Annotated in this window: 44 protein-coding genes; 26 read left to right on the top strand and 18 right to left on the bottom strand. The window is 64.4% G+C overall.

Annotated elements, in window-relative coordinates; translation table 11 throughout:
• Positions 1–55 precede the first annotated feature (55 nt).
• On the bottom strand, positions 56–1,522 hold the full coding sequence (locus GOB93_RS08280) for an NrtR DNA-binding winged helix domain-containing protein (RefSeq protein ID WP_173583041.1): 1,467 nt from the start codon (positions 1,520–1,522) through the stop codon (positions 56–58).
• A gap of 388 nt (positions 1,523–1,910) precedes the next feature.
• Here GOB93_RS08280 and GOB93_RS08285 point away from each other — a divergent pair, with 388 nt between their 5' ends.
• Both GOB93_RS08285 and GOB93_RS08290 read left to right on the top strand, forming a co-directional pair.
• The gene (locus tag GOB93_RS08285) at positions 1,911–2,600 is read left to right on the top strand and encodes a carbonic anhydrase (protein ID WP_173583043.1); all 690 of its coding nucleotides are present in this window, start codon (positions 1,911–1,913) and stop codon (positions 2,598–2,600) included.
• A gap of 271 nt (positions 2,601–2,871) precedes the next feature.
• Positions 2,872–3,741, top strand: coding sequence for an endonuclease/exonuclease/phosphatase family protein (locus tag GOB93_RS08290; RefSeq protein WP_242010649.1), 870 nt, complete (start codon positions 2,872–2,874; stop codon positions 3,739–3,741).
• A 194-nt stretch (positions 3,742–3,935) separates the two neighbouring features.
• Here the strand turns inward: GOB93_RS08290 and GOB93_RS08295 are convergent, their stop codons facing one another.
• The 4 genes from GOB93_RS08295 to GOB93_RS08310 all read right to left on the bottom strand — a co-directional run bounded on the left by GOB93_RS08295 (position 3,936) and on the right by GOB93_RS08310 (position 12,657).
• A complete protein-coding gene (locus tag GOB93_RS08295) occupies positions 3,936–4,871 on the bottom strand; it encodes a transglutaminase family protein (RefSeq protein ID WP_173583045.1) in 936 nt (311 codons plus the stop codon).
• A complete protein-coding gene (locus tag GOB93_RS08300; RefSeq protein WP_173583046.1) occupies positions 4,868–7,603 on the bottom strand; it encodes a circularly permuted type 2 ATP-grasp protein in 2,736 nt (911 codons plus the stop codon). Before GOB93_RS08300 ends, GOB93_RS08295 begins: the two co-directional genes overlap by 4 nt.
• Positions 7,604–7,822: 219 nt before the next feature.
• Positions 7,823–8,977: a zinc-binding metallopeptidase family protein gene (locus tag GOB93_RS08305; protein WP_173583047.1), complete on the bottom strand. Its 1,155-nt coding sequence runs from the start codon at positions 8,975–8,977 to the stop codon at positions 7,823–7,825.
• 272 nt (positions 8,978–9,249) lie between these two features.
• On the bottom strand, positions 9,250–12,657 hold the full coding sequence (locus GOB93_RS08310) for a transglutaminase family protein (RefSeq protein WP_173583048.1): 3,408 nt from the start codon (positions 12,655–12,657) through the stop codon (positions 9,250–9,252).
• A gap of 133 nt (positions 12,658–12,790) precedes the next feature.
• On the opposite strand from GOB93_RS08310, the gene GOB93_RS08315 reads away from it, so the two are divergent.
• Positions 12,791–13,555, top strand: coding sequence for a phosphohydrolase (locus tag GOB93_RS08315; RefSeq protein ID WP_173583049.1), 765 nt, complete (start codon positions 12,791–12,793; stop codon positions 13,553–13,555).
• Between the two features lie 388 nt (positions 13,556–13,943).
• Here GOB93_RS08315 and GOB93_RS08320 read toward each other — a convergent pair whose 3' ends face one another.
• A complete protein-coding gene (locus GOB93_RS08320; protein WP_173583050.1) occupies positions 13,944–14,153 on the bottom strand; it encodes a hypothetical protein in 210 nt (69 codons plus the stop codon).
• 304 nt (positions 14,154–14,457) lie between these two features.
• On the opposite strand from GOB93_RS08320, the gene murJ reads away from it, so the two are divergent.
• The 4 genes from murJ (at position 14,458) to GOB93_RS08340 (ending at position 19,202) form a co-directional block, all read left to right on the top strand.
• The gene (gene murJ / locus GOB93_RS08325) at positions 14,458–16,023 is read left to right on the top strand and encodes a murein biosynthesis integral membrane protein MurJ (RefSeq protein ID WP_173583051.1); all 1,566 of its coding nucleotides are present in this window, start codon (positions 14,458–14,460) and stop codon (positions 16,021–16,023) included.
• Positions 16,024–16,063: 40 nt separating this feature from the next.
• Entirely contained in the window at positions 16,064–17,338 is a 1,275-nt protein-coding gene (locus tag GOB93_RS08330) for an MFS transporter (protein WP_173583052.1), read from the top strand.
• Between the two features lies 1 nt (position 17,339).
• Positions 17,340–17,825 (top strand): GNAT family N-acetyltransferase, encoded by a 486-nt coding sequence (locus GOB93_RS08335; RefSeq protein ID WP_173583053.1) that lies wholly within the window; start codon positions 17,340–17,342, stop codon positions 17,823–17,825.
• Between the two features lie 435 nt (positions 17,826–18,260).
• Complete coding sequence (locus GOB93_RS08340; protein ID WP_173583054.1) at positions 18,261–19,202, top strand: nucleoside hydrolase; 942 nt, start codon at positions 18,261–18,263, stop codon at positions 19,200–19,202.
• 339 nt (positions 19,203–19,541) lie between these two features.
• Here GOB93_RS08340 and GOB93_RS08345 read toward each other — a convergent pair whose 3' ends face one another.
• On the bottom strand, positions 19,542–21,182 hold the full coding sequence (locus GOB93_RS08345; protein ID WP_173583055.1) for a dihydroxyacetone kinase subunit DhaK: 1,641 nt from the start codon (positions 21,180–21,182) through the stop codon (positions 19,542–19,544).
• Positions 21,183–21,474: 292 nt separating this feature from the next.
• On the opposite strand from GOB93_RS08345, the gene GOB93_RS08350 reads away from it, so the two are divergent.
• Together GOB93_RS08350 and GOB93_RS08355 are read left to right on the top strand one after the other, a co-directional pair.
• A complete protein-coding gene (locus GOB93_RS08350; protein WP_173583056.1) occupies positions 21,475–23,103 on the top strand; it encodes an inorganic phosphate transporter in 1,629 nt (542 codons plus the stop codon).
• Positions 23,104–23,166: 63 nt separating this feature from the next.
• Positions 23,167–23,496 carry a hypothetical protein gene (locus tag GOB93_RS08355; RefSeq protein ID WP_173583057.1) on the top strand — a complete coding sequence of 110 codons (330 nt, stop codon included), beginning with the start codon at positions 23,167–23,169 and terminating at the stop codon, positions 23,494–23,496.
• 757 nt (positions 23,497–24,253) lie between these two features.
• On the opposite strand, the gene yajC is transcribed toward GOB93_RS08355, so the two are convergent.
• Positions 24,254–24,619 (bottom strand): preprotein translocase subunit YajC, encoded by a 366-nt coding sequence (gene yajC, locus GOB93_RS08360; protein WP_173583149.1) that lies wholly within the window; start codon positions 24,617–24,619, stop codon positions 24,254–24,256.
• 150 nt (positions 24,620–24,769) lie between these two features.
• On the opposite strand from yajC, the gene GOB93_RS08365 reads away from it, so the two are divergent.
• The 7 genes from GOB93_RS08365 (at position 24,770) to GOB93_RS08395 (ending at position 31,954) form a co-directional block, all read left to right on the top strand.
• A complete protein-coding gene (locus GOB93_RS08365; RefSeq protein ID WP_173583058.1) occupies positions 24,770–25,624 on the top strand; it encodes an ATP-binding protein in 855 nt (284 codons plus the stop codon).
• A 340-nt stretch (positions 25,625–25,964) separates the two neighbouring features.
• The gene (locus tag GOB93_RS08370) at positions 25,965–27,566 is read left to right on the top strand and encodes a flavin monoamine oxidase family protein (protein WP_173583059.1); all 1,602 of its coding nucleotides are present in this window, start codon (positions 25,965–25,967) and stop codon (positions 27,564–27,566) included.
• Positions 27,566–28,042 carry a c-type cytochrome gene (locus GOB93_RS08375; protein WP_173583060.1) on the top strand — a complete coding sequence of 159 codons (477 nt, stop codon included), beginning with the start codon at positions 27,566–27,568 and terminating at the stop codon, positions 28,040–28,042. Before GOB93_RS08370 ends, GOB93_RS08375 begins: the two co-directional genes overlap by 1 nt.
• A 3-nt stretch (positions 28,043–28,045) precedes the next feature.
• Positions 28,046–28,570, top strand: coding sequence for a RidA family protein (locus tag GOB93_RS08380; RefSeq protein ID WP_173583061.1), 525 nt, complete (start codon positions 28,046–28,048; stop codon positions 28,568–28,570).
• Positions 28,571–28,812: 242 nt separating this feature from the next.
• Entirely contained in the window at positions 28,813–30,096 is a 1,284-nt protein-coding gene (locus GOB93_RS08385) for an aromatic ring-hydroxylating oxygenase subunit alpha (protein WP_242010651.1), read from the top strand.
• Positions 30,097–30,133: 37 nt separating this feature from the next.
• Positions 30,134–31,156 (top strand): 8-oxo-dGTP diphosphatase MutT, encoded by a 1,023-nt coding sequence (gene mutT / locus GOB93_RS08390; RefSeq protein WP_173583150.1) that lies wholly within the window; start codon positions 30,134–30,136, stop codon positions 31,154–31,156.
• A gap of 42 nt (positions 31,157–31,198) precedes the next feature.
• Positions 31,199–31,954, top strand: coding sequence for a competence/damage-inducible protein A (locus GOB93_RS08395; RefSeq protein ID WP_173583062.1), 756 nt, complete (start codon positions 31,199–31,201; stop codon positions 31,952–31,954).
• A 94-nt stretch (positions 31,955–32,048) separates the two neighbouring features.
• On the opposite strand, the gene GOB93_RS08400 is transcribed toward GOB93_RS08395, so the two are convergent.
• Together GOB93_RS08400 and GOB93_RS08405 are read right to left on the bottom strand one after the other, a co-directional pair.
• On the bottom strand, positions 32,049–33,020 hold the full coding sequence (locus tag GOB93_RS08400; RefSeq protein ID WP_173583151.1) for an acetyl-CoA carboxylase carboxyltransferase subunit alpha: 972 nt from the start codon (positions 33,018–33,020) through the stop codon (positions 32,049–32,051).
• Between the two features lie 54 nt (positions 33,021–33,074).
• Positions 33,075–34,046 carry a tyrosine recombinase gene (locus GOB93_RS08405; protein WP_173583152.1) on the bottom strand — a complete coding sequence of 324 codons (972 nt, stop codon included), beginning with the start codon at positions 34,044–34,046 and terminating at the stop codon, positions 33,075–33,077.
• Between GOB93_RS08405 and GOB93_RS08410 the strand changes: the two genes are divergently transcribed.
• The 5 genes from GOB93_RS08410 (at position 34,041) to alaS (ending at position 41,247) form a co-directional block, all read left to right on the top strand.
• A complete protein-coding gene (locus GOB93_RS08410; protein ID WP_173583063.1) occupies positions 34,041–34,496 on the top strand; it encodes a hypothetical protein in 456 nt (151 codons plus the stop codon). The genes GOB93_RS08405 and GOB93_RS08410 overlap by 6 nt on opposite strands.
• A 3-nt stretch (positions 34,497–34,499) precedes the next feature.
• Positions 34,500–36,374, top strand: a complete 1,875-nt coding sequence (gene aroB, locus GOB93_RS08415) for a 3-dehydroquinate synthase (protein WP_173583064.1) — start codon at positions 34,500–34,502, stop codon at positions 36,372–36,374.
• Positions 36,375–36,658: 284 nt separating this feature from the next.
• Positions 36,659–37,792, top strand: coding sequence for an OmpA family protein (locus GOB93_RS08420; RefSeq protein ID WP_173583065.1), 1,134 nt, complete (start codon positions 36,659–36,661; stop codon positions 37,790–37,792).
• 116 nt (positions 37,793–37,908) lie between these two features.
• Positions 37,909–38,466, top strand: coding sequence for a GtrA family protein (locus tag GOB93_RS08425; RefSeq protein ID WP_173583066.1), 558 nt, complete (start codon positions 37,909–37,911; stop codon positions 38,464–38,466).
• A 120-nt stretch (positions 38,467–38,586) separates the two neighbouring features.
• On the top strand, positions 38,587–41,247 hold the full coding sequence (gene alaS, locus GOB93_RS08430) for an alanine--tRNA ligase (protein WP_173583067.1): 2,661 nt from the start codon (positions 38,587–38,589) through the stop codon (positions 41,245–41,247).
• 164 nt (positions 41,248–41,411) lie between these two features.
• On the opposite strand, the gene GOB93_RS08435 is transcribed toward alaS, so the two are convergent.
• From GOB93_RS08435 to epmA, 4 genes are all read right to left on the bottom strand, one after another.
• Positions 41,412–42,788 (bottom strand): 8-oxoguanine deaminase, encoded by a 1,377-nt coding sequence (locus tag GOB93_RS08435; protein WP_173583068.1) that lies wholly within the window; start codon positions 42,786–42,788, stop codon positions 41,412–41,414.
• A gap of 106 nt (positions 42,789–42,894) precedes the next feature.
• Positions 42,895–43,656, bottom strand: a complete 762-nt coding sequence (locus tag GOB93_RS08440) for a fasciclin domain-containing protein (protein WP_194300009.1) — start codon at positions 43,654–43,656, stop codon at positions 42,895–42,897.
• A 401-nt stretch (positions 43,657–44,057) separates the two neighbouring features.
• On the bottom strand, positions 44,058–44,480 hold the full coding sequence (locus tag GOB93_RS08445) for a hypothetical protein (protein WP_173583154.1): 423 nt from the start codon (positions 44,478–44,480) through the stop codon (positions 44,058–44,060).
• Between the two features lie 86 nt (positions 44,481–44,566).
• Positions 44,567–45,586, bottom strand: coding sequence for an EF-P lysine aminoacylase EpmA (gene epmA / locus GOB93_RS08450; RefSeq protein WP_173583069.1), 1,020 nt, complete (start codon positions 45,584–45,586; stop codon positions 44,567–44,569).
• Between the two features lie 254 nt (positions 45,587–45,840).
• Between epmA and GOB93_RS08455 the strand changes: the two genes are divergently transcribed.
• On the top strand, positions 45,841–46,860 hold the full coding sequence (locus GOB93_RS08455; protein ID WP_173583155.1) for a lysine-2,3-aminomutase-like protein: 1,020 nt from the start codon (positions 45,841–45,843) through the stop codon (positions 46,858–46,860).
• Between the two features lie 19 nt (positions 46,861–46,879).
• Here the strand turns inward: GOB93_RS08455 and GOB93_RS08460 are convergent, their stop codons facing one another.
• Both GOB93_RS08460 and GOB93_RS08465 read right to left on the bottom strand, forming a co-directional pair.
• On the bottom strand, positions 46,880–47,413 hold the full coding sequence (locus GOB93_RS08460; RefSeq protein WP_173583070.1) for a P-loop NTPase family protein: 534 nt from the start codon (positions 47,411–47,413) through the stop codon (positions 46,880–46,882).
• A gap of 372 nt (positions 47,414–47,785) precedes the next feature.
• A complete protein-coding gene (locus tag GOB93_RS08465; protein WP_194300010.1) occupies positions 47,786–48,175 on the bottom strand; it encodes a hypothetical protein in 390 nt (129 codons plus the stop codon).
• Positions 48,176–48,412: 237 nt separating this feature from the next.
• Here GOB93_RS08465 and GOB93_RS08470 point away from each other — a divergent pair, with 237 nt between their 5' ends.
• Genes GOB93_RS08470 through GOB93_RS08485 form a run of 4 tightly spaced genes read left to right on the top strand, consistent with a single transcriptional unit; the run spans position 48,413 to position 54,598 of the window.
• The gene (locus GOB93_RS08470; protein ID WP_173583071.1) at positions 48,413–49,045 is read left to right on the top strand and encodes a thioredoxin domain-containing protein; all 633 of its coding nucleotides are present in this window, start codon (positions 48,413–48,415) and stop codon (positions 49,043–49,045) included.
• Between the two features lie 12 nt (positions 49,046–49,057).
• Positions 49,058–49,204 (top strand): hypothetical protein, encoded by a 147-nt coding sequence (locus tag GOB93_RS08475; RefSeq protein WP_173583072.1) that lies wholly within the window; start codon positions 49,058–49,060, stop codon positions 49,202–49,204.
• Positions 49,201–53,751, top strand: coding sequence for an AAA family ATPase (locus GOB93_RS08480; RefSeq protein WP_173583073.1), 4,551 nt, complete (start codon positions 49,201–49,203; stop codon positions 53,749–53,751). Before GOB93_RS08475 ends, GOB93_RS08480 begins: the two co-directional genes overlap by 4 nt.
• The gene (locus GOB93_RS08485) at positions 53,744–54,598 is read left to right on the top strand and encodes a PI-PLC domain-containing protein (RefSeq protein WP_173583074.1); all 855 of its coding nucleotides are present in this window, start codon (positions 53,744–53,746) and stop codon (positions 54,596–54,598) included. Before GOB93_RS08480 ends, GOB93_RS08485 begins: the two co-directional genes overlap by 8 nt.
• A gap of 314 nt (positions 54,599–54,912) precedes the next feature.
• Here GOB93_RS08485 and GOB93_RS08490 read toward each other — a convergent pair whose 3' ends face one another.
• Both GOB93_RS08490 and GOB93_RS08495 read right to left on the bottom strand, forming a co-directional pair.
• A complete protein-coding gene (locus tag GOB93_RS08490) occupies positions 54,913–56,067 on the bottom strand; it encodes a glycerate kinase (protein ID WP_173583075.1) in 1,155 nt (384 codons plus the stop codon).
• A 28-nt stretch (positions 56,068–56,095) separates the two neighbouring features.
• The gene (locus tag GOB93_RS08495; protein WP_173583076.1) at positions 56,096–57,493 is read right to left on the bottom strand and encodes an MFS transporter; all 1,398 of its coding nucleotides are present in this window, start codon (positions 57,491–57,493) and stop codon (positions 56,096–56,098) included.
• Between the last annotated feature and the right edge of the window lie 178 nt (positions 57,494–57,671).

A 57,671-nucleotide genomic window follows, 5' to 3' on the forward strand; every position in this document is an offset into this window, starting at 1 on the left:
GGCTTCTGAAAGGCCACATCAACAGGCCTTACAGAAGACCGCACACGATCACACGTCAATATGGGTCAGAAAACTCTTGCATAACGGACGGCAACCACAGAAGAAATCCGCTGTTTATCGCGTTGCGGCGAAAAATCTGTTTGTCGAGTATCTGGCCCAGAACGCCTTCCGCCGCTGCCTGGAACTGCGGAATGGTGAAGCGATCGGGCATCAGTTCCACGGGCAGGGCCAGAGACCGCAAGGGCCGCCGGAGATGGCCCATGGCGCTTGCGAGCCAGCGGCAGCACTCGGGTTTCAGTGTTCCGGCGCCGGGGGTGTCGTTTCGGGACATGCTGTGTGGGGCCGGATCGTTCATGGTGAGGGCTTTTCTGGCGGGATCGTCTGCCGGCGGGTCGTTTCGGCCTGAGTCATTTCCGGTGGTGGCATTTCCGGCGATGTCATTCGCTTCAGCGGTATTTCCGGTGCGGTCATTTCCGGCACGATCAGTTTTGAGCGGGGCGTTTCCGGCGGGGTCGTTCCGGTCAGGATTGTTTCCGAACGGATCATCTCCGTCTGTGTCATTCCATTCAGGGTTGTTTCCGAGCGGGTCGTTTTCTTCAGTATTTTGCTGGCCAGAGTCGTTTCTGATCGTACCGTTTCCGGCAGCGTCGTTCCGGCCGGGATCGTTCACGGTGGGGGCGTTTCTGGCAGGGTTATTTCTGGCGGGGTCGACCGGCATCGGGGTGTTTACCGGCGGGTCGTCCTGCCCGGTCCGGGTGCTTCCGGGGGTCAGCAGTCCGGCTTCCTCGAGCGCGAGGTATCGTTCCAGGATGAGTTCGGGCCGCCATGTCCGGTGTTCGGGGGCGAAGAGGACGTTGAGGCGGCGACGCTGCAGGAGCTGTTCCGGTGTGAGGCCGGGCGCGGTTTCGGAGGGGAAACATTTTTCGAGCAGGCGTTTCGCGAGGCTGGCGGCGCGTTCCGCGTCGGTTTCCGATCTGTGGTCTTCCCAGGGCATGATGTCGTAGCACGGGACCCAGCCGGGCTCGTCGGAACTCATGCGTGTTGTGACCAGGTAAGGGATTTCGATCAGGCGGGCGCCGTTTTCCATCTGTGTGACGCGGACCGGGAGCTGTTCGGCGCTGGCTGCGGGAAACCGGCGCTTTCGCACGAGAAGCGCTTCCAGCGTGGCCTGAATCTGCCTGTCGGTGGGGTGGCCGCCGATGGGGCCGCCCGCCCGACTGCCCGTGCGACTGCCCGCATGGCTGCCCATGTGACCGCTGGTGTAGCTGTCCGTGTGGCTGCCGGTGTGACTGTCCCTGGGGCGGCTGCTGTGGTCGCCGAGGTGATCATGAGTATAGCCGTCGGGCTGCGTCCGGGCAGGCCCGTCCGTTTTTCCGTCCGTCTGTCCGGTGGCGGGGTCGCCTTCCAGGGCTTCCAGTGCCGCGCTGGGCAGGCCGCCGCATGTATCTGTCATGACATGGGGTTCGCCCGCTCTGAGAGCAATCGGGACGGCAATGATGATGATCCGGTCTCCCTCCCGCATTATGGACGGATCATCTCAACTGCGCCTTCGGACCACCTTATCTTGAGGCAACACTGCCTTGCGGGCGCGGCGCCTGATGCCTGACGCCTTCGCTTGTCTCCCCTGTTCCGCCGGGGTGGCGACATTGTTTCATCCGGTACCCGACGGACCACGGTGCATCACCATCCGGGGTTCGCATGCACACGGGAAAACATTGCGGCATAAGTGTGGCAGGACAAGCAGAACTGTCACCGGGACGCAATGGTCCGTAAGTCGGGGATGTCCCCGGATTTCGCCTCCGTGACAATTTCTGTCTTCACGAAACCTCCGGTAATAACAGGCTTTCTGGTTCCCGCGACACCATGTTAGTGGATGATGTGTCGCGTGCAGTCCTTACCGGAGAAACAGGATGGCGAATAAAAACGCTAAAGACAGTCTGATTGCCCTGCTGCGCGGCGTTGAGTATTTCAACACGCATGTATTTCCTGAGAAACAGGCTCTGTTCGAAGGGCTGGCTGAGAGCCAGGCGCCTGGCACCCTGTTCATCGCCTGCGCGGACAGCCGTGTCAGTCCGGGTCTGATCACGCAGACCGATCCGGGCAATCTGTTCATCCTGCGGAACATCGGCAATATCGTGCCGGCCTATGGCGAGATGCTGGGTGGTGTGTCTTCGGCGATCGAGTATGCGGTTCTCGCGCTCAAGGTCTCGAATATCATTGTCTGCGGCCATTCGAACTGCGGTGCGATGACGGCGCTGCTCGATCCGGACCCGACGAAGCTGGCGAAGATGCCGACGGTTCAGTCCTGGCTGCGCAATGCCGAAGCCGCGAAGGCCGTGATCGGCGCGCTGGCGAGCGAGGATGCCGGGCCGGCGTCGGTCAGGAGTCTGGCGGAGCAGAATGTTCTGCTGCAGATCTCCCATCTGCGGACGCATCCTTCGGTGGCGGCGGCGCTTGCACGCCGGGAACTGATCCTGCAAGGCTGGTTTTATGATATCGGCACGGGTGAGGTTCTGGTTCTCGACGAGGAGAGCCGCAGGACGATCTCCATTGAGGACGCGATCACGCAGCTGGAGAAACAGCCGGCTCCGGTCGCCTGAAGCGACCGGCGGCGCGCCGGGGCGGGAAGGTCCGGTCCCGGTTTTTAATGCTCTGGTTTTTATGACCCCGGTTTTCGGGTGTCAGATTTTCCTGGCGCTGTTTTTCGTCGTCCTGTTTTTCAGGGGGCGGGTTTTCGGGGCTGTGTCTTTCCGGGCTTTGTCTTGCCGGCTTTTATTTTTTCCGGGCCGGGCTTTCTCAGGTCGTGTTTTCCGGGGCTGTGTTTCCGGAGCTCATGGTTTCGGAAGGGGCGTTTGCGGAGGCCGGGCGGTTCTGGTGGCTGTGCTGCTGTCCGTTCCGGCCGGCGTTGTTTTTCCCGCGGGGGCTTCGGGGAGTGCGGTCGGGGCGCCTCTGAAGCTTGCGACGTGGAATATGGGCTGGCTGACGTCGCGACCAGCCGGAGATCCGGGGCTTCCGGACGGGATTTACCGGCGGAATGACGCCGATATCGAGCGGCTGGCGGCTTATGCCGATCGTCTCGATGCCGACATTATCGGATTTCAGGAGGTTGACGGTGCCGCGATTGCCGCGCGTGTTTTCCGGGCGCCGCGCTACCGGATCATCATGTCAGGCGATCATGTGACGCAGCAGACCGGTGTGGCCATCCGCGGGTCTCTGAGTGTCACCGTTCATCCGCCTGTGACGGCGCTGAACGTCTATCCGCCTTCGGCGCCGCATCCGCTTCGCAGCGGGCTCGACATCACGGTGAGTGACGGGACGGCGTCCCTGCGGTTGCTGGTGATCCATCTGAAAACGGGCTGTTACGACAATCCGTGGACGGAGCGGCAGCATGCCTGTCCGACGCTGAAAAGTCAGTTCGCGGTTCTTGACGACTGGGCGCTGGAACGGAGCGATTCAGGGGAGGCTTTTGCGATCCTGGGGGATTTCAATCGCCGGATGACGCCGGGAGATCCGTTCTTTCTGTCTCTGACGCGGGATACGCCTCTTCTCCTGACGACGTCCGGGCGGGCCAGTCCGTGCTGGGGCGGTGAGTATTTCATCGACCATATTCTGCTGGGTGGTCCGGCGCGGGACTGGCTTACGGCGGGCAGTCTGCGTGTGATGACCTATCATGATCCGGGGATTACGCCGGCGCAGCTTTCGGATCACTGCCCGGTGTCGGTTCGTCTCGCCCTCCCCTGACTTTCTCCTCAGCGGATGGATTTCGCGTTTATGCATTCCGGAGCCGGAAGGGGTCGGGACCCCTCACCCGTTTATGGCTTAACAAACCGGGATCAAAGGGACCGCGTCCCTTTGCGGGGTTCGGGGCAGAGCCCCGAAAACCCACCCAATCCGCAATCCGCAATCCGCAATCCGCAAAACAAATAAACGCTTCGTTACGTTATGATATCCGGTTCCGGACAGGGCGGGACGGCTCCGAGGGCCTGCAGCGCCGGGTCGCGGTCCCATTCATCGGCGGGAACGAGGTCGACTCCGACGCGGAGCGTATCGCCGCCGCCGCCGAGGATCAGGCCGCGGACCGGGCTGATATCCGCGTAATCGCGGCCCCAGCCCAGCACGACGTGTTCGTCGCGGACCACAATACCGTTGGTGGGGTCGAGGCCGATCCAGCCATATTCCGGGCCGAGCCAGGCGCCGACCCAGGCGTGGGACACGTCGGCGCCGAGGCGTCTTTTCTGGCCGGGTGGCGGCCGGGTCCGGATATAACCGGAGGTGTAGCGGGCCGGGAGGCCGAGCCAGCGCAGGCCGCTGAGCATCAGATGGGTGAAATCCTGGCAGACACCTTCTTTCCGCGCGAGGGTGTCGGCGACTGTCGTGCGCAGGGAGCTGACGCCGGAGCGGAAGCGGAATTCGCTGAACACCCGGCGGTTGAGGTCGAGCAGTCCTTCGAGCACGGTCCGGCCGGGCGGGAAGGACTGCGCCGCATAGGCGCCGACGGCGGGCGATGTGGCGCACATCACGCCGTCAAACAGGTATTGCGAGGCGTCGGGGTCCTGCGCGGCCAGGATGGCGGTGTCTTCCCAGGACGGGGTTGCTTCCGGCGGGGGCAGCGGATCGAACAGGACCTCCACCTCTGACGTGGAGACGATATCGAACCTGTCGTGGGGGGCCTCATGAAACAGCCAGAAAATCCGGTTTCCGAAATGATCGGTGCCCTCGCGGCGGCGCACGGGCAGCGGGTCGCAGTCGAGGCGGGTCCAGAGCACACGCTGGCCGGGAAAGTCGCGGGGCGTTACGTGCAGGACATGCGAGGCCAGTTCGACGGGACGGCCATAGGTGTACGATGTCGCGTGACGGACGCGGTAGATCATGTTGCGGCCTCGTCCAGCGTTCCGTCTTCACCGATGCCGACGAGGCGTGGCGAGTTCAGCACCGAGAAGTAGCAGCGTCCGATTGCGCCGGAGAGCTGCATGACGGAGGCCTGAGCCTGACGCAGCGCCTCGGGGAGCACGGCGGCGGCGCGGTCCTGGTCGGGCTCTTTCATGACCGACGCGACGAGGCAGGACAGCATGTCCAGCACGTCGCCGGCGGAGGCGGCCAGTTCGGCGGAGGCGGCGCGCTGCGCGGCGGGGGCGGTGCTTTCGTCCTCGGAGGCGAGTTCCAGGAGGGAATCGCGCAGGGTGGCGAGCTGGAAGCCGGCGCCGCGGGGGTTGTCGTCATCAAGCAGGAGCAGATCGAGCACGGGTGCGGGCTGGACGACGCTGAAATAGCGGGAGCGATAGGTGATCACGCTGTCGCAGAGTTCGAGCATGAGGCGGAGCGCGGCTTCCATCCGGCCGCGCTGGTGCATGTCGGGCTGCTCCAGGATGCCGGCGCAGCTCAGCAGGACCGTCGATGACCGTTCGATGCGGCGTCCGATGTCCATGAACTGCCGGCCGCCCGAGCGGACCATGTTTTCCGAGGCCAGTCCGGACAGGGTGGCGCCGTAGGAGAGCAGGCGGCGGGTCATGCCGGTCAGGAAATCGCGTATCCGGGCGGGGTCGCCGCGCGTGGAGCGGGATTCCATTTCACGCAGGATGGCGTGGGCCTGATGGGTGATGAAATCGCGCATTTCGCGGGTCAGGCGGTCGGTGAGTTCGGGCACGAGCCGCATGATCTTGCGCAGGAGGCGGGCGAACAGGCCGTCGGTGCTGGCGACGGAGGCCAGTTCACGGATCATGCCGGACACGGTGTAGCCGGAGAAGGCCGCCTCGCTGGTGACGCCGGCGACGCGCATCTGGCGCATCAGGACATCGAGATCGGCGCGCTCGCGCGGCGACGGATCGGGGCCTGAGAGGTGGGCGAGGACGACGTGCAGCAGTCTGGCGGCGCCTTCGAGCTGTTCGAGATACCGTCCAAGCCAGAAGAAATCGTCCGCGGCGCGGCTTGGCAGGTCGCCCTGAGCCCGGCGAATCGGCAGCGGAGGGGCGTGCATGACGGGATGCTCACGTGGCGCGAAACGCTCGTCGGCGGTGACCCAGACGTCTTTTGTCACCTGGAGGCCCGCGATCGGTTCGATGGTGACGGCTTCACCTTCCGCAAGGACGCGGGCCATTCCGCCGGGAAGCACGGCCCAGTCCGTGCCGTCGAAAGCCGCGAAGAGGCGCAGCACGACCGGCCTGGGGACGATCCCTTTTTCACCGACGGTGGGGGCGACGGAGCTGTTCGGTTCGCGGCAGGCAACGAAGCGCCAGGGGGCGGCGCGGACCGTCGCTTCGAGCGCCCGGCGTGCGGCGGCGTCCAGGGTCGCCAGCCGGTGCACGGGTTTGCCCAGACCGAGCGCCGGGGCGATCACCCAGCCGGAGCCGGGCGGGACGGGCGCCGGGTCTGTTTCTGTTCCGGCTGCCTCCTGCCGGGGCTGTTCCGGTTGTGGTTGTTCCGGTTGCGGGCATTCTGTCTGTGGTGGTTCCGGCTCTGGCGGGAAGAGGGTTTCGTCGAGGAACCGGCTTCCGAATTCGTCACCGAGCCAGATCGTCCCGACATTGCCGAGCAGCGGCTCTTCTCCGAGCAGGTGACGGGAGAGCGGTTCCAGAAACGGCGTGAGTCCGGGGGCTTCGACGAAGCCGACTCTGGGGTCGTTCATCAGCCGGACCGCGCCGCCGCGCGCCGCGTCCAGCAGGCCGGCGATACCGGCGGTGCCCTGCCCTTCGAGTTCCAGCGGATCGACGGTATCGGCGTTCTGCCGGATCAGGAGGACGCCGACGCGACGCAGGCCGCGCACGGTCTTGAGCCAGAGCGCCCCTTCCCTGACGGTGAGGTCCCCGGCTTCGGCGAGGGCGCAGCCGAGTTCGCGGGCGAGGATGACGTGCTCGCCCCAGTGCGGGCCAGTCGGGCCAGGTGTGAGCAGGGCCTGACCGGGGCTGGAGGTTCCGGTCAGACCGTCGTCCTGGAGCGATTCCTGCCACAGATCGAGGAAGGGCGTCAGGCGGCGCAGGTCCTGGCCGGCGAAAAATTCCGGCAGGATGCGCGTCATCTGGCGGCGGTTTTCGAGCGCGAGGCCGGCGCCGTTGGCGCGGGCGGCCCGGTCGGCCAGCACCTGCCACTGTCCGTCCGCACCTCTGACGAGATCGACCGCGTAGAAAGAGAAAAACCGGTCGGGCAGCGGGGAGTCGCCGTCGGGGGTGCCGCCGCGGAGAAAGCCGTGATTGGCCCAGACGAGAGCGGGGGGCAGCAGGCATTCGGTCAGGACGGTGCGGTCGCCGTAGACGTCCTGGAGCAGGGCTTCGAGGAGGCGGACGCGCTGGATCACGCCGGCTTCGAGGGCGGCGAATTCGCTGGCGGGGAGAATCAGCGGGATGGGGTCGCAGAGGACGCCGTGTGTTTCGCCGGCGTCGGGCGACGGGGCGGCGGATGGAGAGGTGGCGGAAGAAGTGACAGGGGGACGACCGGGTTCCGCCGGCACGGGCATTCCGGTCTGATCCGACAGAGCGAGGGCGATATGCTGGCCGCGGGCGACCAGTTCCCGGTGGCCGATATCCGAGATGACGCCGAGCAGCCGCCGCCAGTGGGGGCGCACGCCTCCGTGGCCATCGACCATTTCATCAATCGGTATCGTGCCTGTCATGCCTGCCGTTCTAGGGGGTTGCCGCTGGCGAGCGCAATCCTGACTTAGCGCTCAGCTTTCCGAAACTGTCCGGGAAACAGGAGTTTATCTGTCTCCCGGATGGTTTGCAGCTCCGGACGGCCTGCGCCGGGATGGCTGGTCCTCTGGATGACGGGCTGTGGGATGACGGCCCGTTCTGGCGGCGGGTCGCCGGGATGGCGGGAGCCTGCGCCGGCCGGGTTATGACAGCGGCAGGTGATGGACCAGTCTGTGAATGAAATGCAGCTTGTTCGCGATCGCCGGTGTGATGATGAAGGGGTAGAGATCGGGCTGGCCCATCGAGCGGTTGAGGGAATTGACGGCGAGGGTCAGGGGCAGCCAGGCCTGGATGATCTGGTCGAAGGAGCCGGCTTCGTAAGGGTCGAATTCGAAATGCAGCGTGAGGCTGTCATCGCGGACGACTGAGGGGTCCACGGCGATGCCGTAGGAGACGGCGGTTTCCAGCGTATCGACGATGTGGAGGTAATGCGCCCAGGTTTCGGCGAAGTCTTCCCAGGCGTGGGTGGTGGCGTAGGCGCTGACGTAGCTGTCCTGCCAGCCGGCGGGCGGGCCGTTCTCGTAATGGGTCTGAAGGGCGGCGCCGTAATCCTGAGTGTCGTCGCCGAAGACGGCGCGGCAGGCCTCCGCGTTTCCGGCGTCCCGGACCAGGACGTTCCAGTAATAATGGCCGACCTCGTGCCGGAAGTGGCCGAGCAGGGTGCGGTAATGCTCGCCCATTTCGACGCGCATTTTTTCGCGCTCGACGTCATCGGCTTCGCGCAGGGCGATGGTGATGACGCCTTCGTCGTGGCCGGTCATGACTTTCTGCGAAGGATCGCCGTCGGGCGGGTCGTCGGGGAAATTGAAGACGAGGCCGCCCTGCGGATCTTCGGCGCGGGTTTTCAGGGGGAGTTTCAGGCGGAGCAGGCTGTAGAACAGGCGGTGCTTGGCCTGTTCTAGCTTTGCCCAGCGTTCCTGATTGCCCTCTTTCGCGAGGTCCGGGATGACGTGGTTGTGGCGGCAGGCGATGCAGAACGTGCCTGTGGAGCTGTTCTCCGGGGAACTGTTGTCCGGGGAGCCGGTCCCGGAGGAGCCTTCCGGCAGGAGCCAGTTGCAGACGTTGTGGCCGGCATTGGCGCAGAAGAATCGCGGCGGGCCGCCTTCCCTGCCGGCCACGGGGAGCCAGTCTCCGGCGGCGGGGCCGCTGGCGGGGGCGGCCGGGTCGTCGCCTCCGGGATCGAGGGCCAGCATATTGACGCTCTCGCTGCAGAAACCAAGACGTCTGGAGCATTGCCCGCAAAACGTATTCTCGAAGAAGACGATCTGTCTGCATTCCTGACAGACGAAGAGTTTCATATTCGGTCGGCTCCGGCGGTTTTTATTACAGTCATTCCGGCTAACGCATAAAAACGGTCTTCGTTTCTTTGTTTCCTGACGACCTGAGTTCCGGTGGTCCGTGTTCTTTTATTCTGGTGTTTTTACAGTGCGGCACGGTTGCGGAGTGGTTTTTCCGGGCTTTCCTTCCGAACCCCGCAAACGGACGCTCCCCGCTGATCCTGGTCTGTTCAGAGGCCGGGGTGCGGGGAAGCGGCGTCCTGCGCCCGGGTCTGCGCTGGGTCTGTGCCGGGTCAGAACCGGCGCAGATCGAGCGTGCGGGGCTGTTCGAGGGAGCGTTCGAGACGCGGGATCTGCATGGCGCCCGGCGTGTGGCCGATGGGGAAGAAGCGGATGCGGCGGCGGGCTTCAGCTTCATTGGCGTTGACCGGGCGGGTTTCATAGCTGCGGCCGCCGGGGTGGACGACATGGTAGGTCAGGCCGCCGATGCTGCGTCCGGTCCAGGTGTCATAGATGTCGAAGATCAGCGGGGATTCGACGCCGATGGTCGGGTGCAGGGCGCTGGGTGGATTCCACGCCTTGAAGCGGACGCCGCCGACATACTCTCCCTGACGCTCGGTGGCGGTGAGCGGGACGCCGACGCCGTTGCAGGAGAGGATGTAGCGCTCGTCCACCCAGCCGGAGACGCGGGCCTGGACGCGTTCGACGGAGCTGTCGACGTAGCGGGCGGTGCCGCCGGCGGCGGGCTCCTCGGCGAGAGTGTTCCAGGGCTCGAGGGCGGTGCGGAGTTCGAGCGTCATGCCGAGTTCGGAGACGGAGCCGATTTCGGGGAAGCGGAATTCGAAATGCGGCAGGAACCAGTCGGCGTCGAGCGGCGCGCCGAGCTGGTGCAGTTCGGCGATGGCGTCCCGGAAATCCTGCTCGACGTAATGCGGGAGCATGAAGTCGTCATGCAGACGGGTGCCCCAGCGGACGAGGCGGCGCTCATAGGGTGTCTTCCAGAAGGCGGCGATGCAGGCGCGCATGAGCAGGGCCTGAGCGGCGGCCATCCGGTGGTGCGGCGGCATTTCGAAGGCGCGGTATTCGACGAGGCCGAGACGGCCGGAGGCGCTTTCCGGGGCGTAGAGCTTGTCGATGCAGAATTCTGTGCGGTGGGTGTTGCCGGTGATGTCCGCGAACAGGTTGCGGAACAGGCGGTCCGTCAGCCAGGGCGGCGTGAAGCGCTGGCGGCTGACCTGGCGGAAGGCGATTTCCAGCTCGTAGAGGGAGTCCTGGCGGGCTTCGTCGATGCGGGGATGCTGGGAACTGGGGCCGATGAACAGGCCGCTGAACAGGTAGGACAGCGAGGGGTGGTTATGCCAGAAGCTGGCCAGCGAGCGCAGGAGATCGGGACGGCGGAGGAACGGGCTGTCTTCCGCCCTCGCCGCTCCCATAACGACGTGGTTGCCGCCGCCGGTGCCGACATGGCGGCCGTCGAGCATGAATTTCTCGGCGATGAGGCCGACGGAGCGGGCTTCCTCGTAGAGCTGGCGGCTGCGGGTTTCGTGTTCGTCCCAGCTTGAGGCGGGGTGGACGTTGACCTCGATGACGCCGGGATCGGGGGTGATGGAGAAGGACAGGAGGCGCGGGTCGCGCGGGGGCGCGTAGCCTTCCAGCACGACCTTGCGGCCGGTTTCCTTCGCGGTTGCTTCCACGGCGGCGCAGAGATCCAGCCAGTCCTCGATGGCGTAGAGCGGCGGGAAGAAGACATGGAGGATGCCGTTGCGGGATTCGACGGTCAGGGCGGTGCGGACTTCGTCCGGTTCCTCGCGGTCGATGGCGAGGAGGTTCTCGTCGAAGGCCTGGGCGGTGCTGAGGCGCCAGGGCTTGCGGACCGGATAGGGCGGCAGCGCCGGGAGGTCGGAAAGCTGTGGCTCGGGGGCGTTGGGCGGGTAGCCTGAGCGGCTGATGAGGTCGGGGACGGAGGCGCCGTATGTCGTGCCGGTGCGGCGCACGAAGGACGGATGCGGCGGCAGCGGGGTTTTCGGCGCGAAGGGGTCGGGCTCGAACTGCTGGTCGATATGGTCGGCGTCGGCCCAGGGGAGGCTTTGCAGCGGCAGGCGGAAGCCTATGGAGGAATCGCCAGGGACGAGGAAGATGGTGTCGCCGCGCAGGAACCAGCGGCCGGACTGCCAGCGGCGCACGCCGTCCTGGAGGACGACACGGAGCGGCAGGACGGAGCCGGATTCGCGGGACAGGCCGCGTTCGAAGACGCGGGCGAGGCGGTCGCGTTCGAGCGGGTCATTGAGTTTGGAGTCTTCGGCCAGCACGTTGGCCGGGAGGCGGTGTTCGCGCCAGAGGTAATAATGGACGTCCTCGTAGGCCGGGGTGACCAGTTCGGAATCGACCTGGAGTTTTTCGGCCAGCAGGCGGGCGAAGCGGCGGGCGTCGTGCTCGGTGGCGTTGTCGGTGTCGTCGTCCGAGGCGAGCAGCGTGCGGTCGAGCCAGACGGGTTCGCCGTCGGTGCGCCAGTAGCAGGTGAGCGCCCAGCGGGGGAGCTGCTCGCCGGGGTAATGTTTGCCGAAGAGGGTCATGTAAGCCGAGCCGGGAGCCCACATCGGCATCAGGCGGCGCAGGAGGCGGCCGGCATAGGCGCGTTTGGTCGGGCCGAGGGCCTCGATGTTCCACTCGGGGGCGTCCATGTCGGCGGCGGCGATGAAGGTGGGTTCGCCGCCCATGGTGAGGCGGACGTCGCCTTCGTTCAGCTGTTCGTCGACCTGATCGCCGGCGGCGAGAATGGCGCGCCAGGTGTTCTCTTCATAGGGTTTTGTGGTGCGCGGGGTTTCGGCGATGCGGCGCACCTGCATGTCGAAGCCGAATGTCGTTTCGCATTTCTCGACGCCGCCGGAGATGGGGGCGGCGGAGCCGGGTTCCGGGGTGGCCGCGAGGGGGATATGGCCTTCGCCGGTGAGCATGCCGGAGGTGGCGTCCAGGCCGATCCAGCCGGCGCCGGGGAGGTAGACTTCGGCCCAGGCGTGCAGGTCGGTGAAGTCGGCTTCCGGTCCGGCGGGGCCTTCGACGGGTTTTTCGTCGGCGACGAGCTGGATGAGGTAGCCGGAGACGAAGCGTGCGGCGAAACCGAGATGGCGGAGGAGCTGGACGAGCAGCCAGGCGCTGTCGCGGCAGGAGCCTTTGCCTTCGGCGAGGGTCTGTTCGGGTGTCCAGACGCCGGGCTCCATGCGGACGATGTAGCTGATGCGTTTCTGGATGGTCTGGTTGAGGCTGACGAGCAGATCGACGGTGCGCTGTTCGGTGCGCGGGACTTCGGTCAGCAGCGCGGAAAGGAGCGGACCGGCCTCGTCGAGGCGGCGGTAGGGGGCGAGTTCCTGGTCGAGGACGTGGTCGTAGGTGAAGGGCCAGGTTTCGGCCTGCGGTTCCAGGAAGAAGTCGAACGGATTGATGGTCGCCATGTCGGCGACGAGATCGACGGTGACGTGGAAGTGGTCGATTCGCTCGGGGAAGACGACGCGGGCCTGCCAGTTTCCGGACGGGTCCTGCATCCAGTTGATGAAATGCGGTTCGGGTTCGATTTTCAGGGCGTAGGAGAGGATATTCGTCCGGGCGTGCGCGGCGGGGCGCAGCCGGATCACCTGAGGCCCGAGTGTGACCGGGCGGTCGTAATCGTAGGTGGTCTTGTGAGTCAGAGCGACATTAAGTGTCATCTGTCATCTTTCCAGCGCGAAACTCACGGAAGTTAACCCCAGCATGCGCGCGGCTGACAGACCTTTTCATTGCGATCTCAAAAAAAAGTTCGTCACTATGATGATATCGCACCGGAAAAGAAGGAGGCGCGGCGTGGGGGAAACAGGACGGCGTGACGGCGCGGACGGGACTGCGGAGCGTCGTTCCGGGGAGTGGTCGTGCCTGCCGCTTTCGCCCGGTCTCACGGTCGTTGCCACGGCTGAGGCGCCGTGTCTGCCGGAGGATGTCGAGGCGCGGGTGGAGGCGATCTGGACGGAAGCGCGGTCGGTGCGGCCCGGGCTTTTCAATGGCCGGATTTTCTGTGCTGACCGGCTGACGCCGGACCGGATCGAGGGGCACTGGGACGAATACCGGCGGGCGCTCGCGCAGATCCGGGAGCCGGGTCTTTTCGGGGACCGGCCTTTGCGGCAGCTCGCGGTGTGCGGGGCCCTGCTCTGTCCGGAGGGTGTCGTCATCGCGCGGCGGGCGCCTTCCGCGCTTTATTTCGGTGGTTTCTGGCAGTCGCCGCCCGCGGGCACGGTGGAATCACGTGGCGGATGTGACGATCTGTGTGACGATCTGTGTCTGGCCGATCAGATTGCGGCGGAAGCGGAGGAGGAACTGGGTCTGACGCGGGACATGCTTGAGATCGGGCCGCCTCTTCTTGCCGTGGTGCATGCGGGATCGGAGGTTGTCGATATCGGCATCAGGCTGGAAACCGGTCTTTCCTGCGAGGAGATCCGGCGGCGATGGGAGGGGTGCGGGAACCGGGAATATGACCGGATTTCGGTCCTGTCGCCGGGGGAGCGGTCCTGCTGGCGCGACCGGGGGGATGTTCTGCCGACCACGCGACGGCTGCTTGAGATGATCCCCGAATGATCCGCAAATGATGCGGGCGGGCCGATTTATGTCTTTATAATGAAGCCATGTGAAACTTTCATGTCCGGCATACGATTTAATTTTACCTCAACAGAATCTGCTGATACTCTTTCAGACAGAACCCCGGTTAGGAATTTTCGTCATGGTTACCCGGATCGCGCGCATTTTCTCCAGCAGCCTCGTCGCCGTTCTCGTAGCTGCTCACGATCATTCAAAGAATGTTGCCGCTGCGGATCATCAGGGCAAGTAATCAGGCTGAAGCGGCCGGATCGGGTCGCGCCTGATGCGTCTGCTTTACTGGTGACGGGTTCCGCCGGGCTTTTTCCGGCGGGTCTCTTTTGAGACGGCGGTGTTTTTCAGAGACCTTGTTTATAAGACAGGGTGTTTTTCAGATTCCGATCCAGATCGCGCCGAGTATCAGAACGGTGCCGACGAAGACCAGCACGAGAATACCTGCTGCGTTTCCCGGCATGACGTCGGGCATTTCCATGGCGAAGCGGAGAGCGAGCACCAGAAACACCAGGCCGATCCCGACTGCGATGATCCTGACGATGGCTGTCGAGTTGAGCGGCGATCTGGTACGCCTGAACTGAGCCATGAGCGGAACTCCGGAATGAGCTGTGGGGCTGACTGTCTCCCTATAGCAGGGCGGGCTGCGGAGCCATACCGTCAATAAGCGTCCTGTAAACGAGTGTCCGGCGATGAGCAGCGGCCGTGCTGGTGGCGGGCACGCTGACGGGATGCGTATGGGCGATGAGCCAGTATGGTGTGGCCTGGTTTCCGGGAAATTGGTGGCCGGGCGTGGGCTGCTGAGCGGGCGTTGTTATTATTTGTCCGGCTGAAACACGCGGTCTTTCACTTACAGTCTTTCCGGGACCGTCATGGCGTCTCTATAAGCGCTCATGCTCAGGGGATTCCTTACAGTCGGCGGCTGGACCATGCTCAGCCGGATTCTCGGTCTGGTCCGCGATCAGCTGCTTGCCGCCTTTATGGGCGCGGGGCCGATGCAGGACGCTTATCTGGTGGCGTTCCGGCTTCCGAACATGTTTCGTCGCCTGTTTGGCGAGGGGGCGTTCAATGCGGCGTTCGTGCCGCTGTTTTCCGCGATCCTGACGGAGGAGGGCGAGAGCGAGGCCCGGATTCTGGCGAGGCAGGTTTTTGGTGTCCTGCTGACGTGGCTTGTGATTCTCTGTGTTCTTGGCGAGATCTTTATGCCCGCGGTGCTCAGGATCATTGCGCCTGGCTTTACCGCCAATGGCCCGCAATACGATCTTGGGGTGACGCTGAGCCGGATCACCTTCCCCTATCTCGTGCTGATCTGCGCGGCGGCGCTGGTGTCGGGCGTGCTGAACGGTCTGCACCGGTTCAGCATGGCGGCGGCGGCTTATCTGGCGTTCAATGTCATCGGCATTGCGTCTGTTCTGTTTGCCACGCCGTTCTTTCCCACGGTGGCGCATGCGGCGGCGTGGGGTGTCACCGTTTCCGGCGTGGTGCAGCTCGGGCTGCTGATGATCGCGGCGCGGCGTGCGGGGTTTGACCTCACTCCCCTGCCCCCGCGTCTGACGCCGCGCGTGCGGCTGCTTGGGCGGAGGATGCTGCCGGGGCTGATCGGCAGCGGTGTCACGCAGATCAATCTGACGATCGACACGATCATCGCGACGCTGCTGCCGGCGGGCAGTATTTCGCTGATGTATTTCGCCGATCGCCTCAACCAGCTGCCGCTCGGGGTGCTTGGCGCGGCGGCCGGCACGACGCTGCTGCCGGTGCTGACGCGTCATCTTGCCGCCGGCGAGCATGACGAGGCGCATGCGGCGCAGGGCCGGGCGCTCGACTATGTGCTGATGCTGACTCTGCCGGCGATGGCCGGGCTGATCGCGCTTGGCACGCCGATCATGCAGGTGCTGTTCGCGCATGGGTCTTTCACTCTGCTGGACGGGGCGCTGTCGGCGCAGTCGCTGCGGGCCTATGCGCTCGGGCTGCCGGCCTTCGTGCTGACCAAGGTTCTGTCTCCGGCGTTTTTCGCGCGGGGTGACACGGCGACGCCGGTGAAGGTCGGGCTGTTCACGCTGGTGCTGAATCTGATTCTGAATCTTCTGCTGATGCGTCCCCTCGCCCATATCGGGCCGCCGCTTGCGAGCAGTCTGGCCGCCATTGTGAATGTTGCCGTGCTGTCGATGATGCTGGTGCGTCGCGATGCGCTGCGGATCGATGGCGACGCGCGGGGCCGGATCGTGCTGATGGCGGTTGCGTCCTGCGCGATGGCGCTGGTGCTGGTGCTGATCAATGCCGTGCTGCGGATGCCGTCCACGCATGTCACGTTCTGGCTCGGGCTGCGTCTCGCGGTGGAGATTCCGCTGGCCGGGGTGATGTATCTGCTTCTGCTGCACATGCTGGGCGTGCTCGATCTTGCCTCGGCTCTGGACGGGATGCGGCGGCGGTTTCGCCGGCGACGGCCGGTGCGCCAGTGAGGGGTATGCCAGTGAGAGGTATGCCAGTGAGGGGGCTCCGGTGGCTGATGCTTCTGTAACCTATATCTCTGCGACCGATGCTCCGGTGAGCGGGAGCAATGTGGCGCCGGCGAGCGCGGGGGCCACGGCGGGGATTGCGGCGGTGACGCTGCTTGGCATGAGCGCCATGGGGATTTCGCTGCCGATCCTGCCGCAGCGACTCAATGGCGATCTTGGCTACAGTCTGACCGTGGTGGGCTGGATCATCGGGCTGGAATCGGTCGCCACGCTGGTGACGCGGCCCTGGACCGGGCGTCTGACGGACCGGCATGGCGGTCAGTTCGCGGCGATTATCGGGCTGGTCGCCATGGTTTTCTGCGGCGCGGCGTATACGGCGTCCGATTTCCTGATGGACAGGGGGGCCGCGGGGCACCAGGTCGCGGCCGGGCTGATCGTGCTCGGGCGCATTCTCATGGGGATCGGCGAGGGGCTGGTGATTTCCGGAACCGGGCTCTGGGCTGTTGACCGGGCGGGACCGAAGCGGGTCGGGCGGGCGGTTTCATGGGTCGGGCTGGGGCTGTTCGCCGGGCTGTCGGTCGGGTCGACGATCGGGGCGTGGCTCGATCGCGGGCAGCCGGGGGGATTTTTTCTTGCCTGCGTTGTTTCCACGATCGTTCCGCTGCTGAGCATCGGCGGGGCTCTGCTGATCCGGCCGGGGGCTGTGGTGCATCGTCACGACGATGCGCCTGTCGGGCCGCTGCTGTCGCTGATTCTGCTGCCAGGCATTGGTCTGTTCACCAATGCCTGCGGGTTTGCGGCGATTACGTCCTTTCTGGCGCTGGATTATCAGGCGCATGGCTGGACGGGGCTGCCGCTGGGAAGTCCTGGAACGGGCATCGCGGGGTTTGGCGCGGGCCATGTCGTGGCGCGTATCCTGTTCTCTGAGCTGAGCGATCATGCCCGCTCGCGCTGGCCGGCGGTGAGCTGTCTGCTGGTGGAGGCGCTGGGTCTCGGCGTGATCTGGCTCGCGCCCACGCCGCTGATCAGTCTGGGTGGCGCGGTGATTACCGGGTTTGGTTTTTCGATGGGTTATCCGCTGCTGAGTCTGCCGGTTCTGTCAGCCGTGCCGCCGGACCGGCGCGGCATGGCGCTGGGGCTTTTCGATGCGTTTTTCGACACCGGCGCCGGGATTGCGGCGCTGTGTTCGGGGACGGTGGCGCATTATCTTTCGCTGCCGCGTGTGTTTCTGATCGCGGCGCTGGCGTCGCTGGCCGGCATTATCCCGCTGCTGGTGATTCCTGCCGCCCGCTGGCGGCGCGAGGCATCGGAGGACTGAGATGGATATCCGGCCGGTTCGTGCGGAGGATCATGATGCGCTGTGGGCGATGATCGGGCCGGTGATCCGCGCCGGGGACACCTATGCGCTGGACCGGGACATGAGCCGGGACGATGCGCTGGCGTACTGGACGGGGCCGGAGAAGCGGACGTTCATTGCGTGTGATGAGGACGGGCCGGTCGGGACGTTTTATCTCCGGGCCAATCAGGCGGGTGGCGGCCGGGGCGTGTGCAACTGCGGCTATGTGACGGCGGCCGGGGCGACGGGGCGCGGGGTTGCGCGGGCGATGTGCCGGTATTCGCTGGATCTGGCGCGGGAGGCCGGGTTTCGGGCGATGCAGTTCAATTTCGTGATTTCAACGAATGTGCGGGCTGTGCGGCTCTGGACAGGAATGGGTTTTGAGACGGTGGGACGGCTGCCGGGGGCGTTCGATCATCCGGCGCTGGGGCCGGTTGATGCGCTGGTGATGTATCGGGTTCTTTTCTGATTTTTTTCTATTGTTCAGGGCCTTTTCCGCATTCTTCCGGTATCCGGTGTGGTGTTCATGGCATGACGCGGATGAGCGATTTGTCCAGTATTTGGAGATTTGTCCAGTATTTGGAACAGGAAATTCGTAGTCCCTGCCGGTAACTTTTCATCCGGTTCTGTCTGTTTTTCGGGAGTTCCGGTGAAAGCCCTGTTTCGGAAAGATGAGGGATGAACTCAGGCGGAGCTGGCGGAGGGCTTTCGTACCGGGCTCATGCCGCTCCTGTGTGCTTTATCCTGTGCTTTAAAATAAAATACGATCAGCAGGGCGTTATACTTGCTATGTTCCGGATACGTTTCGTATCCGGTTCGGATGATCTTTTTGTCCGGTCAGAAATCCGGTCCTTCCGGCGATGTGTCGCGCTGACATTCGCTTTCCGGAATCATGTGAGTTTTTATGACATTATCTGAAGTGGCCGGACGCATTCCGGTCGTTATCGACTGTGATCCTGGTGTGGATGACGCGCTGGCCATTCTGCTGGCCGCGTCGCGCCGGGACGTTCTGGAGTTGCTGGCTGTCACGACGGTGGCGGGCAATGCGGGAATTGACGAGACCACGCGCAATGCGGGTGCGGTGCTGTCCCTGACCGGATGCGACGATATTCCGCTTTATCGCGGGGCGCATCGTCCTCTCATGCGTGCGGTCGGGCGGCGGGCGCCGGTTCATGGCGCCGATGGTCTGGGCGGTGAGACGAAGGATCTGCGTGCGAGGCCGGCCGATCCGGAGAAGCCGGCATGGGTGGCGCTCTGCGACATCGTCCGGTCCCGTCCCGGCGCTGTGACGCTGTGTGTTCTGGGGCCGATGACCAATGTGGCGCTGGCCATTCTTACAGATCCCGGATTTGCGGCGCGGGTGCATGAGATTGTTTTTATGGGGGGCGCTGCGTTTACCGACGGGAATGTGACGGCTTCCGCGGAGTTCAATATTTTTGTCGATCCTCATGCCGCGCAGATCGTCATGGAAAGCGGTATTCCGCTGACGATGGCGGGTCTCGATGTGACACGGGATGTTATCGTTTCCCGGAGCCATATTGAGGAAACATGGGCGCGTTATTCGGACCGGGCGGCGGTGTTTTCGCGCATGGTGAGCCGTTACGCGGATGGTGATCCGGCGCTGCACGATCCGTGTGTCATCGCGTGGCTTCTCGATCCGTCGGCGTTTACGACCGTTCGCGGGCGCATCTGCGTTGATTGCCGGGAAGGGCCGGATTTCGGCCGGACCGTCGTGGCCCGGCGCGAGAAACATATGGGGCCGGAGGGTCCTAACGCGACCATTCTCATGCGTGGCGATGTGGCGCGGATTACGGGAATGATCGGGCGCGCGCTTGAGGAACTCTGATGCGGGGCGGACTTGTGGCCGATGGTCTCAGAGGTCGTGTCAAACAGTCTTAAACGCGCAAGGATTTTCATAACAGAGTGATGGCGTCATGTTTTTTGAGCTCAGATAGTCTGCTCGCCTCAGCCAGCTCAGAGGGCGTTTCACGGTAAATCTCTGGTAAAATAACAAAAGTTTCTGGGTGCCGCCTTTTTTTCAAAAAGCGGTGTCTTCTGAAGCTTTTTGAAAAAAGCTTCACCAAAAACTTCTTTTTATAATTGACCGGAATTTGTCCTCTCTGAACGAGACCCGGCCGCCTTGTTTTCTGAGAAGGCGGCCGGGCCTGGGGAGAGCGGCGCCTGGTCAGGATGCTGGCCGCATGGCCTCGAACAGGCGGGCGATGGCTTCGGCGCCGGGGTCGGGGATGTTGTCGAGATGGGCGGACGGGACATAGGAGGCGCGGCCTGCGGCGGCTTTCTGCATCTTTGCGGTGGCATCAGCGCCTTTTCGGGCGGCGGTGACGATTTCGGTCCAACTTTTGCCGGCGTCGAGGGCGTCGATGGCGGGGATGAGGGCGTCGAGCATGGTGCGGTCCCCTGCCCTTGCGCCGCCGTAATCCTGCATGGCGGTCAGGCCTTCCTTCAGGGCGGCCTGCCAGCGGCTTTCCCCGCTGCGGCCGGCGGTGGAGAACATGATGGAGAGCAGCGCGGCGCTGGAGCCGCCGGCGTGACGGGCCAGGAGGCGGCCTGTGGTCTGCATCAGGGCTTTGGGGTCGCCCAGAGGCAGGCGGTCGAGGGACTCACGGATGACGCGGGCGGTTTCGGCGAAGGTGGAGCCGGCGTCGCCGTCGCCGATTTTGGCATCCAGGGCGTTGAGGGCGTCTTCGTTTTCGAGCAGCGCCGCGGCACCCCGGCTGACCGCGTCTCTGAGTGCGGGACTGGCGGAGGGGGGAGCGGTGAAGACGTCTGGCATGGGCGGGACCGGGAGGAGGACGGGTTCGCGCCATGCGGTGATGCCGGTCCAGGCGGTGGGAGCGACGCGGGACAGGAGGGCCTGTTCGATTTCGGTATCGAGTTCGATCAGGGAGAGAGAGAAGCCGTTCATGTCCAGCGCGGTCAGGAAGTGCGAGGGGCCGGCGACCAGGGCGATGCGGGAGGCGAGTTCTGTTTTTGAAAAGGCCTGCAGAAGAAGGGACATTTCCAGAACGGACGTGGTGCCGAGATTGTTCAGCATCAGGGCGTGTTTTGCGCCGTTATCGGGCAGTGCCGCGAGAAGATCGGTGGCGGCGAGGCTCATGAGCTGATCGGCGTCGGCCATTTCGATGCGGCGGGCGCCGGGTTCGCCGTGGATGCCGAGGCCGAGTTCGCCTTCATTGTCGCCGAGACGTGTTTCGAACCCGTCATCGTAGGTGTAGCAGTCGCTCAGGGCGAGGCCGATCGAGCGGATTTTGCTGACGGCGTTGCGGGTGAAGGCGGTGACTGTCTCCAGATTCGCGCCGCTTTCGGCGATGTGGCCGGCCATTTTATGGGCCAGCACGGTGCCGGCGACGCCGCGGGCGTGGCGGTGACCCGGCAGGGAGATGTCGTCACCGACGATGACCATCTCCACGGCGAGACCGAGGGCGCGGGCCTGTTCGGCGGCGAGGCCGAAATTCATGCGGTCGCCGGTGTAATTCTTGACGACGAGGAGACAGCCGGCCTCCCCTGTCACGGCGAGGATGCCGGCGAGGATTGAATCCACGCCCGGCGAGGCGAAGAGGGAGCCGCAGACGGCGCCGGTGAGCATGCCTTTGCCTACGAAGCCGGCATGGGCGGGTTCGTGTCCGGAGCCGCCGCCGGAGAGGATGGCGACTTTGCCGCAGTTTTTATCCCAGTCTTTTCTGAGGATGACCCGGATGTCGGGGTATCCGTCCAGACGGCAGAGTTCTGCGCCCGCAGGGGAACGCAACAGCCCGTCGAGCGCCTCCGTGACCAGCGTTTCGCGACTGTTGAGAAACCGTTTCATACGGGAAAATCCTCTCCGATGCGGGATATGGGGGTGGAGTCCGCCCTGCCGCGCAGGAAAAAGCAAGCGTGTGACAGAAATGCGACGGGGGTAATATGACGAAGACCCGGGCTGCCTGTGCCCGCCTGTGTATATGAACCCGTTATCGGGGGATGGGTTCGCTGCGGCCGGTTATGCTGATACTGTCAGGACTGTCACAAATACGGTGTCATAAAACGATCATGCTTGATTCGTCGCTTTCGGGGAACTCCTGCCGTAAATCGCCATCAGGTTAATAACTGATGGATAGATCATGTCCGAGGCGATCATGAGTTCCGTGCGGGAGGCAGCGCCGCCATCTCGCCCCGATATGAAGGTGGGCAATAACCCGCTTCATGTGGCAATTTTCTTTGGCGTGCTGCTCGGGGCTCTGGGTTTTGCGGCGGTCAGTATTCTGCATGACATGCACGCGGTCGGTGAAGGGACGCTGGCGACCGGGACTTTTGTTCTGCTGGGCATTGCGCTGATCATTGCGCTCGGGTTCGAGTTCGTGAACGGGTTTCATGATACGGCGAACGCGGTTGCGACGGTGATCTATACCCGCAGCCTGCCGCCGCTTGTGGCGGTGGTCTGGTCCGGGTTCTGGAATTTTCTGGGCGTTGCGACATCGACGGGCGCGGTGGCGTACAGCATCGTGACGCTTCTGCCGGTCGAGCTGATCCTGCAGGCTGGCAGCACGGCGGGGTACGCGATGATTTTCGCGCTGCTGATCGCGGCGATTGTCTGGAATCTGGTGACCTGGGCGTTTGGCATTCCGAACAGTTCGTCTCATGCTCTGGTGGGTTCGATCATGGGCGTTGGTCTGGCGAACCAGATGATGGCGCCGACGGGCGCGGCGACGCAGGGTGTGGACTGGGGCCAGGTGGAGAAAGTGTTCTCCGCTCTGCTGTTCAGCCCGGTCTGCGGGTTTGTGATGGCGGCGCTGCTGCTGCTGACCATGAAGCTGCTTGTGAAAAACCGGGCGCTGTACAAGGCGCCGGAGGGTGACAAACCGCCGCCGCTGTGGATCCGCAGTCTGCTGGTTTTCACCTGCACGGGTGTTTCGTTCTCGCATGGTGGCAATGACGGTCAGAAAGGCATGGGTCTGATCATGCTGATCCTGATCGGTGCGGCGCCGACGGCGTATGCGCTGAACCGGGCGATGCCGGAAAGCGCGATGCCTGCCTTCATTCAGTCGGCTGACCGGGCGCATCAGGCTTTTCAGGCTCATGCGGGCGATGCGCCGGCGGCACCGGACGAGCTGAAAGCGCGCGAGATTGTCGGGGCGGCGCTGCGGGCAAAGTCGGTTTCGTCACCGGAGACGTTTGCGGCTCTGGCGATGCTGAGCGATGACATTTCCTCTTCGGTCCGGACCTATGGTTCGATGAAGGCGGTTCCGGCGGCGGCTGTGCCGAACGTTCGTACCGATATGTATCTGGTTGCCGATGCGATCCGGGTGATGGGGGAGAAGAACGAGGCGTTCAGTGCGGGCGACAAAAAGGCTCTGAAATCCTTTCAGTCGGATCTGTATGCGGGCACGCGGTTTATTCCGCTGTGGGTGAAGGTTTCGGTGGCGATTGCGCTGGGGCTGGGCACGATGGTCGGCTGGAAGCGGATTGTCGTGACGGTTGGCGAGAAGATCGGCAAGACGCACATGACCTATGCCGAGGGCGCCTCGGCCGAGATTGTGGCGATGACGACGATCGGTCTGGCTGAGGGTTATGGTCTGCCGGTGTCCACGACGCATATTCTGTCGAGCGGTGTTGCCGGAGCGACGGCGGCGAACGGGTCCGGGCTGCAGGCATCGACGCTGAAATCGATGGCGCTGGCCTGGGTGACCACCCTCCCCGCCGCCATGGCGATTTCGGGCTGTCTTTACATTCTGTTTCGTCAGCTGTTCTGAATGTGATCGCGACGGTCCTCATGATGCTTTACACAGCGCGTGGGGATCGGTATCCAGTTGAGAATGGATCGCAACAAAGAAAAGTCTGATGGCGGCGTTTCCGGTGATCCGATGGTCCCGGAGGCGCCTTTTCTGTCTCGTCTTCTGATGCTTGCCGCCCCGGCCTGTCCGGCGGTGCTTGCGATGCTGGTTCTTGTGCCGGCGATCCTGCACATTTCGCATGTTGATGCGCTTTTTGTCGCGCAGGCGGAGGCTCTGGCGATTGTGCCGTTTGTGGTTCTGATCGTCTTCGGAGCGAAGACGCTGCCGCGCAGTCTTCTGGCCGGGTTCAGCGCGGTGTTCGCGGCGATTATTCTGTTGCTGCCGTATCTGGCGTTTGGGGCGCCGGGGTAGCGCTGACGGTCCGGGTGTTTTGTGTCTGCCCGGGCTTTGCATAGAGACTGTTTCAACAGCCTTTTTGTGAAATCTCCGGTTAATCAGAAAGACGTTTTTGGTGAGGCTTTTTTTTCAGAAAGCTTCGGAAGACGCCGCCTTTTTGGAAAAAGGCGGCACCCAAAAACTTTTATTTTTTGATCAGAGATTATCGTTGGGTGCTTTTTGAGGCTGGCTGAGGCGAGCAGATGAGCGGAACGTAAAAAACATAACATCATCAGTTGGTTATGAAAGATTTTATCCCTTTGGTGCTTTTGAAGCAGTCCTGAGGATGCGGTCTGTTTTTCACGCGGGAGCGAGCCTGGGGCGCGGAATTGTCCACGCGAGACCCAGGGCCGGACGTGGCGGGATGGCGGATAAATTCAGCAAAAGATGTGAGTGGCGACGGTCTTGATCGTCCTCACGACGAGCTGGTGATTCAGCTCTTACATCAATGTTATAAACTGTCTGATGACGTCAGCCGGATTCATGGATGAATGCGGTGAGGAGCGTGTGCGCCGGGTCTGTTCCTCTGATGATCCGAGCGCGGATCTCATGTCCGTTTCAGGCGGGCTGTCAGTCCGGACGTAAGATCGGGGGGTAGGTTGCTTCCGGCTTCCATGGAAATCCATCCTGTGGAGCGGTCTGGCAGATTGCTGCTGAAGGGCAGTGTTGTTCCGTTTCTCCGGAATTCTTTTTCGTCTGTGTGGAGGAACGGAACGATTCTGAGGCGATCAGGTCAGGCTTTGGAGGCCGGGGCGGTGTCGTTTGCTGCTTTGTCGCTGCTGGTCAGGACGGAGGTGATGGTGGAGCGCATGACCTGAACGCGGACGTTCGGGGCGATTTCGAGTTCGATTTCGCTGGCTTCGTCGTCTGCCTTGCGGACGATGCCGATAATGCCGCCGGCTGTGAGGACACGGTCGCCGCGGCGCAGTTTGCTGAGGCTTTCACGGAGCTGCTTCTGTTTCTGCTGCTGAGGGCGGATCATCAGGAAATAGAAGATGCCGAAGACCAGCACGTAGGGCAGGAACTGGATGAGGCTGCTCGCGCCGCCTCCGCCGCCGGTGCTCTGGGCATAGGCGGGAGAAATCAGGAAATCTGACATTACACTCACTTTATCGATGGACGGGTTGCGGGCCGTCCGGACTGACTGATAGGCGGGGACCATAGATTTTGGATGGCGCGCGTCAAGCCGCAGCGGGATGCGGGGCGGCGGCTGTTCGGAGAGTGTGGTTTTTTCTTCGGGGACCTCGTGATGACGACTGAACTGCATCCGCTTCTGGAACGGATTGCCTCCGCGCTGGAACGTCTTTCACCGCCGCCACCGACGCTGGCCGGGCTGGAGGAGGCGGACGCCTTTGTCTGGCAGCCGGAACGGGGCCGTCTGATGCCGGTCGCGCAGGTTGCGCATGTTCCGATCGCGCTGATTCAGGGGGTCGATTCCCAGCGGGATCAGCTTCTGGAGAACACGCGTCATTTCGCGCGGGGATTGCCGGCGAACAATGCGATGCTCTGGGGCTCGCGGGGGATGGGCAAGTCGTCCCTGGTGAAGGCGTGTCATGCGGCGGTCAATGACGGGCGACCGGCAGCGGGTCCGGTCGTGCTGGTGGAGATCGAACGCGAGGATCTGGCGACGCTGCCGGAACTGCTGGCGCTGCTGCGCGGGTCGGCGCGACGGTTTATTGTGTTCTGTGACGATCTGTCGTTCGAGCGCGAGGACCGGGACTACAAGGCGCTGAAATCCGTTCTGGATGGCGGGATCGCGGGGCGACCGGAGAATGTCCTGTTCTATGCGACGTCGAACCGGCGGCATCTGATGCCGCGGGATATGATCGACAATGAGCGGTCGACGGCGATCAATCCCGGGGAAGCGGTCGAGGAGAAGGTGTCGCTGTCGGACCGGTTCGGGCTGTGGCTGGGATTCCATGCCTGTTCTCAGGACGTCTATTTCGACATGGTCCGGGCCTATGCGAAGGAGCGCGGGCTGGAGATCGCGGACGATGACCTGTGCCGGCGGGCGAATGCCTGGGCGATCACGCGCGGCAACCGGTCGGGGCGTGTTGCGGTGCAGTTTACTGACGATCTGGCGGCTTCGCTTCAGCCGGGGTGATGAGGGGCGGAGTGAGAAGAGCGGACGGGGTTGGAGGGAGGCGTGTCTCCGGCGCGGGCCGGCGCTCCGGTCTGAATCGAGAGCGGGAGGCCGGAGGGGGCTGCCGGATGCCGGTCTCACGGAAGCTGGCCTGACGAAAACTGGTCTGACGGAAGCTGGCCGGGTGGGGGAAGCCGGAGGGAGGGAGGTCGGGTGGCGGGAAACCGGCAGTCGAAACAGACCGTAAAGAGACAATGTTTTTTGTCGCCGGCGTCCCCGTTTACAATCCGCATCGATCCATGTCAGGAACATTCCACAGCACAGGCACACTATTTTCACGACCACTGAACAGGAATGATGCATGGCAGAGGCTTCTCAGCGAATGGCGCCCACACGCCGCCAGCTGCTGACCCGGATTGGTCTTCTCGCAGGCAGTGCGGGGCTTTATCAGGCGATGACGAGCCTGGGGCATGCGATGGGGACGGACTTTAAAGGTCCGCCGGATCTGTCGGGGGCGCGTCACGGAACGCGGGTTGTGGTGCTGGGCAGCGGTCTGGCGGGAATGCTGGCCGCGTATGAGCTGCGCAGGGCGGGCTATGCCGTTCAGGTTCTTGAATACCAGAACCGGGCCGGTGGCCGGAACATGACGCTTCGCGGTGGCGACACGGTGATGGAGCTTGGCGGGCACACGCAGAAGGTCGGGTTTGCGCCGGGGAATTACATCAATCCGGGGCCGTGGCGGATTCCGTATCATCACCAGGGGCTGCTGCATTACTGCAACGCTTTCGGTGTGGCGCTGGAGCCGTTTATCGAGCTGAATCACAATTCGTTCCTGCATTCGACGGAAGCTTTCGGTGGCAAACCGGTGCGGTACCGCGATTTTGCGGGTGATTTCTTCGGCTATACCGGCGAGCTGATTTCCAAGGCGGTGGACCAGCACAAGCTTGACGACGTGATGTCGGCGGATGAGCGGGCGCATGTGAAAGCGGCGATGCGGACCTGGGCCGGTCTCGGTGATGACGGCACATGGACGAAGGGGACCCGGAGTTCCCTGCGGCGCGGATTCGACAAGCCGCAGGGTGGTGGTGTGGACGGGGCGCCGGTTCCGTCCGATCTGTTGCCGCGCGACGAGGTGATGAAGTCGGGGCTCTGGCAGTTTATCGCCTTTCATGAGCGGCTGGACATGCAGACGACGATGTTCCAGCCAGTGGGCGGCATGGACAATATCGGCAAGGGGTTTGCCCGGCAGATCCAGGATCTGATTACGCTGAACTGCAAGGTCACGGCGATTCATCAGGACGATCATGGCGTGACGGTGACGTATGACGACATGGCCGGTGGCGGCGCGGCGAAGACGGTTCAGGCCGATTACTGTGTCTGCACGATCCCCCTGCCCGTTCTCTCGCAGCTCGATGTTCAGGTCGGCGCGCCGCTGAAAGCCGCGATCGCGGCGGTTCCGTATGGTTCTTCGGTGAAGCTCGGACTGGAGTTCAGACGGCGGTTCTGGGAGCAGGACGATCAGATCTATGGCGGCATCAGCTTCACCAGCCAGCCGATCAGTCAGATCTCCTATCCGAGCTCCGGGATTTTCACGAAGGGTCCGGGGGTTCTGCTGGGCGGTTATATGTTCGGGCCGGCGGCTTACGATTTCGCCGGGATGACGCCGCAGCAGCGGGTTGAGGAAGCTCTGAAGCAGGGCAGCAAAATCCATCCGCAGTACCGGAAGGAGTTCTCCAACGGGGTCGGCTTTGCGTGGAGCCGGGTGCCGTGGACGCTGGGCTGCTGCAGCATGTGGTCCGAGCAGGCGCGAAAAGAGCATTACAAGGCTCTGACGACCATGGACAACCGGATCGTGCTGGCGGGTGAGCACGCTTCTTATGTCGGCTGCTGGCAGGAGGGCGCCATTCTGTCGTCTCTGGCGGCCATTACGACGCTGCATAAGCGCGCTGTGGGAGGTGCGTGATGCGCTTCGGGTCTCATTTTCTGACGGTTTTTCTGCCTGGAACTGTTCTGTCGAGGGTTGTTCTGTGCGGTGCGGCGCCGGTTCTGCTGGCGGCGTCCCTGCTGGCTCCGGGTGTGGCGCGGGCTGATTCGGCGACTGCCGTCGCGGGGCCGCTGCAGCCACTGACGACGGGCGCGGCGGTTTATCAGCATGTCTGTCAGGGCTGTCATATGGCCGATGGCAAGGGCGCTTCCGGGGCGGGCGCGGGATTTCCCGCATTTGCCGGAAATACGAAATTGCAGACGGCGGATTACCCGGTTTATACGATTCTCAACGGACATGGCGGCATGCCGTCATTTGCCGGATTACTGACCGACAAACAGGTTGCTGACGTGGTCAATTTCATCCGGACCCATTTTGGCAATCATTTTTCTGACCCGGTGACAGTGGGAGACGTCTCGCCCATGCGTCCTGTCCTCACGAAAGAAGAAGAATAATCCATGAGCTTTTCCGCACGTAATGCATTTTTCGCGCTTGCCTTCGCCGGAGCTGTCAGCGTTTCGGGCGCGGGCGGCGCGGCGGCGGCTGATGCTGTCCTGCGTCACGTTGATCCGGCGAGCCATTTCCCCATCGCGCAGGCGATCGAGGTTCCGCCGGGCGCGACCACCGTGTATCTGAGCGGCATGGGGTCGGCGCCGGTCGACAAATCGGCCGACCCGCATTCGCTGGCGGCGTATGGCGATACGGAGACTCAGACACGGGGCGCGCTTGAGAAGATTCAGGAGCAGCTTTCGAAGCTCAGTCTGACCATGGGAAGCATTGTGCAGATGCACATGTACATGGCTGCCGATCCAAAACTGGGAAAAATCGACTTCGCCGGCATGATGAAAGCCTACTCGCAATTCTTTGGAACAAAAGCGCAGCCGAATCTGCCTGTCCGCTCGGCGTTTGAAGTGGCACATCTGGCTAATCCCGGGTGGCTGATCGAGATCGAGGTCACGGCCGTACGGACCACGCATCCCTGAGACAAAAACAGGCTGCGCGGAGCGTGCAGGTGTTTGATCTGGCTCACTTCGACATGCCGGAACGGATGGTATAGACGCTATGCGTCCGTGTTCTCGCCGCCCTGCGGAATCAGGGAGTGGGGACGCCTGGAGGAAGCATGAGCAGGGACACGATGGACCAGTCACTTCAAAGCGAACTGTCGGCACAGCCGGCCGGTATGTCACATGAGACGGTGGCCGGCCCGTCAGCATCGGATGCCGGGATGGCCGCGATGAAGCCGGGTGTGGATCTGCGGCGTGTCCATTGTGATCCGGATTTCTGGTATCCGGTTGCCTGGTCACGCGAGCTTAAAAAAGGCAAAACGATCGGCGTACGCTACGCGGAGCATCCTGTTGCTCTGGTGCGTCCGGAAGACGGACCGGTTTTTGCGCTGGAGGACCGCTGCGCCCATCGTCAGGTGCCGCTGAGCAAGGGGCGTGTGTGCGGGCAGTCCGTTCAGTGCTGCTATCATGGCTGGGCTTACGGGCGTTCGGGCCGCTGCATTGATGTTCCGTATCTGGGCAAGGGGAAGCTGCCGAATGGTGTGCGGACCTATCCGGTTCTGGAGCAGGACGGGCTGATTTTCATCTTTCCGGGCGATCCGGAAAAGGCGGCCACGACCCATCTGCCGGCGGTTCTCGCGCGGGTGGACGATCCGGGTTACAAGACCCGCTGTTTCGGCAAGGTTGTCGGGTGCCACTATAGTTTTATGCATGAGAACCTGATGGATATGAACCATCAGTTTATGCATATGAAGCAGATGGGGCAGATGCGGCCGCGCTTTCTCGGGCAGAGACGTGAGCCGGGGCTGGTTGAGGCGCGGTATTCCTTCGCGCGGACGGGTGGCAAGCAGCCGCTTGGCGAGGCGCTGATTTTCGGTGAGCGGCGGGACGCATCGGCGAAGTTCGCTGACCGCGATGTCATGACGATCCGGACGGTCTATCCTTATCAGACGCTGCATATTCAGACGGGCGATGCCGATCCGGTGATGGATCTGTGGATTGCCTATACGCCGCAGGACAAGGAGCAGCTGACCAACCGGACATTTGGTCTGCTCTCGGTGAAGCGTCCGGGGATTCCGGGTCTGCTCGATCTGGCCTGGCCGTTTCTCGTCGCGTTCACCGAGCGGATTTTCGCCGAGGACCGGGAGATCGTCGAACTGGAGCAGCAGGCGTGGCGGGATCTTGGCGGCGACCATAATCTTGAGGTGTTTCCGGTTATCAACGCGCTACGCAGTCTGCTGGCGGAATGCGGCGTGTCGCCGGAAAAGCCGGCTGAACCGGACACTGCCGGGACACGGGGTGCGGATGACGGTGTGTCGGCATCTGGCGCCGGGGCTGTTTCCGCTGCCGGTCCTGCCTGCGGTTCTGCTGCCGATGCGATTGCCGGCGCAGTTGCCGGTGCAGTTGCCGGTGCGGCGGCGCCGGCTGGTGACACTCCGTCGCGGTCGGTCCGGACGGGTCGCAGAAAGCGGAAGACGCCTGTGAAATCCGAACAGAAAGTCTGATTACGTCTTGGCCGGTGATGATCCTGACAGCGTCCCGATGCCGGTTCTGAAGGCCGGGGCCTGGACTCTGCGTGGACTGTTACCGGAAGATGCGAATGCAATTCATCGGCAGGTGAATGACTGGAACGTCATCAGGATGCTGAGTCGCCTGCCTTTCCCCTATCCGCATGAACTGGCGGAGGAGTGGATTGCAAGCACGGTAAAGCAGGCTGAAGACGGTTCGGGCTACCATTTTGCGATTACGGATCAGGATGGCGCCCTTGCCGGCTGTGTCGGGCTGACTCTTGTGCCCGGAACCAGACGGGCCTCGCTGGGATACTGGCTCGGGCGGCGGCACTGGGGACGTGGGATTGCGTCTCTTGCTGCTGACCGGATCTGCCGGTGGGCGCTTGCCAATCTGCCTCTCGACGCGCTGGAGGCAAAGGCGGCGCAGGATAATGCCGCGTCCTGCGCTGTGCTGCGCCGGGTCGGATTTCGGCAGACCGGCACGGGCACCCTGCCCTTCATGGCGCGGGGCGGCGAGATTCCGGTTTTTACGTTCGAGGCGGGTCGCGCCGATTTTGATTCGGTCCGCGAGGCCGCGGAGCAGGGTGGGTCCGATGCCGGGGCGGCTGGGGTGATGCAGCCTGTCCCGCAGCCGGCTTCCGCTGCTGTGTCCGGGCGTCGGCTGATGCTGGTTGTTGCGGCGGCGCTGATCGATTCCGATGGGCGGATTCTCCTTGCGCGCCGGCCGGAGGGGAAATCGCTTGCCGGGTTATGGGAGTTTCCGGGCGGGAAAATCGAGCCGGGCGAATCGCCTGAGGCGGCGCTCATCCGGGAACTTCACGAGGAGCTGGGCATTGACGTGACCAGGGCCTGTCTCGCGCCGTTCACCTTCGTCTCGCATGCTTATGAGAAATCCGATCTTCTCATGCCGTTATATCTCTGCCGGCGCTGGCATGGCACGCCGGAGGGGCGTGAGGGGCAGGCTCTGGCGTGGGTCGCGGCGGGTGATCTGGAACGCTATCCGATGCCCCCGGCCGATCTGCCGCTGATCCCGTTTCTGCGCGATCTGCTGTAATCCGGGTCCGGGGTCCGGACCTGACTGACTGGAGCGACTGACATGAATCCGACTTCCGCCCTTGTGGTGATTGGCAATGAAATCCTCTCGGGCCGGACGCAGGACGCCAATATCCGGTATCTTGCCGTTCATCTGGGCGAGATCGGGGCGCCGTTGAAGGAAGTGCGGATCATTCCCGATATTGTCGAAACGATCATCGCGACGGTCACGGAGATGAAGGCCCGGTACGATCAGGTCTTCACAACGGGCGGGATCGGGCCGACGCATGATGACATCACCAGCGCCTGTGTCGCCGAGGCGTTCGGGGTTCCGCTGGAGCTGCACGAGGAAACGGCGGCTCTGATGGAAAAGCATTATGGCACGGATCAGTTCAGCGCGGCGCGGCGGCGGATGGCCATGTTGCCGCGTGGCGCCACGCCGATCACGAACTCGAAGTCTGTGGCGCCGGGATTCACGATCGGCAATGTGCATGTGATGGCGGGGGTTCCGTCGATCATGCAGGCGATGTTCGAGTCCGTGGCGCCTCTGCTGAAGCACGGGGCGAAAGTGGAGTCGCGGACATGGTATGCGCTTTCGCTTTATGAAAGCATGATCGCGGCGCCGCTGGAGGCTGTGCAGAAGCGCTGGCCGGCTCTCGATGTCGGGTCTTATCCGTTTCATCGCGATGACGGGCGACGAGGTCTTGCGCTCGTTGTGAAGGGGACGGATCTGAAAGATCTAGAGGCGGCGGCGGCGGCGGTGCGCGATCTGATCGCGGCGGCGGGCGCTGTGCCTGTCGAGGGCGAGCCGCCGCTCTGACGCGCGGGTAGCGAGGTTACGCGGAGCGGTTTTCTGAGGTTCCGGACAGTTTTCTGTCCGGCGGGACGCTGTGTGGCGCCCGCCGGAGCCGGGATCAGGAGAGTGCGCTGCGACCCATGGCGAGGAATTTCTCACGGCGCTGGGCGACGAGTGAGGTTGCGCCGACGGACAGCAGCGGCATGAGTTCCTCGGCGATGGCCTGGCCGAGCAGTTCGATCATGGTTTTCGGATCGCGCTGCGCGCCGCCGACGGGTTCGTTGACGATACGGTCGATCAGGCCGAATTTCTTCAGGTCCTGAGCGGTGAGACGCAGGGCATCGGCGGCGGTGGAGGCCTGTTTCGGATCGCGCCAGAGGATGGAGGCGCAGGCTTCCGGCGAGATCACCGAGTAGATGGCGTTCTCGAGCATCAGGACACGGTCAGCGGAAGCCAGGGCCACGGCCCCGCCGGAGCCGCCCTCTCCGATCACGGTCGCGATGAGCGGCACTGGCACGGACAGGCAGGTTTCGATGGAGCGGGCGATGGCTTCAGCCTGACCGCGGGCCTCGGCGTCGATTCCCGGCCAGGCGCCGGAGGTGTCGACGAAGGTGAGGATCGGCAGGCGGAACCGGCCGGCCATTTTCATCAGGCGAATGGCTTTGCGGTAGCCTTCCGGGCGGGCCATGCCGAAATTATGGGCGAGCCGTGTTTCGAGATCCGAGCCGCGCTCCGTGCCGATCACCATCACGGCCTGACCGTTAAAGCGGCCGACTCCGCCGATGATGGCTTTGTCGTCGCTGAACTGGCGGTCACCGGCCAGGGGGGTGAATTCGGTGATCAGGGCATTGATGTAATCGAGGGCGTGCGGGCGCTGGGCGTGGCGGGCGACCTGCACTTTCTGCCATGGGGTGAGTTTGGCGTAGAGCGCGCGAAGCTGCTTCTCCACCTTGTCCGACAGCTTTCCGATTTCATCGGAGATGCTGACCTCACCGGCCTGCCCGTCCTGGGAGGCCGCTGTATTCCGCAGATCGTCGATCCTGGTCTCAAGTTCGGCGACCGGCTTTTCGAAATCAAGAAACTGGCGCATGGGCGATGCCGATAGCACAGTCATGGCCAAATCCAAGCACTGCCGGGCGTCAGGTTACAGATTCTTTTCATCCGAGGCGGCTGACGGCTCCGGACCGGCGGTGTCCGCAGGCTGCCCGGAGGGAGACTGCCCGAGGGGATGATGGGCCTGCACGATCTCTCTGAGCCGGTCGGCCTGGACATGGGTGTAGATCTGGGTGGTCGAGATATCGGCGTGGCCAAGCAGGATCTGCAGGGTGCGCAGATCGGCGCCGTGGGCGAGCATATGAGTGGCGAAGGAATGGCGCAGGACATGGGGGGACAGGCGGTCGGGCGGTATCCCTGCCCTGCCCCCGAGTTCGGCGAGAATTTTGTCGAAGCCCTGGCGGGTCAGCGGTTTTGCGGGCGCGCGGCCTGAGAAGAGCCAGGGGCTGGCGCGGGCTTTGTCCTCGAGCAGCAGAGCCTGGACGGCGTCACGGGCGGGGTCGGAGAGCGGCACGAGGCGCTCGCGGCCGCCTTTGCCGCGAATCAGCAGCATGCGGGTGTTTTCCCGGAAGGAGTCGCGGCGCAGGGCAAGCATTTCGGAGATGCGGAGGCCGGTGGCGTAGAGCAGTTCGAGGGCGGCGCGGCCGAGGATCAGGCGGCGGCGTTCTGCCGGCGTTGCGCCGGCGGGCGGGGTGCCGGCTTCAATGAGGGCGACGACTTCGGATTCGGTGAGGAATTTCGGCAGGGCGCGCTGTGGTGGGGGCGCGTCGAGCTGCGCGGCGGGGTTGTCGGTGCGGCGGTCGTCGCGGAGGAGAAAGAGATAATACTGCCGGATGCAGGAGATGCGGCGGGCGATGGTGCGGCGGGCGGCGCCGGACGTACTCATCTCGCTGACCCAGGCTCGGAGGCCGTCCGCGCTGGCGGTGTCGAGGGATTCGCCCTGACGGAGCAGGCTCGCTTCGCAGTCGGCGAGGTCTGCTGTGTAGGCCGCCAGGGTGGCCGGGGCGGCGGCGCGTTCGGCCGCCAGCATTTCGAGAAAGGGTTCTGTGCCGGACTGGTGCAGGAATCCGTCTCCTCGCTGGATCTGGCGGTCGGGACCGGCGCCCGGGGCCGGCTTCAGTGTGCCGGGGTGGCGGGAGCCGGAGCGGATTGCGCGGATGGCGGAGCTGCCGGGGGTGTGATTGCAGGCGCTGTGGAGGCTGGTGTTGCGGGGGCCGGAGCGGTTACGGAGGCCGGACCGGCGGGCAGTGGCGGCATGGTCGGGAGGGACGGGGCCGGAGCGGCGGCGGCGAACACGCTCTGCGGCAGATCCCTGTGCACCATCTGCTGTGCCGGCGGGGCCGACCCGGCGCCGAGCATGGCGATTCCTCCCAGAAGAACGACGGCAGCGACCGCTGCAACGATGATGACGATTCGGCGCATTACAGCCTCGATTCTCATTGAGCCGGGGTACATACTGGAGTCCCGCGGCCTCGCCCTGACGTGTGTTCGCTCGCTCTATGTTACGATGTGATCCATGTCACGCCCATACTCTGCCGAAAGGCCGGAATTTCCTCCGGCCGTCCCTGATCCCGACGCTGATTCCGCGACAGACGCGGTGGCTTCCGTGCGTGTTGCGGATGCTGTGCCGTCCGGTGTCGCACTGTCTCCTTCCGCACCATCTTCCGCGGACCCGTTTCCGCTCAATCTGGATGCGTTACGGACCAGCACCGGTTTTGGTCCGCTGGCGGGCCGCAGCATCGTTCTGATCGGCCTGATGGGCGCTGGTAAATCGACGATTGGCCGGAGGCTGGCGCAGAGGCTGGGTCTCGGATTTGTCGATGCGGATGCGGAGATCGAGCGGGCGGCGGGCTGTTCCATCAGCGATGTGTTCCGCATGTATGGCGAAGGGGCTTTTCGCGACGGGGAACGCCGCGTCATCAGGCGGCTGCTTGACGGCCCGTCGCGCGTTCTCGCCACGGGCGGCGGCGCCTTCATGAATGCGGAGACGCGGGCGGTGATCCGGGAGCGGGCGATTTCCGTCTGGCTGCGCTGTCCGCTGGATATTCTTGTGCGCCGGGTCGCGGGGCGCAGTCACCGGCCGCTTCTGAACCATTCACGCCCGCGGGACGTGCTGGAGCGTCTTATCACCGAGCGGCATCCTGTTTATGCCGAAGCCGACATCATTGTACAATGTGGAGACGACAACGTGGATAATTCCACCACCCGCGTCATCGAGGCGCTTGCGCTGAACCACCGGCCACGGCGCCTGCCGGTCGCGCTGGACCGGGCGTCTTACGATGTGGTCATCGGGGCGGGGCTCATCGAACGGGCCGGGGCGCTGCTGGCTCCTGTGCTGCCGCAGAAGCGCGTCGTTGTCGTGACGGATGCGACGGTGGCCGAACTCTGGCTGCCGCCGCTGCTGGAGTCGCTGGGCGATTCCGGATTTCATGTCCGGACGGTTGTCGTGCCTCCTGGCGAGAAGTCAAAATCTCTTGAGGAGTTCGGGCGCGTCACGGATGCGATCCTGGAACAGGGCGTTGAGCGGCGGACGACGATTATCGCTCTGGGCGGGGGCATTGTCGGCGATCTGGCGGGTTTCGTTGCGGCTTCGACGTTACGGGGTCTTCCGTTCGTGCAGATTCCGACGACTCTTCTCTCGCAGGTCGATTCCTCCGTTGGCGGCAAGACAGGGATCAATACGCGCTGGGGCAAGAATCTGATTGGCGCGTTCCACCAGCCTGCGGCGGTTCTTGCTGATATCTCGACGCTTGCGACGCTTCCGGCGCGGGAGATCCGGGCGGGGTATGCGGAAATCATCAAGGCCGGTCTTATTGGCGATGAGAGATTTTTCGCGTGGTGCGAGATGCATGGCGCGACGGTGCTCTCGCAGGAGCCTGAGCCTCTGGCGGAGGCGGTTGAACGGGCGTGCGCGTTCAAGGCGGCGGTTGTTACGAAGGACGAATTCGAGCGGAGTTCCGAGGGCGGGCGGGCGCTGCTCAATCTGGGCCATACGTTCGGGCACGCTCTGGAAGCGGAGCTGGGATATGACGGCCGGCTTCTGCACGGGGAGGCGGTTTCGATCGGTCTCCGGCTGGCTTTCCTTCTCTCGGTCCGGCTCGGATACTGCCCTCAGGCCGATCTTGACCGTCTGACGCGGCATCTCGAGTCCACGGGCATGCCGGCCTGGATTTCTGATACGGGCGAGGCGTTCGCGGCGGACACGCTGCTTCGCCACATGACCCGCGACAAGAAGATGCACGACGGAAAGCTGACTTTTATTCTTGTTCGTGGAATCGGGCGGGCTTTCACGTGTCGTGATGTGCCGGAGGCGGCTGTGAGGGCTGTCCTTATCGAAGAGGGATGTGCATCTGACGCGTTGCAGACCCCAGATAACGGAAGGCCGAAGTGACACACATCAATTCGGGTGCGTAAAGCCCGCAGTTAACGGCAGGAAACCGGCGCTGCCACTACTTTCGATCACTGTCTGAAACTTAGCCTCACACTTAGTTTTTTCAGGTAGCGAAATGAAGTGTTGCATATAAATCACTGTTATGGCCTCTAATGCCGGAAAGCATGCAGGCACGGGTTCCATTAGCGGAACCCCTCGCTTTATAGGGCTTTTAGACATCTTGCAGGGGCGGAAATGCCGATGGTAGGTGTCGGCCCCGACAGATGAAGAATGAGGACGAAAAAATGCGTCTCCGCACGGCGTTACTCGCAACAACACTGATGGCCGCGGCTCCGGTAGCCGCGTCTGCCACGACGATCACCGGTCCGTATGTTGATATTGGCGGTGGTTACGATCTGACCCAGAGCCAGCACGCACATTTCGCCGGTGATGCCGGTGGTTCGGGCGGTGGGTCTTCCACGTATCGTCACCATGACGGCTTTACGGGCTTCGGCTCCTTCGGCTGGGGTTTTGGCAACGGTCTGCGTGCCGAGGTTGAGGGCGTTTATAACTATTCCGAGATCAACCACGCCCGGAATGCGTCGCCGAATTCGACCAAGGGCAGCGATCAGTCCTATGGCGGTCTGGTCAACGTTCTGTATGACATCGATCTGAAGCAGTTCGGTCTCGATGTTCCTGTCACGCCGTTTGTCGGTGTTGGTGCCGGTTATCTCTGGCAGCATTACAACCCGACCACGACGATGTACCAGAACGGTGGCAGCACCCGTCTGGGCGGCACGAACGGTGGCTTTGCCTATCAGGGCATCGTCGGTGCGGCTTATGACATTCCGGACGTCCCCGGCCTGCAGATCACCACGGAATACCGTATGATCGGTCAGCCTGGCTCGTTTATGGACGGCGCTTACAGCGGAACGTCGATCACGGCTCCGGGCGGACACCGCTCCACGGGTAACGTGAACTTCGATCACCGCTTCAACCACCAGTTCATCCTGGGTCTGCGTTACGCTTTCGACACGGCTCCGCCGCCGCCGCCGGTTGCTCCGGTTGCTCCGCCGCCGGTCGTGACGCCTGCCCGTACGTATCTGGTGTTCTTCGACTGGGATAAGTCGAACCTGACCGCACGCGCACGTCAGATCGTTGCTGAGGCTGCTCAGGCTTCCACGCACGTTCAGACGACCCGCATCGAGGTTAACGGTTACACCGATAACTCTTCGGCTCGTGGTGGCGCTGCCGGTGCGAAGTACAACATGGGTCTGTCGATCCGTCGCGCTGACAGCGTGAAGGCTGAACTGGTTCGCGATGGCGTTCCTGCCAGTGCGATCGACATCCATGGTTATGGTGAGCAGCATCCGCTGGTTCCGACGGGTCCGAACACCCGCGAGCCGCAGAACCGCCGCGTCGAGATCATTCTGCACTGATCCCGAATTCGGAATCTTTCAGGATAATCAGGAAGAAGGGCGCCATTCCGGCGCCCTTTTTTCGTTCCAGACCTTACTGATCTGTCTTAACTTTCCGGAAGAGCCGCTCGTTTATTATGACCAGTGCCTCTCACACTCCTCTTTCTCCTGCGGACACATCTGCTGAGGACCGTTCAGGATCGTCATTCCGGCGCCTGCTCAAATTCGGGATTGTCGGGAGCGCCGGTTATCTGTGGGACACCGGAACGGTCTATGCGCTGCTGCCTGTTCTCGGGCTGGGTACGGCGACGCTTGTTGCTTACTTTGTCGCGGCGACACTCAACTGGATGGCCAATCGTTTCTGGACGTTTGGCGATGTCGGCCGGCATGAGCATCCGGTTCTGCAATGGCTTCGGTTTCTGACGGCGAACAGTCTCGGTTTTTTTCTGAATCGCGGCACTGTGTATGCTCTGTTTTATTTTGAGCCGTTCTGCCGGGAGTATCCGTTTATCGCGCTGGCCGCCGGGTCCTTTGCCGGCATGTTTGCGAATTTTGCGCTGAGCAAACGTCTTGTTTTCCGTGAGCGTCCCCCGAATTCCGCGCTCGATCTGGCGGAAATCGCGACGGGTGTGGTCAGTGCCGAACTTCCGGACGCGGAAGAGAGCGGCCCGGCCGGTTCCGATGCGAGGTCCTGACCTCTCTTTCAGGGGCCTTCCGACTGCGCTACAGTTTTCTCCCGATCAACGTCTTTTCTTTCCGGTTGCCTGACATCCCAGACGGACCACGCGACCACTATCAGGACCGTTCCCCTTACCATGCCATCAACAAACGAAATTCGCGCTGCTTTCCTCGATTACTTCGCGTCTCATGGTCATCAGATCGTGCCGTCTTCATCGCTGGTGCCGCGGAACGATCCGACGCTGCTCTTTACCAATGCGGGCATGGTGCAGTTCAAAAACGTGTTTACCGGTCAGGAGACGCGTCCTTATTCGCGCGCAACGACGGCGCAGAAAGTGGTGCGGGCCGGCGGCAAGCATAACGATCTGGACAATGTCGGGTATACGGCGCGCCATCATACGTTCTTCGAAATGATGGGGAATTTCTCCTTCGGCGACTACTTCAAGCCGCTGGCGATCGAACTGGCGTGGAATCTGGTCACGAAGGATTTCGGTCTTCCGAAAGAGAAGCTGCTGGTCACGGTTTTTGCCGAGGACGAGGATGCGGCGGCGCTGTGGAAGCGGATTGCCGGTCTGAGCGATGACCGGATCATCCGCATTCCGACCTCCGACAATTTCTGGCGCATGGGCGATGTCGGGCCATGCGGTCCGTGTTCCGAGATTTTCTATGACCATGGACCGGATGTGCCGGGCGGGCCGCCGGGCTCGCCGGATGAGGACGGGGACCGGTTTGTCGAGATCTGGAATCTGGTCTTCATGCAGTTCTTCGAAGACCCGCCGGGCGTGCGTTCTCCCCTGCCCCGCCCTTCGATCGACACCGGGCTCGGGCTGGAGCGTTTCGCGGCGATCATGCAGGGCAAGCGTGACAATTATGATACGGACACGTTCCGCGTGCTGATCGAGGCGTCGGCGGATGTGACGTCTCAGGCGCCGGACGGGCCGTTCAAGGCGAGTCATCGGATTGTTGCGGATCATCTTCGTTCCACGGCGTTTCTGATTGCCGACGGGGTGCTGCCGTCGAAAGACGGGCGCGGCTATGTGCTGCGGCGCATCATGCGCCGGGCGATGAGGCATCTGCACATGATGGGCACGACGCAGCCGGTTTTCTACAAACTGCTGCCGGCGCTGATCCAGCAGATGGGCGCAGCTTATCCGGAGCTGGGGCAGGCTCAGGCGCTGATCCAGGAGACGATGCGCGGCGAGGAAGAGCGGTTCAAGGCTATGCTTGGACGCGGTCTGTCGCTGCTGGCCGATGAGACGGCGCAGCTTCCGGCGGGCGGTTCCCTGCCGGGCGATGTGGCGTTTAAGCTTTATGATACGTTCGGGTTCCCGCTCGATCTGACGCAGGATGCGTTGCGGGGCAGCGGGCATACGGTCGATGTCACGGGTTTCGAGGCGTCGATGAAGGAACAGCGGGAGCGGGCCCGGGCGGCCTGGACGGGTTCCGGCGATGCGGCGGTCGAGACCGTGTGGTTCGAGGCGCGGGACCGGTTCGGCGCGACGGAGTTTCTGGGCTACAGCACCGAGGATGCGGAGGCTGAGGTTCAGTTCATTGTTGCGGACAATGCCAGCGTGACGGAAGCCGGTGTCGGCACGGAAGTGGCGGTTCTGCTGAATCAGACGCCGTTTTATGGTGAGAGCGGCGGTCAGGTCGGCGATACCGGTGAGATTACGGCGCCGGGTGTCCGGATTGCGGTATCTGACACGCAGAAGAAGCTGGGCGATCTGCTGGTGCATTATGGCACGGTGACCGAGGGCACGCTGAAGGTCGGTCAGGCTGTGCGGGCGGCGGTCGATCATAAGCGCCGGACGGCGATCCGGGCGCATCATTCGGCGACGCATCTGCTGCATGAGGCGCTTCGTCGCCGGCTGGGCGAGCATGTGACACAGAAGGGCAGTCTGAACGCACCGGACCGGCTGCGTTTCGACGTGAGCCAGCCGCGTCCGATCACCCGTGAGGAGCTGGACGAGATCGAGGCCGAGGTGAACGCGCGCATCCGGGCGAATACGCCGGTGACGACGCGGATCATGACGCCGGAAGACGCGTCGGCTGAAGGCGCGATGGCGCTGTTCGGCGAGAAATACGGCGATGAAGTGCGGGTCGTTTCCATGGGTGGCACGGATGAGGCCGGCAACAAGCCGGGCTGGTCGGTGGAGCTTTGTGGCGGCACGCATGTTGGCCGGACGGGCGATATCGGTCTGTTCCGGATTGCGTCGGAGAGCGGCGTTTCGGCCGGGGTGAGACGTATCGAGGCCGTGGCTGGCGAGGCGGCTGAGGCGGTTGCGATCGCCAATGAGCAGCGGTTGGTCCAGATGGCGGCGATGATGAAGGTCACGGTTGCTGAGGCGCCGGAGCGTCTGGCGACGCTGCTGGATGAGCGGCGGGTGATGGAGAAGCGGATTTCCGATCTTCAGCGGAAGCTGGCGATGGGCGGGACTGCTGAGAAAACGGCTGTTGAGACCATTGCTGGTGTGCCGTTCTCGGGGCGGAATGTCGGGGATACGGCGCCGCGCGAGCTGAAGGGACTGGCGGAGACGATCGGTAAGCAGATTGGCGCTGGGGTCGTTGCGCTGGTGTCCACGGCTGAGGGTAAGGCCAGCGTGGTGGTGTCGGTGAATCCGGAGCTGCCTGAGGCGCTGGATGCGGTAACGCTCGTGCGGGCGGCCAGTGCGGCTCTTGGCGGCAAGGGCGGCGGCGGACGCCGGGATATGGCGCAGGCGGGCGGTCCGGATGTTGGGGCGGCGGATGCGGCGCTGAATGCGGTGCGTGCAGGGATTGAGGCGGCGGTTCAGGGGTAGGTTCTGAACTTGCAGGAGTTTTTCTGTGGGGGCTTTTTTGGGGCTCTGCCCCGGGCCCCGCAAAGGGACGCGGTCCCTTTGATCCCGGTTTGATTTAAATAAAATTGGTGTCCGGAGGTCTGTGACCTCTGGCGGGTTTCAGGGCAGAGCCCTGAGATCTTTTTTCAGCCGGTCAGCAACGTCTGAGCGAGACGGTTATGGGTCTCGGTCAGGCGGTGTTCATCCGTGCTCAGCAATTCGCCGTTTCTGACGACGATGCGGCCGTTCACCATGGTCAGTGCGGCGCGGCCGGGGGTGCAGAACACGAGAGCGGCGACCGGATCGGACTGAGCGCCGGTATGGTCGAGGCCGCTGATATCGAAGGCGACGAGATCGGCGGCCATGTCGGGCGCGATGGCACCGATATCGTCGCGGCCCAGTGTGGCCGCGCCGCCACGGGTGGCGAGCGCCAGGGTTTCCCGTGCGGTCATGAAGCGGCGGGCTTCCGGATCGGGCTCGAAGGATGTGCGGACGCGGGCCAGGAGCATGGCCTGGCGGGCTTCGGCGAGCATGTGGCTGCTGTCGTTCGAGGCTGAGCCGTCCACGCCGAGACCGACGCGGATGCCGGCGGACTGCATGGACTGAACGGGCGCGATGCCGGAGCCGAGACGCATGTTCGAGCAGGGACAGTGGGCGACACCGGTGCAGGTGGCGCCGAAGCGGGTGATCCCGTTCGGATCGAGTTTGACACAGTGGGCGTGCCAGACATCCGGGCCGACCCAGCCGAGATCTTCGGCGTATTCGGCCGGGGTGCGGCCGAAGACTTCGCGGCTGTAATCCACGTCACTGTCGTTTTCGGCGAGATGAGTGTGCAGGGTGGTGCCGGTGGCGCGCGCGAGATTTGCGGCTTCCCGCATCAGGTCCGTGCTGACGGAGAACGGCGAGCAGGGCGCGACGACGACGCGACGCATCGCGTAGCGGGACGGGTCGTGCCAGCGTTCGATCTGCCGCTGCGTGTCGCGGAGGATAGCGGCTTCGTCCTCAACGAGGCTGTCGGGAGGCAGGCCGCCTTTGCTCTCGCCGACGCTCATCGCGCCACGGGCGGCATGGAAGCGCATGCCCATGGCGTCGGCGGCTTCGATCTGATCATCGAGCGTGGCACCGTTCGGGAAGAGATAGAGGTGGTCGCTGGTCGTGGTGCAGCCGGACAGGAGAAGCTCGGCCATGGCGGTGCGGGTCGAGACGCGGATCATTTCCGGCGTGAGGCGCGACCAGATCGGGTAGAGCGCCTGCAGCCAGCCGAAGAGCGAGGCGTCCTGGGCTGCCGGGATGACGCGGGTCAGCGTCTGGAACATGTGATGGTGGGTGTTGACGAGGCCGGGGAGGAGGACGTGACCGGAGAGGTCGATGGTCTCATCGGCGGGACCGGGGTCGTCCTCCCTGCCCCCGACGGCTTCGATGCCGTTGCCGCTGACGCGGACCCATCCGCCGGGAAATTCCTGGCGGGTGTCGTCCATGGTGACAATATGAGCGTTTCTGAGCAGTGTCGTTCCTGGCGTCATGTCTCGCTCACCTCGCAGATAGACCCGCCTGTCTCACAGGCGGCGGTGACGGCATGGCCGCCCTGGATGACGACCATACTGCATCTGACGGCTCAGGAAACGGCGATCAGTGCGGCACGACCAGAGGTTTCGCCACGACGAGGGATGTTCCGCGACCATAGGTCGCGGCGGATGTCGTTGCGGAGCCGGCCGGAGCGGCGGGTGCTGCGGGGAAAACGGGTGTCAGCAGCGACTGCGTGAAGTAGAGCACACCGTTCGACTGCGGAACGCCGGTCACCCAGAGCCTGTTGACCGCGCCGGCGCCGTTGCTGAGGACGAGCTGGCCGGAGGCGTCGGGGGAAACTGTCAGGATCGCCCCGGAGATTGTGTGCAGGCCGATCGCGTGGGTCGGCTGGCGGGCGATGGCGGCTTTCAGGGTCGCGAGCGGCCATTTTCCGCGCACGATGGTGTAGCCGAGCAGGGATTTCAGATCCGGTGTGCTGACCGGCGGGAGCGCGCCGCCGGCGAACCGGGCTTCGTAATGCTGGAGCGGGCCGTTCGGGATGGCGAAGACGGTGAACGGGCCATTCTGCTGCAGGAGACTGAACAGCCCGACGGACTGCAGGGCGCGCGTGTAGTTCGCGAGTTCGATGGCCGAGAGCAGCGATTCCGAGATTGGCCGGTCACAGTAAATCGGTGTTTCGGGGTCCGGATACGCGATCGCGCTGTCGGGGGCTTCCTTTGCGTCCCTTGGCACATAATTGCGGGTGCCGGAGACGGTCGGGGCCATGAACGAGCATACGCTGCCGACCTGTTTATAGGCATCCTGCCGCGCCGTGCTCTGGCAGCCGCCGAGCGACAGAGCCACCAGTCCCGCGGCTCCAGCCATACCGTATCGCCCTGCCAAACCTGGCCGCATCCCAGTCTCCCATCCCGAGTTTCATGGTCCGCACCAGACAGCAGGCGAACCGCGCAGACAAATCTATGCTGCCCGGGTTTCGCATCTGTAAACCGGCAGGCTGTCCCCCGCCGCTTATCGGCTCTTTCCCGCTGTCACAAGCCCTGGCCCTTTATCCTGCCCCCTTTATGAGGCGGGGTTCCGGGGACGGGTTTCAGGTGGAGCAGTCTGGCACGGCGCCGGGAGTGGGCGTCGGGGTGATCACCGGCGGCGGCAACCGGCAGTGGACATCGGCTGTGGGCATCGGCGCCCGGTGTGCCGGCATCGCCCGGTGGCGTCGTCCGGAACCATCATTCAGAGCCATCGTCAGTGGACGATGGCTCTGGCGGCGGTCAGCAGCCGTCGCCGCGCATTGTCCAGCCGGTTACGACGCCGCCGGCGAGTTCGAAGGTCGTCTGGCAGACGGTGTTGTAGTAGCTGGCCGGGAAGCCGCCGCCCATTCCCCAGCCGCCGCCGTAACCACCCCAGCCACCGCCCCAGCCGCCCCAGCCGCCGCCCCAGCCCGGTCCGCCGCCCCAGCCGCCCCATCCCCAGCCCATGCTGCCGGAGGTGTAGCTTGTCTGGTTATCGACATAGGCGAGGAAGATGTGACCGTTGGTCTGGAAGGTGCGTGTGGGGACGCCGTAGGCGCGGATGACGTCGACTTCCGTTTTGCCGACCAGGGCATCAAGCTGTTTGCGCTGCTCCGGCGTCGGGCCGGAACAGCCGGCGACGAGCAGGATGGCCAGCACGGGCCAGATACGCTTTGTGACCATGACGACGCCCTTATTTTCTGCGACAAATCTGCGATCCGGCGACCGGGCCATTCCGGAGCCGCAATTTTGTTCAAGGTTACGCGAATTTATCCAAGCCACAAGACGTCCCTCAGACGGGGCGCGCCGGTCGCCAGCATCACGAGACGATCGAAGCCCAGCGCGATGCCTGAGGTCGGTGGCATAGCCGGTAACGCGCGGAGAAAGTCTTCGTCTATCGGCCAGGATTTTCTCTGCGGGTAAAGCTTAGCCCTCGTCGCCCGGTCCTTTTCGAAGCGGGTCCGCTGCTCCTCGCTGTCGGTCAGTTCCTCGAAGGCGTTGGCGAGTTCGACGCCGCCGATATACAGCTCGAATCGCAGGGCGGTGCGCGGGTCGTCGGGGCAGGTGCGGGCCAGGGCGGCCTGGCTGGCGGGCCAGTGGGTGAGGAAGGTCGGGCGTTCACGGCCGATCGCGGGTTCGATGCGTTCGAGCAGGAGCCGGAAGAACAGGTCTTCCCAGGTTTCGCCGGTTCTCAGGGTGCAGCCGGCCTGGGCGGCGAGGGCTTCGGCGTTGTCGGCCGTGGCGAGGACGTCGGCACCGGCATGGCGCCGGAAGGCTTCGGCGACGGTCAGCCGCTCGAAGGGGGTGTGGATGGGGATGGTGCGGCCGTCGCGATGGATTTCGGGTGGCAGAAGGCACTGAACGTAATGTTCCGTCTCATCGGCCAGGGAGGCGAGACCGGCGCCGGGATGGTACCATTCCAGCATGGTGAATTCGGGGGCATGCAATACGCTGCCCTCACCGTTGCGCCAGACGCGGGCGAGCTGGAAGACCGGCAGGCCGGTGGCGGCGACGATCCGCTTCATGGCGAATTCGGGGCTGGTGTGAAGGAAGAGCGGTTCGCTGTCGCCTTCGGGGGAGACCCGCCTGGTTTCGAAGACATGGAGATGGACTTCCTCGCCGGGCGTGGGGACGGCGCAGGGGGTCTCGACCTCAACATAGCCGCGCGAGTCGAAGAAGGCGCGGGTTGCGGTCTGCATCAGGGCGCGGCGGCGCAGGAGCGGGAGACGTTCGGCGATGCGGGTCGGGTCAGTGGCGCGCGTCGTGGCTTCCGGTGTGTTCAGGTCCATTGTTCTGACGGGTCCCCTTCCCTGCCCGACGGTCTGTGGTTACCGGCCTCCGTCCCGGCCTTTGCCCCGGTCTTCGCCGGTACCGGTGTAAGCGCCCGGTCTGTGCCCCGGCATACGCTTCGGGCGGGGCTGAGCGGAAATGCTGTTTGCTCCGGGGTGGCCGGGACCGTTAGAACCGCCGCATGACACTCCATGTTCCGACCGCCCCTGTTTCCGCTTCGCCGGCATCCGGCGCTTCCGCGTCTTCGGCCCGTATGGGTGGAAGCACGCTTCGTTCGCCGCGGCAACTGGTCCGGGCCGGACTTATTCCGGAAACAATTCTGGATGATGTCGAACAGGTTGCGGCACGTTACGCGACCGCGATCCCGGACACATTTCTGTCGCTGATTGAGACGCCGGACGATCCGGTCGGATTGCAGGTCATTCCGCATCCGGATGAGCTGATTATGGCGCCCTCCGAGCGGGAAGATCCGATCGGAGACGATGCGCTGTCGCCGGTTCCGGGGATTGTGCACCGCTATGAGGACCGGGCGCTGCTGAAACCTCTGCTGATCTGCCCGCTTTATTGCCGGTTCTGCTTCCGGCGCGAGCATGTCGGGCCGGACGGCGGCCTGCTGGACGAGGCGGCGCTGGAGACGGCGCTTGGCTGGCTGCGGACGCATGAGCAGATCCGGGAAGTGATTCTGACGGGAGGCGATCCGCTGATGCTGTCTGCGCGGCGGCTCGCTCATATCGTGCGCGCGCTGGACGACATTCCGCATGTGACGACGATCCGCATTCATTCGCGGGTGCCGCTTGCCGATCCGGGGCGGATTACGGATGAGCTGACCGGGGCGATGGAGACGGACAAGGCGATGTGGCTGGTGCTGCACGCCAATCATGAGCGGGAGTTCACGGAAGCGGGCCGGGCGGCGCTGCGGCGGATGCAGCGACGGGGGATTCCGCTGCTGGGGCAGTCGGTGCTGCTACGCGGAGTGAATGACAGTGTGGAGGCGCTGGAGGGGCTGTTCCGGGCGATGGTGGAGAACCGGGTGAAGCCTTATTATCTGCATCAGCTCGATCCGGCGCCGGGGACGGCGCGGTTTCATGTGCCGGTCGAAGAGGGGCGCGCGCTGCTGCAGGGATTGCGGGGGCGTGTAACCGGGCTCGCCTGGCCGACTTACATTCTCGATATTCCGGGTGGCTTCGGGAAGGTGCCGCTGGGGCCGGATTATCTGGATACCGGCTCGGGCATGGTGCAGGACCCGTCGGGGCGGTGGCACGAGCTGCCGTGACTGTGGCGGATGACGGATTTCAGGGACGTGGCAGGTTTTCACGCCGGTAAAATTGCCGGAGGACGCCGGGTGACGGCAGCAGGATCTTCGGCAGAGTGAGTTTCTGATACATGGCGGCGTAATGGCGCCTGTTCTGGCGCGCGGGTCCGAGGATGTACTGCACCATCTCCCGTTTGATGCTGTCCTTCCCTTCAGCGAGAGCGCCGTGTCTGTTTTTCTCGAACAAGGTTCTGCGGAAGTAGCGGTACAGGCTGAGGGGCGTGGAGATATCCAGCAGGATCAGGCCGGTTGCGCGCTCCAGGCGCTGAGGCAGGCAGCGTGTATAATTGCCTTCCATAACCCAGCGGTCGCCGGTGATGGCGGCGTCGTGCAGGGTGATGAATTCGCCGACCGGACGCTTTTCCCAGTCGGTTGCCGGCAGGTGGGATAACTGATCGAGATGGATGACGGGGAGATGGCGCGCATGACCGATCGCGACGGCGAGGGTGGACTTGCCGCTGCCGGACGGCCCCATGATGCAGATGCGCTCTCCGAGATCGGTCAGGGTGGTCATGCGGGCCGAAGGTCTCTGATGCCGGGAGGGGCTGAATCCTGCAGAGGGGGCGGATTCCTCAATCTCTTTACGGAGTCAGGGGAAGAGTTTGCAAGTAGCCACATCTCAGGTCGTCACGTCTGAAAAATACGCGGCTTTTTCCGGGCTGTGCCCCGAACTCCGACAAAGGGGTAAGGTCCCTTTGATCCCGGTTTATTAAATCAAAAGAGGCGAAGAGGCCGTCCTGCGCAACACGCCTTCGCGTGACGCCGCCTTAACAGGCGCAGAGCAGAACCCTGCTCTGTCCTTACGCTTAACGGAATACATAAGCGCCAAAAAACAGACCGGTTCCGTTTCCGAACCGGTCTGTCTTACAGGGGGCGCCTGATGGCGTTACATCTGGGTGTTACCGTTCGCCGGCGGCGGAGCGGCGGGGGTTTGTCCGGCCGGCGGCGTGCTGCCCGGTTTCGGGGTCATGGTGCCGGGTTCGGTCGAATGTTCGACGTCATAGGCCGTGGCTTTTTCGGACCAGGTTCCCTTTGCCCCCGGATGTTCCTGATCGTAGAGGGCGGCCTTGGCTTTGGCTTCCTTGCGGTATTTGTGGCGGACATACATGCCTGTTACGCAGCCGCCGAGCGCGCCCAGCACACCGTGATGGGCGACGTGACCACCGACGGCGCCGGCGGCGCCGTATTTCACGCAGCCGCCTGGCTCCGCCTGAGCCGCTGAGACCGAGCCTGCGGTCAGCATCACGGCCATGGTTGCGCTGAGCAGTTTTTTCATTGGGGCATCCTGTTTTATCGTGGTCGTCGGGGACCAGTTCGACACTATTCTGCCCGGAAACTGTGGCGAAAACCAGCCGGGGTCCCCATTCTGACCGTGCTGTAATAATTGTCATGAACAGGGTCGGGCCGGTGGTTCGGGCTTGACGCTCACGGTCATGTGCCGTCATGAGCCTGTCCGGATTATCGACTGACGAACACTTTTCCACCAGAGACCGTGCTCCCGGAGATTCTGCCCATGTCGCCCACCCGCCGCGCTCTTCTCGCAGCAGCTCTTCCTGTCGCGCTGGCACCTGCCCTGATCCGTCCGGCGCTGGCGGCGGATGCGCCGGCGGCGAATGATCCGCGCCTGGCGCCACGCGCGCTCGGGAAGCCGGATGCGAAGGTGACGGTTGAGGAGTGGTTTTCGCTGACATGCCCGCACTGCGCGCAGTTTGCGATCAAAGTGCTTCCGGAAATCAGGACGAAGCTGATCGATACGGGCCGTATCCGCTATGTGTTCTGCGATTATCCGCTGGACCGGGTTTCGCTGATGGCGGCGCAGGTCGCGCGGTCCCTGCCGGCTGAACGGTATGAGCCGTTCATCATGGCGCTGCTGTCCAATCAGGATCACTGGGCGTTTGTACAGGACGGCTCCCAGGAGGAGCAGCTCCGGAAGATGGCGGCGCTGGCGGGCATGTCGGCTGACAGTTTCGATCGCGCGGTGAACGATACGCAGCTTCAGAACGCGATCATGAGCGGGGAACACCGGGCTCAGACGCAGTACAACATTACCGGCACGCCGGCTTTCCGCTTCAACAACGATGTCTATCGCGACGGCGAGCTCACCTATGCCGAGTTCGAGAAGAAAGTGGTCGCCGCGGGCGGCTGATTTTTCCGAAGAATGTTCAGGACACCGGATCTTGCCGCGCGGTTCCCGGACCCGGATGACGCCGGCATGGCGTCGTTTCCGGTCGTGATCCCCTGTCTCATGTTTCGTGACGTCGTGTTCAGCAGCATCGTGCTGACGGGGTTCCGGGACGCGGCATGACAGCCCGGTTTGTCCAGTTGCGGATCGCGGGCTTCAAGAGCTTCGCGGACCCTGTCACCGTCGATATTCTGCCCGGTCTGACAGGGATTGTCGGGCCGAATGGCTGCGGCAAGTCCAACGTGGTCGAGGGACTGCGCTGGGCGATGGGCGAGACATCGGCCCGGTCGCTACGTGGCGGCGAGATGGACGATCTGATTTTCGCGGGCACGGCGAGCCGTCCGTCGCGCAATCTCGCGGAAGTCACGCTGACACTTGAAAATGCGAAGGGGCTCGGACCGGGCGCGTTTGCTGAGCAGGACGATCTGCAGGTGACGCGACGGGCGGAGCGGGGCGCGGGCAGTGATTACCGGCTGAATGGACGGCCGATCCGGGCGCGTGATGTGCAGACGCTGTTTGCCGATCTGGCATCCGGAGCGCGGTCCTCGGCGATGGTCAGCCAGGGGCGCGTGGCAATGCTGGTGGGCGCCCGGCCGGAAGAGCGGCGGACCATTCTGGAGGAAGCGGCGGGGATTACCGGGCTTCATGCGCGGCGGCATGAGGCGGAGCTGAAGCTGCGGGCGACCGAGACGAATCTGACGCGGGCGGAGGATCTGCGCACGCAGCTGGAATCGCGGCTGGAGGGGCTGGCGGGACAGTCCACGCAGGCGTCGAAATATCGCGAGCTGTCGGCGAATCTGCGGGAGGCGGAGACCTCCCTGCTGGCATTGCTGCATGCGCGGGCGCGGCATCAGGTCGAGCGGGCGCAGCAGGCGACGGTTGCGGCGCGGAAGGCGCTGATCGCGGCGGAGGAAGCGGCGGAGACGGCGGTTCTGGCGGATTACGAGGCGGATAAGGCGCTGCCACCACTGCGGGAGGCGGCTGAGCAGGCGCGGACGGCGCTGGAGCGGCGGCGGGTGGCGGCCGAGGGCGTGGCCCGTGAGGAGCAGCGTGCGGCGGAAGCGGCGGAAGCGGCGTCCGGACGGTTGCGGCAGTGCGAGGCGGACCGGGAAGCGGCGGCGTCACGGCTGAACGATGCCAGCGAGACACTGGCCCGACTTCAGGATGAAGCGCGGGAGGTTGCTGAGAAACAGGCGGCGCTGCCGGGTCTTCAGGCTGAGGCGGAAGCGGCGGTTGTGGCGGCTCAGGCGGCGGTGAACGAGGCGGCGCAGCTTCTGGAACAGCGCACGGCGGAAGCGACGGCGGCGAAAACGCGGGCGGAGCAGGCGCAGGCGGCTCTGGAAGCGGCGACGGCGCGGCATGGGCGGCTGGAGCAGGCGCGGGCGGCGCTTGAGGCCGAGATGGCGGCGCTGCGGGCCGATCTGCCGGATGAGGACACGCTGACGGCGGCGGAATACGCGGTGCGGGAGGCGGCTGAGACGCTGACGCGGTGTCGCGAGGCGGAGGATGCGGCGGTGCAGCGGCGGTCCGCGGCGCAGCTGGCGCTCTCGATCGCGCGGAACACGGCGGAATCGACGCGGACGCGGCATGAGGACTGTCAGGCGGCGCTGACGGCGGCGAAAACGCGGCTGGCGGCGCTGACGCGGGATTGCGAGGCGCTGACGCGGCGTCGGGACGAGGCGCAGGGGCAGCTTGTTCCGGAAGAAAGGCGTGCAGCGCTGGCGACGGCTCTGACCGAGGCTGAGTCTGCTCACGCGCGGGCGGTGGCGGCGTTCGAGGCGGCGGAATCCGAACGGGCGGCGGCGGCGGCGGCGCTGCTGGAGGCGCGGGCGCGGGTTCAGGAAGACAGTTCGACGCGGGCGGCGGCGGCGGAAGCGGTTCGCAAGGCGCGTGAGGCTCTGAGCCGGGCCGAGAAAGAAGCGGCGACGCTGAGCCGGGAGCTGGAAGAGGCCGGGCGTCATGCGGTGCCGGATTCCGTGCTTGAGGAAGCGCAGGCGGCGCGGGCGGCGGAGGAGCGGAAACTTTCGGAAGCCGAGGCGGCGCTGATTCGGGCGGAAGAGCAGCTGGCGGTCTGCACGGCGCAGGCCCGCGAGAAAGATGGTGCGCTTGGCGCGCTGCGGGCGGAGCTGACGCGGCTGCGGGCGCAGGTGGACGGGCTGGCTCAGGCGCTGGGGGACGAACAGGACAGTGACGGCGCGGTGGCCGCCTCCCCTGTGTCGGACGAGCTGCGTGTGCCGGACGGGCTGGAAGTGGCGCTGGCGGCAGCGCTGACTGACGGGCTGGACGCGCCGGAAGCGACGCAGGCTCCTGAAGCGCCACGGGCGTGGATGGCGCTGCCGGCGACGGAGCAGGCGTTGCCGGCCGGGGCGACGCCGCTGAGCACGCTGGTGGAGGCGCCGACGGTGCTCGGCCGGGCGCTGTCTCAGGCGGGGCTGGTTGAGTCGGATGCTGCCGGAGCGGCGCTGGTTCCGGCGTTGCGGCCCGGTCAGTGTCTGGTGACGCGGGAGGGCGCGCTGTGGCGGTGGGACGGGTATCGCGTCGAGGCCGGGCAGCCGAGTCCGGCGGCACAGCGACTGGCGCAGCGGCGGACGTTGCGGGAGAGTCAGGGGCGGCTTGATACGCTGGTGATGGAACTGCCTGCGGCTGAGCAGGTGGCGGCGGATGCGGCGCAGGCGCTGACGGCGGCGGCAGAAGCCGTACGGGTGGCGCGGTCCGGACGGGGTGGCATCGAGGCGGCGCTGGGAAAGGCGCGCTCGGTGGAGGCGGAGACATCGCGGCGGCATGCGGCGGCGCGGGCGCGGCTGGATGGGGTGCGGCCTCAGTATGAGCGGGCGGAGCAGGCGCTGATCGCGGCGAAGCAAGGGCTGGCTGACGTGGTGGCGGCGGAAGCGGCGTTGCCGGATGCGGCGGCGCTGCGGGCGGCGCATGATGCGGCGAAGGCGCGGGAGCAGCAGACGACTCAGGCCGAGGCAGCCACGCGCGAGGCGCGGCGGCGGGCGGAGCAGGCACTGGAGCGGGCGCGGCGCGAAAAGCAGGAAGCGGAGACGCGGCATGGCAATGTTGAGTCGCGTCTGGCGACATTGCTTCCCGATCTGGCGCGGCTGACGGAAGAATGTGAGGCGGGCCGGCAGGCTGTGCAGGCGGCGGAAGCGGCGCTGCGGGAGGCGTCCGATCCGGCGGCGGCGGGCAAGGCGCTGACGGACGCGGAAGCAGAAGCCGGCGCGGCGGAGGCCGGGGCGAAGGCAGCGCGGGCTGCTCTGGAGACGGCGGAGGCTGAGTCGTCGCGTCTCGGTGCGGCGTTGCGGGCGATGCAGGAAAAGGCGCTGGAGCGGAAGACGCGGCTTTCGGCGCTGGAGCCGCGTGAAGCGACGTTGTGGGAGGAACTGGCGGAAGCGGCGGCGACTCTCGATGCGGCGCGGACGGGAGCGGACTCCGTCGGCGACGGGACGGCGGAAGCCGGGCTGGAGGAGCTGCGGAGCCGGCTTGCCGGGCTGAGAGCGGATGAGCAGGCGGCGCGGGAGAAGCGAGCGGCGCTGCTGGCTGAAACCGGGACGCTGACGGCGCGGGAGGCGTCTCTGCAGGCCTCGGTTGAGGAATGGACCGGGCGCGAGAGCGTGGCCAGGGCGCAGCTGGATGAGGCGGCGCAGCGGCTGGCGGCGGTTTCGGCCGAGCATGAGACGGTGTCGGCGCTGCCGGCGGAGGCGCAGCGGCTGCGCGAGACGAGCGCGACGGCGCTTGCGGAGGCTGAGGCGGCGTTTCTGGCCGGTGACTCGGCGCGGGAGGCGGCGGAGCTGCGGCTGCGGGAGGCGCAGGAGGCGCGGCGTCAGACGGAGAGCGATCTGGCGGCGGCGCGTGAAACTGTGCTGCGGAGTGAGGGGAAGAGCGAGCAGGCGCGGGCCATTCTCGATCAGTTGCTGGCAGAGACGCCGGAGCCGCCGCTGGCGCCGGTCGGGGATCTGACGGAGGCGGCGGAGACGGGTTTGCGGCGGAAGATCGGACGGCTGACGCGGGAGCGGGAAGAGCTTGGTCCGGTGAATCTGCGGGCTGATATCGAGGCGCAGGAGGCGGAGCAGCAGATCGAGACGATCCGTCGCGAGCACAATGAGCTGGAGACGGCTATTGCCCGTCTGCGGGGCTCGATCGGAGCGCTGAACAAGGAGGGGCGCGAGCGGCTGATGGCGGTGTTCACGCAGGTGGATCACCATTTTCAGTCGCTTTTTTCTAGAATGTTTGGCGGCGGCCGGGCGCATCTGGGGCTTGTCGGCAGTGACGATCCGTTGCAGGCTGGTCTGGAGATCTATGCGCAGCCGCCCGGCAAGAAGCTGGCGACATTGTCGCTTTTGTCGGGTGGCGAGCAGGCTCTGACAGCTCTTTCGTTGATTTTTGCGGTTTTCCGCTGTAACCCCGCCCCGATCTGCGTTCTTGACGAGGTTGACGCTCCCCTCGACGACGCCAATGTCGGTCGTTTCTGTTCCCTTCTGGGGGACATGGCCGGAGAAGCAGGAACACGTTTTCTCGTTGTGACCCATCATCAGTTAACCATGGCGCATATGGATCGCCTTTACGGCGTCACCATGCAGGAACGGGGCGTGAGCCGCGTTCTCTCTGTCGACCTTGAGCGGGCTTCTGAAATGGCCGGCGAACGGAAGAAGGAGGAGGCTCATGTCTGATTCAGCATCTGCCGGCCGCCGGGATTCCGGGGGAACGGACCGGAGTGGTCCGGAAAAGGCATCCGGAAAGCCGGTCCTGACACGGAAATGCCGACGCAATGCGTTTATCGGCGTGGGAATCATCGTGCTGGCCGGAGGTGTGTTCGGCTGGCGGCAGAGTCAGTCTGACGCGCTGATGACGCGGATTCATCACGGGCTGGTCGTCTGTGCGACCGGTGCGGCGGCTGTGGCGACGCGGCCGCTTTCGCTGGCGACGGCCGCGCAGGCCGCGACGAGCACCACGGGCGTGACGCCGCCGGGAGCGGCGCCTGATCCGGCTGTCGCCAATGCGCCGTCGATGGTGGAGCTCGATGTCATGCAGGGGGCGGACGGTCAGCTGCTGGTTCGCGAGGGGGACAGGCCGCTCAGCGACGCACTGATGGCGATGCGTCGCAACCGGGGGCTGGTCATGCTTTCCCTGCCCGATGCGACGGTGCAGAGTGTGGTGAAGGTGGTCCGCGCGACCGGGATGCGTCACCGCGTCATTCTGTCGGTGTCCGGCGAGACGGGAACGCGGGACGCGCTGAAGGCGGATCGCTCGATTATCGTGGCGATTCCGGTGACGTCGGTTCATGACGAGTATGTCGCGAGGCGTCTCGCGGGCGGTCATCGGTTTGCGGCGTATCTGCCGTCCGACGCCTCCCCTGCCCTTTTCGCGCAGGCTCATCATGACGCGGCCGCCGTGATCGCCGACAGTCCGCATCTGTCTTCCGATCCGGCGCGTCTTCAGGCGTTCCTGAATCAGCCGGTGGACATTGTGGTTACGGATAATCCGGACCGGTTCGTGAAGCTTCTCGACGGAGACTGACGGGGGAGACTGACGGGCGGCCTCGTTTATGGCGGGGCGGAACGCGGGTCTGGTGGCGGGTGAGGCGGCTGCCGGGCTATGTTCGGGGCTTCGGGTTAAAGATTGACGGAAATCTGGCGATTGCCGGGAGATCCGGCCTGTTGATAATTCCTGTTCAGTAACCAGGTCCAGGAAGCGTGGTCGTTGCCGCGTCCGGCAGAGCTTTGCCGGGATATACCTCCCTCCCGCAATGTACTGGAGGATGCCTCTGGTCAGAGGCCGGACATCTGGTCTGGCTGTGGGGTTTATGGCGGGTCTTCGTTGCCGGCTCGGTGTCAGAGAGGTTGTTCTCCGAGCATCGCGCCGAGCTTCAGTGTCATGGCGACGTTGCGGGCGGTGCGTCGCACGCTTTCGCCGGATTCGGTGAGGATATCCGCCAGAGTGCCGGGTCTCTGGACCGTCCCGAAGACGGCGTCGATGCCGGCCTCGCAGACTTTATCGACGCCGGCGCCGAGTGAGCCGGCGATGGCGATGACGGGCTTGCCGAGGCGTTTTGCGACGCGGGCGACGCCGACCGGTGTTTTGCCCCGGATGGTCTGGCCGTCCATCCGGCCTTCTCCAGTAATGACGAGGTCCGCGTCGGCGAGAATGGAGGCGAGGTCGAGGGCTTCCATGACGATATCGACGCCTGGCCGCATTTTTGCGTCCGTGAAGGCGAGGAGCGCGGCGCCGAGGCCGCCGGCCGCGCCTGCTCCGGGTATCGTGGCGATGTCTTTGTCGAGAACGGCGCTGATTCGGGCGGCGTAGCGGGACAGGGCGGCGTCAAGAATGTCGATATGGGCGGGGGTGGCGCCTTTCTGGGGACCGAAGATGGCGGAGGCGCCCTCCGGGCCGAGCAGGGGATTGTCCACGTCGCAGGCGACTTCCAGCGTCACATCCGCCAGGCGGGGATCGAGATTCGTGATGTCGACCGTGGCGAGCCGGGCCAGGGGGGCGCCGCCGGGGCCGAGTTCCTGGCCGTCGGCGTCTTTCAGGGAGATGCCCAGGGCCTGGGCGAAGCCGGCGCCGCCGTCATTGGTGGCGCTTCCGCCGAGGCCGATGATGATATGACTGCAGCCGGCGTCGAGCGCGGCGAGGACGAGTTCGCCGACGCCCCGCGTTGTGGCGCTGAGCGGGTCGCGCTGGTCTTCGGGTACGAGCGCCAGGCCGGATGCGGCGGCCATTTCGATGATGGCGGTCCGGCCGTCTCCGGTGATGCCGAAGAACGCCTCGACGGGCGTGTTCCGCGGGCCGGTGACGGTGCGGTTCACGACATGGCCGCCGGTTCCGGTCACGATGGCCTCGACGGTGCCTTCGCCGCCGTCTGCGGCGGGGAGTCTGATGTAATCCGCATTTGGGAAAACGGCGCTGAAACCGGCTCCGATTTCGTCCGCGACCTGCAGGGCGGAGAGACTTTCCTTGAAGGAATCACAGACGATCGCGATTTTCATGAAAATCCTCCGTTGGGGGCGGTGCGGGTCATAGGGCGGCTCCGGGTTTCGGGCTGCACAATACGATGGCGATTCCGCCGGCCATGACAGCGGCGAGCAGAATCAGGGCGTAATCGGTGCTGCCTGTGGCCTGTCTGATCCATCCGACGATCCAGGGGCTGGCGAATCCGGCAATCTGGCCGGTTGAATTGATCAGGGCGAGGCCGCCGGCGGCGGCTTCGGCGCCGAGGAATGACGAGGCCAGGGGCCAGAACATCGCGAGTCCGGTCAGAGCGCCGGAGGCGCCGAGCGAAAGGCCGAGCAGGGCGAGCGAGGGATGCTGGCCGAACGTTCCGTTCAGGGACGCCATGACCAGCCCCGTGGCGGCGAGCAGCATCGGACCGGCGAGGTGCCAGCGCCGTTCTCCGGTGCGGTCCGCGGAACGTCCGGTGGCGAGCATCACGAGGGCGGCGATGAGATAGGGGATGGCGCTGAGCCAGCCTATGGCCTGCATGTCAGAGCCGAAACTGGCCTGCACGATGGTCGGCAGCCAGAAACTGATCGCGTAGACTCCGCTCTGCACGCAGAAATAGACGAAGCCCATGGCCCAGATCCACGGGCTTCGCAGCGCCTGGGCGAAAGTCCCGGCTTTTCCGGGCTGCGTGCTCCGGCCGTCTTCGGCGAGCGCCGCCTGCATCGCGGCACGCTCCGGGGCGTTCAGCCAGGGAGCGCCTGCGACATCTTCGCTGAGCAGAAAGATCACGGCCAGGCCAAGGAGGATGGTGGGGATGCCCTGCAGCAGGAACAGCCATTGCCAGGCGGCGAGGCCGCTCTGTGTGTGTCCACCCTGAGCCGCGAAAGAGGACATGATCCAGCCGGAGAGCGGGCCGCCGATGACGCCGGAGAGCGGAATGGCGACCATGAAGAGAGCCATGACGCGGCCGCGCTGGCGTGAGGGGAACCAGCGGGTCAGATAGAGCACGAGCCCGGGGAAGAAACCGGCCTCGGCGGCTCCGGTCAGGAAGCGCAGGACATAGAATTCGCCGGCGTTGTGCACGAAGGCGAGACCGGCGGACAGCGCGCCCCATGTCACCATGATGGTGGCGATCCAGCGACGGGCGCCGAATTTTTCGAGCATCAGATTGCCGGGGACGCCGCAGGCGACGTAGCCGAGAAAGAAAATACCGGCGGCGAATCCGTATTGCCGGTCATTCAGGCCGAGCGCGTCGGCCATCTGCAGCTTTGCGAAGCCGACATTGACCCGGTCAAGATAGTTGAACAGGTAGCAGATGAAGATGAACGGCACGATCCGGAAGACGGCCCGCCGGAAAAGGATGTCGGTCTGCTCCGCCGGGCGGTCACCCGGTGCGCTGGCACTGATGGCGGCGGCACTGGCGGCGACGCTGCTGGCACTTACGGCACTGGCAGCACTCCCGGTTTCTGACATGGGTTGGTATCCAACTCTTCTTTTGTCAGGAACTCTCTCATTCCGCTGGCGGGATCGCAACCTCGCAAATCATTATTATGCGTTCTTCGCATGAACGTGTCCGGGCGTGTGCCGGATACGGAGCGCCAGGTCCTGATTACGGGCGGGCTGAACGAAAACAGGACCCGAAGGTCCTGTT

Source organism: Acetobacter musti (genome assembly GCF_011516835.1).
Classification (GTDB): Bacteria; Pseudomonadota; Alphaproteobacteria; order Acetobacterales; family Acetobacteraceae; genus Acetobacter; species Acetobacter musti.

Coding starts and splice junctions, on each gene's coding strand:
- GOB93_RS08320 (WP_173583050.1), bottom strand. CDS start 14,153: ATGGCTCAGTTCAGGCGTACCAGATCGCCGCTCAACTCGACAGCCATC.
- alaS (WP_173583067.1), top strand. CDS start 38,587: ATGCCATCAACAAACGAAATTCGCGCTGCTTTCCTCGATTACTTCGCG.
- GOB93_RS08345 (WP_173583055.1), bottom strand. CDS start 21,182: ATGAAACGGTTTCTCAACAGTCGCGAAACGCTGGTCACGGAGGCGCTC.
- GOB93_RS08475 (WP_173583072.1), top strand. CDS start 49,058: ATGTTCAGGACACCGGATCTTGCCGCGCGGTTCCCGGACCCGGATGAC.
- GOB93_RS08455 (WP_173583155.1), top strand. CDS start 45,841: ATGGGTGGAAGCACGCTTCGTTCGCCGCGGCAACTGGTCCGGGCCGGA.
- GOB93_RS08465 (WP_194300010.1), bottom strand. CDS start 48,175: ATGAAAAAACTGCTCAGCGCAACCATGGCCGTGATGCTGACCGCAGGC.
- GOB93_RS08440 (WP_194300009.1), bottom strand. CDS start 43,656: ATGGCTGGAGCCGCGGGACTGGTGGCTCTGTCGCTCGGCGGCTGCCAG.
- GOB93_RS08295 (WP_173583045.1), bottom strand. CDS start 4,871: ATGATCTACCGCGTCCGTCACGCGACATCGTACACCTATGGCCGTCCC.
- GOB93_RS08300 (WP_173583046.1), bottom strand. CDS start 7,603: ATGACAGGCACGATACCGATTGATGAAATGGTCGATGGCCACGGAGGC.
- murJ (WP_173583051.1), top strand. CDS start 14,458: ATGCTCAGGGGATTCCTTACAGTCGGCGGCTGGACCATGCTCAGCCGG.
- GOB93_RS08305 (WP_173583047.1), bottom strand. CDS start 8,977: ATGAAACTCTTCGTCTGTCAGGAATGCAGACAGATCGTCTTCTTCGAG.
- GOB93_RS08470 (WP_173583071.1), top strand. CDS start 48,413: ATGTCGCCCACCCGCCGCGCTCTTCTCGCAGCAGCTCTTCCTGTCGCG.
- GOB93_RS08420 (WP_173583065.1), top strand. CDS start 36,659: ATGCGTCTCCGCACGGCGTTACTCGCAACAACACTGATGGCCGCGGCT.
- GOB93_RS08490 (WP_173583075.1), bottom strand. CDS start 56,067: ATGAAAATCGCGATCGTCTGTGATTCCTTCAAGGAAAGTCTCTCCGCC.
- GOB93_RS08460 (WP_173583070.1), bottom strand. CDS start 47,413: ATGACCACCCTGACCGATCTCGGAGAGCGCATCTGCATCATGGGGCCG.
- GOB93_RS08375 (WP_173583060.1), top strand. CDS start 27,566: ATGCGCTTCGGGTCTCATTTTCTGACGGTTTTTCTGCCTGGAACTGTT.
- GOB93_RS08385 (WP_242010651.1), top strand. CDS start 28,813: ATGGCCGCGATGAAGCCGGGTGTGGATCTGCGGCGTGTCCATTGTGAT.
- GOB93_RS08350 (WP_173583056.1), top strand. CDS start 21,475: ATGTCCGAGGCGATCATGAGTTCCGTGCGGGAGGCAGCGCCGCCATCT.
- GOB93_RS08425 (WP_173583066.1), top strand. CDS start 37,909: ATGACCAGTGCCTCTCACACTCCTCTTTCTCCTGCGGACACATCTGCT.
- GOB93_RS08480 (WP_173583073.1), top strand. CDS start 49,201: ATGACAGCCCGGTTTGTCCAGTTGCGGATCGCGGGCTTCAAGAGCTTC.
- GOB93_RS08435 (WP_173583068.1), bottom strand. CDS start 42,788: ATGACGCCAGGAACGACACTGCTCAGAAACGCTCATATTGTCACCATG.
- epmA (WP_173583069.1), bottom strand. CDS start 45,586: ATGGACCTGAACACACCGGAAGCCACGACGCGCGCCACTGACCCGACC.
- yajC (WP_173583149.1), bottom strand. CDS start 24,619: ATGTCAGATTTCCTGATTTCTCCCGCCTATGCCCAGAGCACCGGCGGC.
- GOB93_RS08365 (WP_173583058.1), top strand. CDS start 24,770: ATGACGACTGAACTGCATCCGCTTCTGGAACGGATTGCCTCCGCGCTG.
- GOB93_RS08280 (WP_173583041.1), bottom strand. CDS start 1,522: ATGCGGGAGGGAGACCGGATCATCATCATTGCCGTCCCGATTGCTCTC.
- GOB93_RS08495 (WP_173583076.1), bottom strand. CDS start 57,493: ATGTCAGAAACCGGGAGTGCTGCCAGTGCCGTAAGTGCCAGCAGCGTC.
- GOB93_RS08285 (WP_173583043.1), top strand. CDS start 1,911: ATGGCGAATAAAAACGCTAAAGACAGTCTGATTGCCCTGCTGCGCGGC.
- GOB93_RS08340 (WP_173583054.1), top strand. CDS start 18,261: ATGACATTATCTGAAGTGGCCGGACGCATTCCGGTCGTTATCGACTGT.
- GOB93_RS08335 (WP_173583053.1), top strand. CDS start 17,340: ATGGATATCCGGCCGGTTCGTGCGGAGGATCATGATGCGCTGTGGGCG.
- GOB93_RS08445 (WP_173583154.1), bottom strand. CDS start 44,480: ATGGTCACAAAGCGTATCTGGCCCGTGCTGGCCATCCTGCTCGTCGCC.
- mutT (WP_173583150.1), top strand. CDS start 30,134: ATGCCGGTTCTGAAGGCCGGGGCCTGGACTCTGCGTGGACTGTTACCG.
- GOB93_RS08355 (WP_173583057.1), top strand. CDS start 23,167: ATGGATCGCAACAAAGAAAAGTCTGATGGCGGCGTTTCCGGTGATCCG.
- GOB93_RS08395 (WP_173583062.1), top strand. CDS start 31,199: ATGAATCCGACTTCCGCCCTTGTGGTGATTGGCAATGAAATCCTCTCG.
- GOB93_RS08310 (WP_173583048.1), bottom strand. CDS start 12,657: ATGACACTTAATGTCGCTCTGACTCACAAGACCACCTACGATTACGAC.
- aroB (WP_173583064.1), top strand. CDS start 34,500: ATGTCACGCCCATACTCTGCCGAAAGGCCGGAATTTCCTCCGGCCGTC.
- GOB93_RS08400 (WP_173583151.1), bottom strand. CDS start 33,020: ATGCGCCAGTTTCTTGATTTCGAAAAGCCGGTCGCCGAACTTGAGACC.
- GOB93_RS08380 (WP_173583061.1), top strand. CDS start 28,046: ATGAGCTTTTCCGCACGTAATGCATTTTTCGCGCTTGCCTTCGCCGGA.
- GOB93_RS08370 (WP_173583059.1), top strand. CDS start 25,965: ATGGCAGAGGCTTCTCAGCGAATGGCGCCCACACGCCGCCAGCTGCTG.
- GOB93_RS08485 (WP_173583074.1), top strand. CDS start 53,744: ATGTCTGATTCAGCATCTGCCGGCCGCCGGGATTCCGGGGGAACGGAC.